The organism is Cellulosimicrobium cellulans, from assembly GCF_007679345.1.
In the GTDB taxonomy this organism is placed as follows: domain Bacteria; phylum Actinomycetota; class Actinomycetes; order Actinomycetales; family Cellulomonadaceae; genus Cellulomonas; species Cellulomonas cellulans_A.
On record NZ_VEGH01000003.1, the window covers coordinates 334,654 to 391,754 of the forward strand.

Here is a 57,101-nt window from a genome sequence, read left to right on the forward strand (position 1 = left end):
GCCTGGTCGCCCTCGCGGGCCGCGGGCACCGCCCGCATCGGGGTCCGCCGGCCCGGTGCCCCGGCCAGCGGGGGCGCGTCCGGCACGGCCACGGCGCCGGCGACGTCGACGGGCTCGAACCCCGAGGAGAACAGGTCCCGCACGAGCAGCCCGGTGGCGACCGCGACCGCCGCGTCCGGGTCACCCATGGCCGCCCGGAGCGTCGCCTCGACCTGACCCCGCACGGCGGGCCCGCCCGCACCGCCGAGCAGATCCAGCGCGGCGTCCGCGGCGGCGCCCACCGCGCGCTGCTGCTCGGCGTGCAGGGCGCGCAGGTCGGCGCCCGCCAGGGCCGCCTGGGCCTCGCGGAGCCGCACCCCGAGGTCGAGCAGGCCCGCGAGGTCGTCGGCCCGCTCCCGGACGAGGAGGTTCACCGCGGCGGCCGCCGAGGACGGCTTGCGCAGCGCGCCGACCGACCGCGCCAGGTCGCGGTCGCCGTCCTGCCGGGCGGCGCGCACGGCGGCCGCGCGGGCGGCGGTGAACTCGGCTGGCGGCACGCCGTACAGGCCCGCCGCCACCTCCGCCAGGTCCACCACCGCCGCCACCTCCCGTCCCGTCCTGCCCCGTCCCGCCCCCGCCTCGCCCTGTCCGGGGGCCCCGTCGCGCCGGCCCGTCCCGCCCGACCCGCCCGTCGCGGCCGACGCAGCCGCCGCATCCGTCGCGCCCGGTGCAGCCAGTCGGGTCCGTCGCTCCCGACGCCGCCCGGCGCGCCGACCGCGCCGCGTCGACCCCAGCGAACCACGAGCACCGCCCGGACGCGCGCGTCCGCGCTGGTCCCGGCACCCGCGACGCCGAGGCGCCCGCGTGACGCGCCGCCCCGGACACCGCCCGCGCGCGCCCCACGCCCTCCCCGCACGCCCCACCCCCTCGGCGCGACGCGCGCGCCTCAGCGCGCGCCCCTCGGCGGCGCACTCCCGGCCGGTCCCGCCCGGGCCACGCCCGTGGCGGTCCCAGGGCGCGGACAAGCCCCGTCCGGCCGCCGGATGGCGCCCGCCGGCGGCGGCGCAGCCGATAGCGTCGGGCCGACGGCGACAGCGGGTGCGAGAGGGACGGTGCGGCGTGACCGGCCAGCAGTTCGAGATCGGCCACGACGGCCCCACGGCCGTCGTCGTGGGGGTGGACGGCTCCGACCCGTCGCTGCGTGCGGCCGCGTACGCGGTGGGCGTGTGCCGCCGGCAGGGCGGTCGCCTCGTGGTCGTCTACGTGCGCGAGCCCGGTGGGGGCGTGGCGTCGCTGATGGACACCACGGGCGCCGCGAGCGTCGCCGTCGCCGAGCACCAGGACGCCGTCGAGCGCGCGCTCCGGGACCCCCGGGCGCTCGCCGACGCGCGCGGCGTGCCCGTCCAGCTCGTGGTCCGCACGGGCGACCCGTACCAGGTGCTGTCCGCGGTCGCGCACGAGGTGCGGGCGGACAGCGTGGTGGTCGGGTCGTCCGCGAGCATCGGGCACCGCATCGCGGGGTCGCTGGCCGTGCGGCTGGTGCGCAACGCACGCTGGCCGGTCACCGTCGTGCCCTGAGCCCCGCAGGCCGTCGCGACCGGGTCGGCAAGCGGCCGTCGGTGCGACCGGGTCGTCAGGCGGCCGTCGGCGCGCCCGTCGCGGGCCGCAGGAGCCCCGAGTCGAGCGCCACGGCGGTGTCGAGGGTGACGTACCCGCGCTCGGCGAAGAACACCGTGACCCGGTCCTCCTCCACCACGGACACCTGCCCGGGACCCCACTCGGCGTGCTCGACGGCCTGCCCCGGGCGCAGCGGCGCGTCCTCGACCTCGACCGAGGTCCCGGCGTCGCAGGAGTCGCACGCCCCGCACGGCCGCGGGTGCTTCTCCCCCAGCAGCTCGAGCAGCAGCCGGCGCCGGCAGTCGGTGGTGTCGGCGTACGCCCGCACGACCTCGACCCGCGACCGCTCGACGGCCCGGCGCTCCTCCTGGCGCTCGGCGGCCGTCCGGGCGGCGGCCTGGGCGGACACCCCCGTCGCGACGAGCGCGCCGCCCTCCTCACGCCGCACCGCGCCCGTGTCCAGCAGCACGCCCAGCGCCCGGGAGACGGTCCGCGCCGCGAGGCCGCTCGCCTGCGCCAGCGCGCGCTGGTCCCGTGCCCCGTCGGGCGCCTCGCGCACGGCCGCCAGCACTGCCGCGAGCGTGCCCTGCCGCGGGACCCCGCCGGAACGCAGGTACTGGTTGAGGCCGATGTCGTCGGGCCGGCTCACCAGGACCGCCCGGGCGGGCTCGCCGTCACGGCCGGCGCGGCCGACCTCCTGGTAGTAGGCGTCCAGGGAGGTGGGCGGCCCGGCGTGCACGACGAACCGCACGTCCGCGCGGTCCACGCCCATGCCGAACGCGCTGGTCGCCACGACGAGGTCCTGCGCACCGGACAGGAACGCCCGCTCGACGGCCGCGCGCTCCTTCGCGGGCAGGCCGGCGTGGTACCCCCGTGCAGGGAGCCCCGCGCGCCCCAGCGCCTCGACGAGCTCCTCGACGTGCGACCGGGTGCGGGCGTACACGAGCCCGGCGCCACCGGGGTCGTCCGCCAGGTCCCGCACCACCGCCACGACCCGGTCGTCGCGCTCCCGGGGCGTGGACGCGTGGTGCGCGCCGAGCCAGATGTTCGGCCGGTCGGCGTCGTGCACCAGCACGCGGGCGTCGACCATGCCGAGCCGCTCGACGATCTCGCCGCGCACCTGGGGCGAGGCGGTGGCGGTGAGCGCGAGCACCCGCGGGCGACCGAGCCGCTCGACGGTGCCGGCCACGTGCACGTAGTCCGGCCGGAAGTCGTGGCCCCACTCGCTGACGCAGTGCGCCTCGTCCACGACGACGAGGCCGACGGGCGCCCGGTCCAGCGCCTCGGCGACGGGGCGGCGGACGAGCTGCTCGGGCCCCAGCACGAGCACGTCGAGATCGCCGGCCGCCGCGGCGTCGAGGGCCGCCGCCTGCGCCCGGGCGCCCCGGGCGGAGCTCACCGACTCCGCGCGCAGGCCCGCCTCGCGCAGCCCGGCGACCTGGTCCCGCTGCAGGGCGAGCAGCGGCGAGACGACGACGGTCAGCTGCCCGCTCAGCAGCGTCGCGATCGCGTAGACGGCGGTCTTGCCCGCGCCCGACCGAGCGACCAGCAGGGTGTCCCGGTCCCGCAGCCCGTCCAGCGCGTCCCGCTGCGCCGCGCGCAGCTCGGCGTCCTCGCCCAGGACGCGGCGCACGGCGGCGTCCAGGTCCGGCACGCCCGCGCCGGACCCGACGGTCGAGCGCGTCACAGGGTGCGGGCTCGGTTCAGACCGAGGAAGAACGCGCCTCCGCTGCACAGGATGCCGACGGTGAACACCCAGATCTCCGCGGTGTCGACCGCGAGGCCCATCAGGTAGAGGCCGCCCACGAACAGCACGAAGCAGAACAGGAACAGCAGCACCCGCGCGGGCGGGGGCGGCGGGGGCTGCTCCTCGGACGCGCGGACGCGCTCGAGGTAGTCGTCGTCGGTCGTGCTGCGGTCGGACAACGGGGCCTCCGGAGGTGGTCGGCGCCTCAGCGGCGCGGCTGGGCGGGGTTGGTCGGGACGCCGTGGGACGGCGGGTTCTGCGGCGGCCCGGCGGTCTCGGGCGAGGCGCTGCTCGTGCCCGCGGGCGCGGGAGCGGCCTCGGCGGCCGGGGCCGCGGCGTCGCCGCCCGAGGGCCGCTGGCCCTCCGCGAGGTCGAGCAGCCGGTGGTCCAGGATCTGGATCACCGCGACCCGGTTCGCGTGCGCCTCCTCGTAGCGGCGCAGCACGTCGATCTCGTCCGCCTCCAGGCTGCGGATGCGGTGGCCCAGCGAGCCGATCGGCAGGTGGTCGTAGTCCGGCACGGGCAGGTCCTCGCGACGCACGTCGTCGTCGGTCATCCGTCCTCCCGGGGTCCTGGCGGCACGGGGTGCGCCGACCTCCGTCGACGCTAGGCCGGGCCGCCGGGGCCTGCCACCGGAGCGCGCCGCCGCCCTACGATCGAGCCGCCCGCGCGCCCCGCGCGCCCCGTCCACCGAGGGAGACCGCGTGCCCGCACCCACCCCGGGGCCGACCGTCCTCGACGAGCGGTTCACCACGTCGCCGGAGACCCGCGGCTGGACGCTCGCGTACCTGCCCGCCTGGAGCTCGCGGAGCGCCGCCGCGGCCGCGGCCCGCACCAGCCCGGAGGGGCTGCACCTGACGATCCCGCCCGACCACCCGGTGTGGTGCCCCGGTGACCACGAGCCGCCGCTGCGCGTCTCGGCGGCCCAGAGCGGCTCCTGGTCCGGGCCGGTGGGCAGCACCCGCGGGCAGCAGCCGTTCCGCCCCGGGCAGAGAGTCCGCGAGGAGCAGCCTCCCCGGTGGGCCTGCACGCCGCGGTCCGGCCGGGTCGAGGTGACCTGCCGGGCGACCGTCGGGCCCGGCTCCATGTTCTCCGCCTGGCTGGTCGGGGTCGAGGACGTGCCCGAGCGCAGCGGCGAGCTCTGCCTGGTGGAGGTGTTCGGGGAGACCCTCGGCACCGGCCCCGACGGCGCGCCGACCGCCGCGCTCGGCTCCGGGGTGCACCCGTTCCGCGACCCGGGCCTCCGCGAGGAGTTCTCGGCACCCCGGACGACCATCGACGTCGCCCGGTGGCACACCTACGCCGTGGACTGGCGTCCGGGGCGGGCGGCGTTCGCGGTGGACGGCGTCGTGACGCGCGAGGTCGCGCAGGGACCGGACTACCCGCTCCAGCTGATGCTCGGGGTCTTCGACTTCCCGGGGCAGCCGCACGGCCCGGGCGCGCCCGCGGTGCCCGAGCTGGTGGTCGGGCGGGTCCGGGTCACGCCCGGCTGAGCCCGGGGCTCACTCGCCCGCGTCGTCCGGGCGCCCGCCGTCGAGCGGCTGCGTGAACCCGGCGTGCATCGCCGCCTTCGCGCGGTCGGGCAGCACCGCCGCCGCGGCCGTCTGCAACCGGGCCTTGAGCGAGCGCACCTCGACCTTGTCCCGGCCCGCCATCAGCGCCTCGAACGCCTGGTCGGCGACGTCGGCCGGGTCGTCCTTCGGTCCGCGGCCGACCGGCGTCTGCTCCATCCCGGCCCGCGCGAAGAACGCGGTGTCCGTCGGACCCGGCAGCAGGGTCGTGACGGTGACCCCGGTGTCGGCGAGCTCGTGGTGGAGCGCCTCCCCGAACGACTGCACGAACGACTTGGACGCCGCGTAGGTCGCGTACCACGGGCCGGGCATGAGCGCCGCGGTGGACGCGGTCAGCAGCACCCGGCCCGCGCCGCGCTGCACCATCGCGGGCAGCAGTGCCTTCGCGAGCCGCACGGTGCCCACGACGTCCAGGCCGACGACGGCCAGGTCCGCGTCGAGCGGCGTCTCCACGAACGGCCCACCCGCTCCGCGCCCCGCGTTCAGGGCGAGGGCGTCCACCGGCCGGCCGGTCGCGCGCACGGCCCCGACGAGCTCGGCGACTCCCTCGGCGGTGGCCAGGTCCGCGTGCACCGGGCGCACGGCGTTCCCCGCCGCGGTGAGGGCGTCGGCGGCCAGGGCGATCTGCGGCTCGTCCGCGGCGACGACCAGGTCGAACCCCTCGGTCGCGAACCGCCGGGCGAGCTCCAGCCCGATCCCGCTCGACGCGCCCGTGACGACCGCCAGCGGGCGGGGCGTGGTCTGCTCGGTCATGGTCCGGCCTCTCGTCGGCTGCGCGCGGGCGACGCGGCCGCACCCGCCCGTCGGACGCTAGGTCGGGCGCGGGCGTGCCGCCACCGGGGCGGGAGGGGCCCTCGGGAGGCCGGACGGGGCGGGCGCCGTTGCCCGTGTCCCGCCCGACGGAGGTGACGCCCGGGGATGCCACGGACGGTACCAGCGTGACGCACGCCACACCAGAGCCGCCCCGTTCCTTGACGCGCCCGCCCGCCGGTGCTGCACTCGGAGGGGTCCGCACCCTGGACGACGGAGTCGAGATGGCCGCCCGCCCACACCCGTCAGCCACCCGACCGGTCGGGTGACCACCGTGGCGCGCGCGCTGGTCATGGTGGGCGTGGCCCGCACCGGCGGCCGGTTCCCGGAGCTGCCGGCCGTGCCGGGCGCCGTCGCGGCCGTGCGTGCCTGGGCGGCCGAGCAGCGCGTCCCGGACGACCTGGTGCTCACGTTCACCGACGACGACGGCACCCCGGTCACCTCCGCCGCCGTGCTCGCCGGCGTGCGCGGGCTCGTCGACCGCGGCGACGTCGACCAGCTCGTCGTCTACTTCAGCGGTCACGGCATCAACACCGGGAACGCCGAGTTCTGGCTGCTGACCGGCGCGCCCGAGGACGGCAGCCAGGCCGTGAACGTCTCCCTCACCTCCTGGTTCGCCGAGCGGCTGCCGGTGCGGCACGTCGTGCTCGTGTCGGACGCCTGCCGCACCGCCGCGAGCACCGTCCAGGAGCTCAGCGTGCAGGGGGTCGCTCTGGTGCCCAACCTGCCACCGCGCGGGCCGGCCGCGGCGGTCGACGTGTTCTACGCCTGCGCGCTCGGCGACCCGGCGTACGAGGTGAAGGACCCCGCCGCGTCCGGCGCCGCCTACCAGGCGCTGTTCACCTCGGCGCTGGTGGGGGCCCTGCGCGGGGACCACCCGGCGCTCGTGACGCCGGGGCCGGGCGCGGGCGGCGGCGCGGCCGGGGGCGAGGGAGCGGGTGGCGGCGCGGCCGGGGGCGGCGCGGGGTTCGGGCTCGTGCAGCCGTGGCCGCTGAAGCGGGCGCTCCCCGGGCTGGTCGCCGAGCGGCTGACCGCGGCCCACGCCCCGCTCGACCACGCGCAGACCCCGGACGCCCGGCTGTCGTCCGACCCGGTCGACGCCTGGCTGTCCCGGCTCGAGCCCTGGCCGCTGGCGGCGACGGCGCCCGGGGCACCCGGGACGGGCACGCCCGCGGCGCCTGCCGGGGCCGGGGACGACGCCCGGCCCGCCGACGGCGTCCCCGCCGGCGGACCGCCCGCGCCCGCGGCGGTCGACGCCGACGCCACCCCGCTCCCCCCGCCCGCCCCCACCCGAGGGGCGGGTGGCCTCCTCGCCGACGCGGAGCGCGCCGCGCCGGAGCCGGTACCCGCCGCCCGTGCCGCCGCCGCGGAGGCCGCCGACCGCCTCGTGCTGGGCCTGGCCGTCGGGCTCGCGGCGGGCGCCGGCGGCCTGCCCGCCGGGGCCGTCGGCAGCACCGTCGCGCCGTCGGGGGCCCCGGCCGCCCCGCCGTCGCCCGCGCGCCCGCCCGAGCCCGCGGCCGCCGCGCCCGCGGTCCCCGCCCCGGTGCCGGCACCCGACCTGGAGGTGGCACCGCTGCCCACCGCGCCGCGGCCGGGCGGGCCCGTCGTCGTCGTGCAGGGCGACCGCGCGCTGGACGTCGTCCCGGTGTCGCCGACCGCCGTCGTCGTCACGTTCGCCTCGGGCGGCTGCGCGGTGCTGCCCACCCTGCCGGGCCGGGTCACCCTCGCCACCGTCGAGCACGGCTGCCTGGTCGACTGCGCGCTGCCCCGGGCACCCGGCGCCGACGGCGGGCCGCCCCCGCCGGGGGTGGACGGCGCGGTCGCGCGCCGGGCCCTCGCGGCCGCGTGGTCCCGGTTCGGGCTGCGCCCCGACGACGAGGACGACGAGGACGAGGGGCCCGCCGAGGAGCGCGGGCGCGCGGACGACCCGGCGCGGGCGGCCCGGCGCACGGTCGCCGTCGACGCCGACCCCCTCGCGGCGCTCTACCGCGCCTGGGAGCTCCACGACCGCGGCCGGCGCGCGGCGATCGCCGACCTGGCCCGGGCGGGGTCGCCGGGCGCGCGGCTGTTCGACGTCGTCCTCCTGGCCTCCGGTCCCGACCCCGGCCGCGACGACCGCCCGGTCGACTGGGCCGGGCTCCTCACGCCGGCACCCCTGCTGTCCCGCGGCTGGCCGCTGCTCGCCGCCGCGCCACCCGCGGTCCAGGACCGCGCGCTGTCGTTCCCCGCGCGGCTGCCGTCGCACTGGACGCTGTTCGCCGCCGACAACGCCGACCGCGTCGCCGAGGTCGCCGCCGCGGCGGCCCCCGGCCCGCCGCACCCCGAGGAGGAGCCATGAGGACGCTCGTGCTGGTCCACGGCCGGGCCCAGGAGCACAAGGACCCGCTGGCGGTGAAGGAGGAGTGGCTCTCCGCGCTCGACGCGGGCGCGCACCACGCCGGCCGGCCCCTCGACCTCCCCGACGACCGGGTCCGGCTGCCGTACTACGGCCAGACCCTGTTCGACCTGGTGGCGGGCGACGCGGACCACGCCGCGGAGGTCGTCGTCCGCGGCGCGGACGCCGGGCCCGACGCGGAGACGCTGTTCGTCCGGGAGACGCTGCTCGAGATCGCCGACCGGGCCGGCGTGGCCGAGGACGCGGCGTCGGAGGCGGGCGCCGAGGCCGCGGTGGAGCGCGGGCCGATGAACTGGCGCTGGGTGCGGGCGACGCTCACCGCCCTCGACCGGCTGCCCAACGTCAGCGCCTGGTCCCTCGCGCTCGCGACCCGGGACGTCTACCAGTACCTGCACAACGTGCGCGTCCGGGACACCATCGAGGACGGCGTGCGGCAGGCGCTCGACGGCACGGAGGGCGCCGTCGTGGTGTCGCACTCGCTGGGCACCGTGGTCGCGTACAACCTGCTGCGCCGCGAGGCGCGCCCCCGCGGGTGGGACGTGCCGCTCCTGGTCACCCTCGGCTCGCCGCTCGGGGTGACGAACATCAGCCGCACGCTGCGCCCGGTGTCCTGGCCCGAGCCGGTCGGCGCCTGGTTCAACGCGTACGACCCGGAGGACCTGGTCGCCCTGCACCCGCTGACCGCGCCGTGGTTCCCGGTGGACCGGATCGACGACTACGGCAAGGTCGACAACCCGACGCCCAACCAGCACGGCATCTCCGGGTACCTCTCCGACTCCCGGGTGGCGGCGACGATCATCGAGGCGCTGGCGGGGTGAGCGCTAGCATCTCGCCCTTGTGAGCCGCCTCCTCCAGACCGTCCTGCCCGCCCGGCTGGGGGTCCCGTTCCGGTGGCTGATCGCCTCCTCGTGGACCAGCAACCTCGCGGACGGCATCGCCGTCGCGGCCGGGCCGCTGCTGGTCGCCTCGCTCACCCAGGACGCCCGGCTGGTCGCGCTCGCCGCCACGCTGCAGTGGCTGCCGCCGCTGCTGTTCGGGCTGCTGGCGGGCGCGCTGGCCGACCGGTGGGACCGGCGCCGGATCGTGCTGGTCGTGAACGTCGTCCGGGCCGTGGTGCTCGCGGCCCTCGCCGGCACCCTCGCGTCGGGCCACGTCACGATCGGACTGGTGCTCGGCGCGCTGTTCCTGCTCGGCACCGCGGAGGTGTTCGCGGACAACGCCGCGCAGACGTTCCTGCCGATGCTGGTCGCGCGCGACGACCTCGCCCTGGCGAACTCGCGGCTGCAGGTCGGCTTCATCACCGTCAACCAGCTGGCCGGCCCGCCGCTCGGGGCGGCCCTGTTCGCCGCGGGGTGGTTGTGGCCGTTCGCCACCCAGGCGGTCGTCGTCGCGGCCGCGGCCCTGCTGGTCGCACGGATCGCGCTGCCCGCGCACCCCCGCGAGCCGGGCACGCGCAGCCACCTCGGGCGGGACATCGCCGAGGGCTTCCGGTGGACCGTGCGCCACGCCGCGGTCCGCACCCTCGTGCTGACCATCTTCATCTTCAACATCACGTTCGGCGCCGCCTGGTCGGTGCTCGTGCTCTACGCGACGCGGCGCCTGGGGCTCGGCGAGATCGGCTACGGCCTGCTCACCACCGTCAGCGCCTGCGGCGGCCTGGCGGGCGGAGCCGCCTACGGCTGGATCACCCGGCGGGTGTCGCTCGGGAACCTCATGCGCATCGGGCTGGTCCTGGAGACGCTGACGCACCTGGGGCTCGCGCTGACCCGGCAGGCCTGGGTCGCCGTCGTGATCTTCTTCCTGTTCGGGGCGCACGCGTTCGTCTGGGGGACGACGTCGGTCAGCGTCCGGCAGCGGGCGGTGCCGCCGGCCCTGCAGGGACGGGTCGGCAGCGTGAACACCGTGGGCGTGTTCGGCGGCCTCGTCGTCGGGTCGGCGGTCGGCGGCGTGCTGGCGGAGCGGTGGGGCGTGACGGCGCCGTTCTGGTTCGCGTTCGCGGGGTCGGCCCTGTTCGTCGTGCTCATCTGGGGCCAGCTCCGCCACGTCGCGCACACCGACGAGGCGTCCGAGCCCCTCGCGGCCGACGAGGCGTCCGAGCCCCTCGCGGCGGCCGAGGCGGCCGAGGCCGCGGCGGCCGACCCCGGGGCGGCACGGGACGTCGCGGGCCCCGGCGGCGGGACGCACGCGCACTGACGGTCCGGTCCCGCGCCGCCGACCGCCCGCGCGGTCGCTCGCCGAGATAGGTCCTCCCGCTCGAGGTAGGACCGTCTGCGGCCCTACCTCGGCGCGGAGGCCCTACTTCGGCGCACCCCCTGCGGGCGCCGGCGGGGTCGGGCGCGGGGCGCCTCAGGCCTCCCAGCCAGAGGCGGCCGCGACGTCCGCCGCGACCTGCTCGACCGTCCGGCCGTCCGTGCCGACCCGGGTGACCCACGGACCCGCCGCGCGGTCGAGCAGCTCCGCGGCGGCGGCCGACCGGTCGAGGTGCTCCCGCAGCGCGGACCCGATCTCCCGCGCCCCGAGGCGGTCCCGGATCGTCCGCACCGATGCCGTCAGCAGCACCCCGGACACCCGCGCCCGCCCGCCGAGCGCCCGGGTGACGAGCTCGCGCTCCAGGACGCTCACCGTGTTGACGTACACGACCCGCCGGTAGCCCGCCGCGGCGTACCCGCCCCAGAGCGCGCGCAGGTTCGCCTCGGTCAGCGCCGTGCCGTGCGGGTCGGACGCCGGCTTGGGGTACGCGGCGGACAGGTTGTCCCCGTCGACCGGGCAGTGCGCCAGGCCGGAGCGCTGCCAGCGCGCCGACAGCTCGAACGCGACCGACGACTTGCCCGCGCCGGACCGCCCGGCCACCAGCAGCACCTCCGGCTCCACCGCCGCGCCTCCCCTGCCCGCCGCGTCAGTCCGCCGCGACGCCGGCGACGGGCTTGGTGCGCGACCGGCCGCCGGTGTCCTTGAGCACCACGTACTTGAGGTCGACGTGCGGCTCCAGCGCGCTGAACTTGTCGTTGGGCGCGCCGATCACCAGCTGGAAGCCGAGCCCGCGCCAGGCGCCGATCGCCCGGCCGGTGAACCGCGCGTCCGCCTTGATCAGCGCCTCGTCCAGGAACACCGGCGCGTACCGCGGGCGCGGGGCGCCGGCGTCGCCGAGCTGGTACCGCAGGGCCGCCCCGACGATGAACGCCACGAGCTCCTGCGACTCGCCGCCGGACTTCTCGCCGATGTGGTCGTAGAGCGCCACGTGGTTCCCGTCGAAGTCGACCTTCTCGGCGCTCAGCCGCACGTGCCGGCGGACGTCCACCAGGTCGGCGAAGTCCGGGGAGGTGCGCCGGATGCGGTCGATGACCTTGGCCATCCGGTGGTACCGGCGCTCGCGCTCGGCGTCGGACGCCTCGGCGGCCAGCAGCTCGTTGAGATCCTTCAGCTCCTTGCGGAACCGCGCCACCACCGTCGACTGCGTGTCCCGGGCGTCGATCCGCAGCCGGTGGTCGTCGTCGGCGAACGGCAGGTCCGCGAGGATGTCGTTGACCGGCTGGATGCGCTCCTTGATCTCCCGGACCGACCGGCTCAGGCCGTGGTGCAGGTCCGTGAGGTCGTTGCCGGACAGCCGGAGCAGGCTCTTACGCCACTCGGCCTCGAGCTCGTGCAGCCCCGACGTCTCCAGCGCCGCGAGGATGCGCGCGAAGTCGGCGTACGACCCGTCCGGGTCGGTGCCGAGGTTCGGGTCGGGCCAGCGCTCGACGAACGTCTCGAAGGTCCGCCGCAGCGCCTCGCGCGCGGCGCCGATCGTCTGCTGCGCGGCGAGCAGGTCGGTGCGCAGGATCTCGTTCGCCCGCGCGACGGTGCTGTCGAACGCGGCCAGCGCGGCGGCGGGGGCCGGCCGGGACCCGCCGGACCCGGTCCCCGAGGATCCGCCGAGCAGCGCGTCCAGGTACGCCCGCTGGTCGTCGCCGACGGTCACCCCGGCGTCCTGCGCCTCGTCCAGCGCGAGCTGTGCCGCGTCGACCTCGTCGGTGATCGTCGACCAGCGGCCGCCCAGGTCCTCGGCCGAGCCCTTGGTCCGGCCGACCTCCTCGGTCAGGTCGCGGATCGTCTTCTCGAGCTCGCCGACGCGCTGCTGGAGCCGGGTGACCTCGGGGTTGCCGGCGGTGACGTCCTCGATGACCTGCGCCCACCGGGCGCGCTCGGCCTCGACGGCCGCGACGTCCACCTGGTCCCAGGAGACGGCGTCGAGCTGCTCGTACGCGCGCAGCTCGACGTCGTGCGCGTCCAGCCGGTCCTCGGCGGCGCGCACCTGGCGCTCCGCGTCGTCCAGCCGGGCCTGCGCGGCGGCGATCTGCTCGTCGAGGTGCGCCAGGCGCCGGGTGTTGGTGAACCCGAGCACGTTGGCGCGGCCCTGGCCGCCGTGCGCGCCGCGGCGCCCCTCGGACACCTGCCCGGACCGGGTGAGCGCCTTCGGGTGCTGGGACAGCTCGCCGGGGGTGTCGACGCAGACGAACGCGAACCGGCTCGCGAGCTCGCTGCGCAGCCAGCCGGTGAACGGGCCGTTGCGGAAGTCCAGCCGGCCGGGGAGCGTCCGCGGGTCGAGCGCGACGTCGGAGCGCAGGTCGGTCGGCACGCCCTCGAACCGGATGCGGCGCGCCGTCGGCACCGCGTCGATCGCGCGCCGGAAGGTCGTCACGTGCGCGGCGTCGATCAGCAGCAGCGTGGCGAACCCGCCCAGCGCCAGGTTGAACGCGTCGCGCCACGGCTCGTGCTCCGTGCGGACCTCGATCAGCTCGGCGACGAACGGCAGCTCCTCCGGTGTCAGGCCGGCCGCCTCGGCCAGCGCCGCGCGCGCCCGGTGCAGGTCGCCCGGGATGTTGTCCTGCCGCCGGGCCACGGCCTCGCGGTCCGAGCGGAGGACGGCCAGGTCGACCCCGGCGGCCTTCTTCTCCGACATCGCGGTGCCGAACTCGGCGCGCGCCTCGGACTTCGCGTCGCCGTCGGCCTGCGCCCGGCGCCCGCGCGCCGCCAGCGCGTCGAACTCCTTCTCGTTCGACACCGTGGTGCCGAACGCCGTGCGCAGCACGTCGTCGAGCCGGCCGCGAGCGCGGGTGACCCGCTCCAGCCGGTCCTCGGTCGCGACGAGCTCCCGCTGCGCGGTCGCCAGCCGGTCGCCGCCGGACGACCACAGGGTCTCCCGGACGCCCTCCAGCTCGGAGCGCGCGGCGGCGATCCGGCCGGTCGTCTCGGCGGCGCGCTTCTCGGCGTGCTGGTGCTCGCGGCCCAGCTCCTCCTCGACCGCGCGCAGCAGGCCCAGCCGGCGCTCGTGCCGCCACAGGGCCGCCGTCGACCGGTCGTCGTCGAACGTGCCGACCCGGTCGATGACCCGCAGGCGCTCGGCGGCCTCGTCCAGCGCCTCGCGGTGCGCACGGATCGGCTCCAGCGCCTTCACCTGCTGGCGCGCGGTGATCATCTGCTCGCGGGTGCCCGAGAGCTTGTCGAACTGCTCGACCACGGCGTCGGCCGTCGCGAAGGTGCTCGGCTCCTCCAGCACCATCGCCTTGTACAGGGCGTCGACGGTGGTGATCTGCTGGCCCGCCTGGATCCGGCCGAGCAGCGCGACCGCCTTCGCGCCGTCGCCGGTCGCGCCGATGCCCAGCGTCGAGTGCAGCCGGGCCGTGAACTCGCGGTCGGTGTCGAACGGTGTCAGCCCGGCGGCGGTCAGCACGGGGCGCGGGAACCGGTCGGCCGCGGCGGCCTCCAGGTCGCGCAGGTCGAACGGGCCGTCCGCGGTCGCGCGCAGGGCGATGACGTCCTCGAGCGTCCGGGCCGCCGACGGCACGTACCAGGCGCGGACGGCGGTGAGCTCGCGGCCGGCCTGGTCGACCCAGGTCATCGCGATCGCGGACCAGGTGTCGCGGGCGTCGCCGCGCAGCACCCGCTGGCGGGTGCCGTCCGCGGTGCGCGACTCGTCGAGCTTGCCGCGGGCGTAGGACAGGATGTTCCGCTGGTCCTTGCCGCGGGGGCGGCCGACGACCCCGCCGTTGGACGCGCCGTTGAACGGCGTGGTGTGCGGCATCAGGAGCGCGATGTACGCGTCCATCAGCGTCGACTTGCCGGAGCCCGAGCCGCCGGACAGCAGCGTCGCCGTCGGGGCGAACCGCACCCGGTGGTGGCCGTCGTAGCCGCCCCAGTTGACGAGCTGCAGGTCGCGGGCGACCCACTGCTGGCCCGTCGACGCGGCCGGGATCAGGCCGAACAGGGTGTCGACCATCGTCATCGTGCGACCTCCTCGGAGGCGTCGTCGGTGGCGGGGGCGCCGGCGGCCGGCGCGTCGTCCGCGGCGGCCTCCTCGAGCGTCGGCCCGAGGTCGGCGGTCTCGTCGGCGACGGGCGCGTCGGCGTCGCCGGGTGCGTCGGCGTCGCCGGGTGCGTCGGCGTCGCCGGGTGCGTCGGCGTCGCCGGGTGCGTCGTCCGCGACGGCCTCCTCGGCCGGGACCTCGTCCAGCGCGACCTCGCCGCCCGTGCGCACCTGCTCCCGCAGCCACGCGCTCAGCTCGGACAGCCGCTCGTTGCTGAGCACCACCTCGACCAGCGGGGTGACCCGGTACCGCCCCTCGGACTCCTCCTCGACCACGCCCTCCTTGGCGAGCCGCAGCACCGCGGCGCGGATCTCCCGCTGCCGGGCGGCGACGTTGGTGTCGTCGGGGTCGAAGTAGGTCAGCGCGGTCTGCTCGATCTCCTCGACGTCCACGCGCGCCGAGGTCTCCCCCGCGCCGCGCTCGCGCTGGAACACGGTGCGCAGGTGCACGAGCACCAGCGTCTCGGCGCGGGTGTACGCCTCGTCGCGGAGCAGCACCGGCACGTCGAGCTCGTCGGAGCGGACCTGGCGCTTGTAGGCGATGCCGCGCTGGTGGTCGACGACGAGGTGCACGAACAGGTCGTGCAGCCGGGACTCGATGACCTGCTGGTTGTCCAGCAGCGTGCGCCACTGCTGCCGGTTCTTCTCGGCCAGCAGGAACCGGCGCTGCAGCAGCCGGACCAGGACGCGCCGGACGTCGGCGTCGAGCGTCCCGGAGTCGCCGGGGAACAGCTCGGCCGGGTCCTCCTCCATCGACACGGTGTCGATGAAGACGTCCACGTCGTCGGCGCCGGGGACCTCCGCGCGGTCGTCCGTCGTCGGGTCAGCCATGGTCCTCGTCCTTCGTCAGTGTCGTCACGCCCCCGAACGCGAACCGCCGCCGGGTGCCGTCCGGCCGGACCGCGTCCACGTACGCGACCTCGTCCGTCTCCGTCATGCCGCGCTGGTGGGCGATCTCCAGCAGGCCGAGCAGGTCGACCGGCCGGCGCAGCGGCTCGGGCGCGGCGTTGAACGCCTCCCCCACGTCGACCGTCGGTGCGGCGCCGGCGAACGCGGCGAGGTGCGACCCGAGGTCGGCGTAGTGCGGACCGCCCCAGGCCAGCGCCTCGGCCGCCGCCGCGTCCGCGTCGTCACCGTCGTCCCAGGCGGCGAGCGGGCTCGGCGGCTCGGCCGGGCGCAGCTCGCCGGCGGTCTGCCGCAGGTGCTCGACCTCCGCGACCGGGAGCCGGCGCAGCGGGTCGACCGCCTGGCCGCGGCGGGCACCCGGCACCCAGGCCTGCAGGCCGGTCATCACGTCGCGCAGCAGCTCGTCGACCTGGCGGTCGCGCAGCGGGTCGTGGTTGCGCACCTGCGCGGTGATGACGAACGACGCCTCGCGCTGCGCGGTGAACACCTGGTCCAGCCCCTGCTCGATGCGGCGGCCGATGTCCCGGAGCTCCGCGCGCTGCTGCGCGGGCAGCCGGCGGGTGAACCGGTGCCGCAGCACGGTCGACAGCTGGGTGGCGAGCGCGTCGAGGCGCTGCGGGTCGCCGATCAGCCGCAGGGCGCCGGCGAAGGCGCGGCCCTCGGGCGTGGCGTCCATGACGTGCTCGCCGCGCTCCAGGTACTCGCGCAGCACGTCGCCCGTCGGGCGCTCGTCCTGGCGCAGCGCCTGCACGACGTCGCGCTGCATCACCTTGATCGACTCGGCGACCCGGGCGAAGTCGGCCGGCAGCTCCCGCACGAGGTGCAGGACGTTCTCCGCCTCCTCGAGCAGCGTCTCCTCGTCGGTCTGCTCGACCTCGCCGGTCTTCTGGATGCGGTCGAGCTCCGCCCGCAGGCGGGTGATCTCGGCGTCCAGCCGGGCCATCCGCATCAGCGCGTCGGGGTCGGCGTCCTCGGCCAGCCGCTCCACCGCGTCGAGCAGGGTGCGCACCCGCGACTGCGACACCCGGGCGCGGGTCCCGCCGGCACGGCCCGCGACCTCCAGGGCGCCGACCGCGTGCGCGGACAGCGTGTAGACCTCGACGTCGTCGTCCAGCACCTGCCGCGCCAGCCAACCGGCGTCGGCCCACTGCCGGCACAGGTCGCGGGCGGAACCGGTCGGCAGGTCGTCGCCGTGGCCCGCCGCGCGCAGCTGGTCGAGCGCGTCGCCGACCTCCGTGTGCGCGTCCGCGACCGGGACCTGGGGGCGCTCGGCCGTGAACACCAGCGAGAGCAGGGAGACGACGAGGGGGGCGTGCCGCTTGTGGAGCAGGTCCAGCATCGGGTTCTGGAAGGCCCGGACGGCGCCCAGGTACGCCCCTTCGGCACGAGTGATCATCGCCGGACAGCGTAGGTGACCGGCGGGGGTGGTCAGGACCCGGTCCCGGGACGGAAGTCGCCCCCACGTCGGCCCCCGCCCCCGCAGACTGGCTCGATGGGCAGCCAACCCGACCTCGACGCGCACATCCGCCGCTACGACGGGCGGCGGTTCGACGAGTCGTCCCGGCTCACGACGCGGTCGGCGGCCGGGCTCGTCGAGCTCGCCCGGACGCGGCGCCTGCTCGCCGACCACCTGCCGCCGCAGGCCGAGGTGCTCGACGTCGGCGGCGGGACGGGGGTGCACGCGTCCTGGCTCGCCGGGCGCGGCCACCCCGTCACGCTGGTCGACCCGGTTCCGGAGCACGTCGCCGCGGCCCGGGCCGCGGGCGGGTTCGCGGCCGAGCCCGGCGACGCCCGCACCCTGCGCTTCCCGGACGGCTCGTTCGACGCGGTGCTGCTGCTCGGGCCGCTGTACCACCTGCGGGATCGCGCCGACCGGCTCGCGGCGCTGGGCGAGGCCCGGCGGGTGCTGCGGCCCGGCGGGGTCGTCCTGGCGGGCGCGATCTCCCGGGTGGTCGCCGCCACGGACCTCGTGACGGCGGCGGGGTTCGCGGACCTGCCCGGCCCCGCTCTGCTGCGGCTGCTCGCGTCCGGGGACAGCCCGGCCGACCCCGCCGAGGGGTTCCCGGCGGGCCACTTCCACACCGCGGCCGAGCTGGCCGAGGAGGTCGCGGCCGCCGGGTTCGACGACGTGCGGGTGACCGGCGTCGAGGGGCCCGGGTCGCTCGCCCTGGAGCTCGTGCCGCCCGACGACCAGGTGGTCGCCGCGGCGGTGGTCCTCGCCGAGCGCGCGCAGGGTCATCCGGCGTCTCCGGACCTGTCGGGGCACCTGCTGGCGGTGGCGCGGCGCTGAGCGCGGCGCTCAGGCCACCAGCGCCAGCCACTCCGCGAGCTGCTCGCCCCCCACCGGGACCAGCGGCAGCCCCGCCGCCCGGGCGCCGATGCCGAACCGGGCCGCCACGGGAGCGGCGCGCACCGCGGTCCGCGCGACGAGCCCGCGGGTCGACACCAGGAGGTCGACGTGCTCGCGGCGCCCCGGGTAGAGCTGGGTGCCCGCGACGTACCGGGCGTCGAAGGCCGGGTCGAACGCCGCGGCGTCCGTGGCGCCGAGCACGTAGGTCAGCTCGGCCAGCCGCCCGACGGCGCCGGGGCTGTGCCGGGCGTGCCGCTCGCCGTACGCGTCGAGGAACCCGAAGTACGTGCCGCCGGAGCGCAGCGCGTAGCTGAGGAACACGGTCTCCTCGCCCGCGGTCAGCCGGAGCACCATCGCGTCCCCGTCCCGCCGGAACCCGGCCACGACGTCGCGGAACCACCGGCACGCCACCGGGTCGAGGCCGAGCGCCGCCCCGCCGCGCTCGGCGTCTCCCTTCCACCCCGCGGCCTGGAACGCCACGAACTCCGCATCGACCGTCGGGTCGTCGCTCACGTCGTGCAGCTCGAGCGGCCCGCCGGCGTCGCGCGCGAGGCCGCGGAGCCGCCGCCGCAGGTCCTTCCGGCGGCCCGCCCCCATGTGGTCCACCACCAGGGGCGGGTCGACCAGCGGCACCGCGTCCGCCCGCGGGCACCGCTCGGCCGCCGCCGGGCGCCGGACGTACGCGCTCGACGTGCGACGGCGCTCGTGCAGCAGCATCCCGCCCCGGGCCACCACCCGCCGGAGCGCGTCCGCGAGCGGCCCGTCGACCGGGAAGTGCTGCAGCTGCACCAGCCCCGGCAGCCCGACCTCCCGCAGACCGCCGAGCAGGCCGCCGAGCGCGTCCACCTCGCGGCCCGCACGGACCAGCGGGTGGTGCCGGTCGGAGTGCGTGGTCATGAACGTCCCGCCGGTGGTCACCGCCCGGAGCGGCACCCCCGGGGCCACCGTCGTCGTCGTGAGGGCGAGCGCGGCCAGCCACTCGTCCCCGTCCTCGACCACCAGCAGCAGCACGTCGGCGACCTCCCGGCCGCGGTGCCGGGCCGGGACCAGGAACCGGGGGTCGAGGTAGAGGTTGGGCTCGACGGCGGCATCCGCGAGGCGGCGCCAGGCGCGCGCGTCGGCGGCGGTCACGCGGGGCAGCGGGACGAGGCGGGCGTGCACGGCGTCCTCCGGGGCGTCGTTGCCGGTGAGGCATCGGTCGCGGCGAGGCTATGGTCCGATTTGTCCCGTTCGGGGCTTGTCAGGGGGTGAACCCGAACCCGACCACCCGGTCGCCGCCGGCTGTCACAGGCCGGGCGGTCGGGGGTGCCGGGCGCGTCCGCGCAGGTCAGGCCCGTGGCCACGGGATCGCCCGGGTAGGCCGCGGGCACGCCGACGGGCGCCGGCTCACGCAGGTTCGCCCGTTCCGACGACACCCGGACGGCCCATCCGCCGCGCCGTCAGTCCGCCGCGCCCGCCCAGTGCGGGTTCGTCATCACGCCGAGCACGTTGCCGAACGGGTCCACCACCGCCGCCGTCCGGAACCCCTCGCCCCGGGCGGTCGGCGGCTCGTGCACCGTCGCCCCGCGCTCCACCAGCGTGGCGACCGCGGCGTCGACGTCCTCGACCGCCCAGTAGGTGTACTGGCCACCGGGGGTGCGGCCGAGCGCGCCGGGCACGTACCGGGCGTCGACGATCCCGAACTCGTCCCCGTCGCGGCCCAGCCGCCACTCGAGGTAGCCGTCGCGCACGAAGGAAGGCTCCGCGCCGAACAGCCCGGTGTACCAGTCGCGGGCGGCCGCGAGGTCCGCCGCCTGGAAGTTCGACGTCGCCAGTCCCTGGAGCATGGTCGTCCCCGTCCCGTCGTGGGCCGGCCCACCCGGCCTCGGGACCATCGTGGCGCCGGAAGCGGTCAGATCCTGGCCGCTTCCGCGCGGCGGTGCGCGCGCGACGACGTGTCGCCGGAACGACGAAGGCCCCGATCCTGGCGGGGATCGGGGCCTTCGTCGTCGCTGTCTCAACGAGTGTCCGGAGGGGGACTTGAACCCCCACGCCCTATACGGGCACTAGCACCTCAAGCTAGCGCGTCTGCCATTCCGCCACCCGGACAGGGTGTACGCCTGACGAGCACGAGGAGCGCTTTTCCGCGCTTCCCGACCCCTCAGGTGCGGCAGAAAACATAGCACGGAGTGGCGGCCGAGCACGCATCCGCAGGTGGGGGCACACTGGCGGGGGCGTCCGGCGGTGCACCACGGCGGACGCGACGCACCGGCACGGTTCGGAGGTGGGCGGAGGATGGCCGAGCAGAGCGGCACCGACCGCTACGGCACCGGCAGGCCCGGGGCACCCGCAGGATCAGGGGCCCGACGGGTCGCGGGCCAGCGCCGCGCCCCCACCGGCACGGCTCTCGACGACGGGGTCCCGCGGTGGCTGCGGACGTCCGCCGGCATCACCTGGCGGCTCCTCGTCCTGCTCGCCGGCATCTCGCTCGTGTTCTTCGCCACAGCGCAGGTGCAGCTGCTGTTCGTGGCGGTCTTCATCGCCTTCGTGTTCACCGCGGTGCTGCGGCCGGTCGTCGAGCTCTACACGCGGGTGATGCCCCGCGGGCTCGCGACGGCCCTCGGGCTGCTCACCGGGTTCCTGGTGCTCGCCGGCATGGTCTTCTACGTCGGCTACTCGGTCGCGAACCAGTGGCAGGCCCTGTCCCGGCAGTTCGGCGACGGCATCGACCAGATCGTCGACTTCCTGGAGAACGGGCCGCTGCCGTTCTCCATCAGCAACGACCAGATCGCCCAGTGGATCGACAACGGGCGGCAGTGGGTCCAGGAGCACGCCGGGGACCTCGCCGGCCAGGTGGCGGCGTCGGCGGGCTCGGTCGTCGAGGTCTTCACCGCGCTCGCCCTCGCGGTGTTCTGCGCGATCTTCTTCCTCGCGCGCGGCCAGGAGATGTGGACCTGGTTCGTCAACCAGCTCCCGTCGTCCGTGCGCGACTCCTGGAAGACCGCCGGCGGGGCCGGCTGGTACACGTTCTCGGGCTACACCCGCGGCACGGTGATCATCGCGGTGACCGACGGCCTGCTCGCGTTCATCCTGCTGTCGATCATCGGCGTCCCGCTCGCCGCCCCCCTGGCCGTCCTCGTCCTCATCGGCGCCTTCATCCCGCTGATCGGCGCACCCGCCGCGATGGTCGTCGCGATGATCGTGGCCCTGGCCGCCAACGGGCCGATCCAGGCGGCGGTCGTCGGCATCGGCATCGCGCTGATCGGGCAGTTCGAGGGGCACGTGCTGCAGCCGCTCGTCATGGGCAAGCAGGTGTCGCTGCACCCCGTCGTCGTGGCGCTGGCGGTCACCGGCGGCACCCTGACCGCGGGGATCCTCGGCGCGGTCATCGCCGTGCCGCTCGTGTCCGTCGTCTGGGCGATCTGGTCGCGGTTCCACCAGCCCGACCCCCCGATGGAGGTCGAGGAGGCGGCCGAGGAGGTCCGACCGGTCGACGAGGACGGCGAGGGCGCGGAGGCCTAGCCCCGCGCGGCGCCGTCGGTCGGCGCGCCGGCTTCGGTCGGCAGGGCGCCGGTCGGCACGGCCGGCGGGTCGCCCAGCCGCTCCACCGCGGCGGCGAGCGCCCTGGTGCCCGCGTCGTCCACCGGTCGCAGCGGCGCCGGGAGCCGGCCGAGGTCGGTGCCGAGCACGGCGGCGAGGGCGTGCACCGCCCGCGGCCCGCCGAGCGACGCGACCAGCTCCGCCACCGGCGCCAGCCGGGCCATGTGCGCCCGCGCCTCGTCCGCCCGGCCCGCGGCGGCGGCGTGCGCCACGGCGGAGTACCAGGCCGGCAGCACGCTCGCGAGCCCCGAGTGCCAGGTCCGTGCGCCGGCGAGCAGCCCCTCGACGCCGAGCACGTCCCCGCTGCAGCCGACCTCCACCGTGCCCGGCACGGCGGCCCGCAGCGCCGCGACCCGGTCGCGCAGCTCCCCGGCGTCGCTCCCCCGGTCCTTGACCCCGCCGACCCCCGGCACCTGCGCCGCCCGGACCAGCGTCTCGACCGAGTAGCGGAACGTCGTGCTGACGGGGTTGTGGTACAGCCACACCGGCACGCGTGCGGCGTCCGCCACGTCCGCCACCAGGTCGAGCACCTCGTCGTCGGTCAGCGGCAGGTAGGCCAGCGTCGGCAGCAGCACCGCGGACGCGCCGGCCCGCTCGGCGACGATCGTGTGCACGATCACCTCGTCCGTCGTGAACGCCCCGACGCCGGCGACCACGGGTACGCGGCCGGCGGCCGCCTCGACCGCCGCCTCGACGACCAGCCGGCGCTCGCCCGCGGTCAGGTACGGCCAGCCGCCCGTGCTCCCCAGGACCGCCACGCCCGTGGCGCCGGCGGCGACGGCGTCGTCCACCAGCCGCTCGAGCGGGTCGATCACCACCTCCCCCTCGTGGCCGCGCGGGGTGGGCAGGTAGGCGACGAGGGGTCCGAGGAGGGTCACGCGGGCAGTCTGGCACGCACGCGGCCGGCTCCGGTGCCGACGTCGGGGAAGCTCGTCGGCTCACCGGCCCGTACGGGTCCCGACGGGGCGGCCGCGTGGCGCCGTCCGGGTCACGGCGTCCCGGTCACGGCGTCCGGGTCAGGGCGTCACTGGAAGTCGCGGGACGTCGTCGCGACCTTGAGCGACAGCGGCGTGAGGTGCTCGGCGATGAGGTTGGTCGCCCCGTCGGCCCGCTCCAGCCGACCGCGGACGACCAGCGCCCGTGAGGTGCGGGCGACCTTCCGGAACCGCTGCCAGAGCCCGGTGCTGCACACGATGTTGAGCAGGCCCGTCTCGTCCTCCAGGGACAGGAAGGTGACGCCGCCGGCGGTGCCCGGGCGCTGGCGGTGCGTGACGACGCCCGCGACCGCCACGCGCCGTCCCGCCTCGTGCCGGAAGGCCTGCTCGACCCGGAGCACGCCCGACGCGTCCAGGCCCGCCCGCACGTGCTGGGTCGGGTAGGAGTCGACGGTCACCCCGGTGGCCCACACGTCGGCGACGGCGACCTCGACCTCGCTCATGCCCGGGAGGGTGGGGGCCTGCACACCGACGGAGACGCCCGGCAGCGTGTCGGGCCCCTCCTGCGCGAGCGCGCCGGCCGCCCACAGCGCCTCCCGCCGGGTGACGCCGAGCGACTCCAGCGCACCGCCGGTGGCCAGGGCCTCGAGCTGGGCGGTGCTGAGCTCGACCCGGCGCACGAGGTCGCGCAGGTCGGTGAACGGTCCGTGCGCGTCGCGCTCGGCGACGACGCGCTCGGCCACCTTCTCCCCCACGTTCCGCACCGATGCGAGCCCGACCCGGACGGCGAGCGAGCGCCCCGCGGCCGACCGGCCGGCGGCGGACGCAGGCACCCCGCCCGCGGTCGGCGACGCGGACGCCGCACTCGCCACCCCGGACGCAGGCCCCGCACCCGCCTCGGACGCAGGCCGTGTGCTCGCCACCCCGGACGCGGCGGTCGCACCGCCGGTGGCCCCGGACTCCGCCGTGGCGTCGGGGAACCCCGGCGCGCCCCCCGGCCGCAGCGGCGTGACGGGCGCCGTGCCGGACGGCAGCGGGACCAGCCGCGGCTCGCCGCCCTCGGGCTCCGGGCCGACGCGCTCGACCACGGCCTGGACGCCGGAGCGCTGCACGTCCGGGCGCAGCACGCCGATGCCGTGCCGGCGGGCGTCCGCGACGAGCGACTGCGGTGAGTAGAACCCCATCGGCTGCGCAGCGAGCAGCCCGGCGTAGAACGCGGCCGGGTGGTGCACCTTGAGCCACGAGCTGGCGTAGACGAGGAACGCGAACGAGTACGCGTGCGACTCCGGGAAGCCGAAGTCGGCGAACGCCTTGAGCTTGTCGTAGACCTCCTCCCGCACCGGCTCCGGGATGCCGTTGCGGGTCATGCCGTCCATCAGCCGGGCGCGCAGGGCCTCCATCTTCTCGATGCTGCGCTTGGAGCCCATCGCGCGCCGGAGCTGGTCGGCCTCGGCGGGGGTGAAGTCCGCGACGTCGATGGCCATCTGCATGAGCTGCTCCTGGAACAGCGGGACGCCGAGGGTCCGCGCGAGCGACTTCTCCAACCGGGGGTGCGGGTAGGTGATGGGCTGCCGGCCCTGGTAGCGCTCGATGTAGGGGTGCACCGACCCGCCCTGGATCGGACCGGGGCGGATGAGCGCGACCTCGACGACGATCCCGTAGAAGCTGCGCGGCTGCAGGCGCGGCAGGGTGCCCATCTGGGCACGGGACTCGACCTGGAACACGCCCACGGTGTCGGCGGCGCACAGCAGGTCGTAGACCAGCGGGTCCTCGTTGGGGAGCTTGTGCAGCTCCAGCCGGGGACCGCCGTGCCGCTCCACCTGGTCGAAGGCGAGCCGCAGCGCGGTGAGCATCCCGAGGCCCAGGAGGTCGAACTTCACGAGCCCCGCGTCCGCGCAGTCGTCCTTGTCCCACTGCAGGACGGTGCGGCCCTCCATCCGCGCCCACTCGACCGGGCAGACCTCGATGACGGGTCTGTCGCACATGACCATGCCGCCGGAGTGGATGCCGAGGTGCCGGGGCAGGCGCAGGAACCGGTCGGCCAGGTCGATGACCTGCTCCGGGATCTCCTCGAGGTCGCTCGCGGGCGGCGGACGGTGCGCGGGGACGACGTCGTGGCGGTCGGCGGTCGGCTGGCCGGCGAGGCGGTCGGTGTCGTCCTGCCCGGCGGGCCGGCGCGGGGCCGGTGCGGGGGTGGCCCCGGGCTCGTGGTTCCAGCCCCAGACGACGCCGTCGGGGTCCCGCTGCGCGGCGGCGTACTGCGCGGCGCGGCGGTCCTCGCGAGCCACCGGGGACCCCGGGGGCGGCGCGGCCGGTGGTCCGACGGGTGGCGACGACGCCGGGCGCGACCCGCCCGCGGACGAGCCCCGCGTCGTCGACGGCGGGCCGGGCCGGGTCGACGGCGGGCTGGGCCGGGTCGAGGTCGGGCGGTCGGCGACGTGCTGCGTCGGCGGGGCCGCCGGGGCGGGCGCGGCAGCCGGCGCGCGGCTCTCCCCCGACCACCAGGGGTGCCGCGGCGCGGGCCCGCGCAGGGTGCCCCAGCGCTCGATGGACTTGCTCCACGCGTCCTGCTGCCCGACGTCGTACCCGAGCGCGCGGGCGGCGTCCCGCACGGCTGATCGCGCGCGGTAGGAGATGACGTTGGCGACCTGCGCGGCGTGGGTGCGGCCGTGCTTGGCGTAGACGTACTGGATGACCTCCTCGCGGCGGCCGGACTCGATGTCGACGTCGATGTCGGGCGGCCCGTCGCGCTCGGGCGCGAGGAACCGCTCGAACAGCAGGCCGTGCGCCACGGCGTCGACGGCGGTGACCTTGAGGGCGTAGCAGACCGCGGAGTTGGCGGCCGACCCGCGGCCCTGGGCCAGGATGCCGTTGCGGTGGCAGAAGTCGACGAGGTCGTAGACCACCAGGAAGTAGCCGGGGAAGCCGAGGTCCTCGATGACGCGCAGCTCGTGCTCGAGCTGCGCGTAGGCGCCGGGCACCCGCTCTGCCTCGGGCGGGCCGTAGCACTCCAGCGCGCCGCGGCGGACGAGCTCGCGCAGCCAGGTCGCCTCGGTGTGGCCGGGCGGCACCGGGTACGGGGGCAGCTGCGGCGCCACGAGGTGCAGGTCGAAGGCGCACTCGGCACCGATCGCGGCGGCGGTGGCGACGGCCCGGGGATGGCGGCGGTGCCGGCGCAGCATCTCCGCGGCGGACGCCAGGTGCGCGGTCGGGGCACCGGGCAGCCACCCGTCCAGGTCCTCCATCGAGGACCGGGCGCGCACGGCGGCCAGCGCCATCGCCAGGTCCGCGTCCCGGGGGGTGGCGTAGTGCACGTTGCCCGTGGCGACCAGGGGCAGCCCGGCACCGTCGGCGAGCGCCGCGAGGGCGTCGGCGAGCTCGGAGTCGTACGGGCCGCCGCCCTGGGTGACCTCGACCGCGACGTTGTCCCGCCCGAACAGCGCGGCCAGGCGGTCGAGCTCGGCGCGCGCACGCTCGAGGCCCGCGGCGGTGACGCCGGGTTCACGGCCGCCGTCGGTCAGCGCGTGCCGCACCGGGCCCTTGCGGCAGCCGGTGAGCACGAGCCAGCGGCCGTCGGCCTGCTCGGCGAGCTGCTCCAGCCGGTACGCGGCGGCGCCCTTGGTGCCGGTGGCGAGGTGCGCCTCGGCGATCGTGCGGGACAGCGCCCGGTAGCCCTCGGGCCCGCGGGCGAGCACGGGCAGGTGCAGCGCGCGCGGGTCGGGCACGCCGGTCGGCAGGTCGAGCACGTCCGGGCCGGCGACCCCCGGGACGGGCAGGTGCAGCTCGGCGCCGAAGACGGTGGGCAGCCCGACCTCGCGCGCGGCCTCGGAGAACCGGACGACGCCGTACAGGCCGTCGTGGTCGGTGAGCGCGAGCGCGCTGAGGCCGAGCCGGTGCGCCTCGGCGGCGAGCTCCTCCGGTTGGCTGGCGCCGTCGAGGAAGCTGAACGCCGAGTGCGCGTGCAGCTCCGCGTAGCGCGGGGCGTCAGTCATAGACGGCCTCGCAGGTCCAGCCGTCGGGGCGCCAGGCGAGCAGCAGGGCGCGGCCGTCGCCGAGCGTGACCTGCAGGTGCACGCGCAGCCCGGCCTCGGTGGGCGACCACCAGCGCTCGGCGAGCGGCCACGGCCCCGCCCAGCCGGCGACGTCGTGGTCGACCGCGGGCCGGCGGTCGGAGGCGGGCGTACGGACGCGGACCGGGTCGCCGCTCATGGCGAACCGGCCGTCGAACCGGACCGGCCGGCCCGCGCCGTCCAGCACGTCGACCGGCGCGGGCCGCACCGGCACGGTGGCGGGCGCGGGCGGCGGCAGCTGACCGGGCCACGGCCGGTCGACCGGGCGCGGTGTGGCGGCCTGGGCGCCCCAGGGCTGGAGGTGCACCTGGTCGCGCACGTCCCGGCCGCCCTGCAGGGCGGCGGTCAGCACGCCGTCGCCGCCGAGCAGCCCCTGCACGCGGTCGAGCGCCCGGTGCGCCCGGAGGTCGCCGCCGGAGGCGCCGCCCCACAGCCGGCCCTGCTCGGCGCCGGCGGGCGCGACGTCCTCCGCGGTGATGCCGAGCGCGACCAGGCCGATCGGCTCGGCGTGCTCGTCGGGTTCGCCGCCGTCGGGCCGCGCTCCGGCGCCGTGCTCGGCGGCCGCGGCGGTCAGCCAGCCCTCGAGCTGCCACCGGATGCGGTCGGTGATCCGCGCGGCGGACAGCCCGCCGAGGCCGCCCATGTCGGTGCGCCAGGCCCGGGTCAGCTCGGTGCCCTCGTCGGTGCGGGCGGTGATCCGCAGCCGGGCGCAGGTCACGGAGTGCTCGGTGAGCAGGGCGTGCAGCTCCTCCGCGAGCCGGCGCCCCGCGAACGTCGCGACGTCGACGCGGTGCGCCGGCGGGTCGAGCTCGGTCACCACCTCCAGGTCGGTCTCCGGCCGGCGGCGGGCGGGGGGTCGCAGGTCCTCGCCGCGCACCAGCGTCCACGCCCAGGTCCCCCAGGTCCCGAACCGCGCGTGCACGTCGCCGCCGTCCAGCGCGGCCAGGTCGCCGAGCCGGCGCAGGCCGAGCCGGCGCAGCAGGTCGACGAGCTCCGCGACCGCACGGCCGGCGTCGTCGGTCACCGCAGCGGGGGCGAGGTCGTCGACGGGGCGCGGCGCCAGGAACTCTCGCGAGGCGCCGGGTGGCACGACGGCGTCGGTGCGGGCGGCGAGGATCGCGGCGAGCAGGCCGTCGGCGGTGCCGACCTGGCACTCGTGCCCGGTCCGCTCGGCCACCACGGACACCAGGCGCTCGGCCAGCGTCTCCTCGGTGCCGTGGAACCGCGCCGCACCGCCCGCGGGGAGCAGCAGCAGGCCCGGCCGGGCGACCTCGATCCCGGCGACGACCGCCTCGGTCGCCACGGCCACCGGCTCGAACAGCCGGGCGTCCCGGTCGTCGTCGGCGGGCAGCAGCACGACCTCGGGGCAGACGCCCTGCGCCTGGCGGCGGCGCATGCCGCGGCGCACCCCCTGGGCGCGGGCGATCGCGGAGACGGCGACGAGCCGGGGGCCGTGCTGCACGGCGGCGGGCAGGTGGCCGGGCACGTCGGCGGCGCGCACGGCGGCGACCACCGGCCAGTCCGGCACCCAGACGACGGTGGTGCGGGTGGCGCTCATCCGACCAGCCTCAGGTCGGGCGCGAGCAGGGCGCCGTCGTCCGCCACCGGCTCCGGCCCGGCCGAGGGCGCGGGCGGCACGCCCTCGGGACGCGGGAGCAGGTCGGCGCCGGGACGCGCGGGCGTGTCGGGGCGGTCGGCGCCGGGACGCGCGGTGACGGGGTGCTCGGCGCGGGAACCGCGGTCGGCGGGGAGCCCGTACGGGTCGGTGCCCACCTCGAGCGGCAGCACCACGCGCAGGTCCTGGGCACGACCCGCGCTGCCCCGCCCGGTGCGGGTGACGTGGACCTCGTGCGCGCGCAGCCGGCCGTCCCCCTCGCCGACCCCGGTCCACCGGCCGCCCTCGACGGTCAGCACGGTGCCGGCACCCGGCCACGGCGTGGTGGCCAGCAGCACGGACCCGCGGTCCCGGGCGCGCGCCATCAGCCGGCGGCGGTCGGCGTCCGCCAGGTGCGCGCCGGGGCCGACCACCACGACGTCGATGCCGTCGAGCAGGGCCGCGACCACGGTCGGCGCGTCCACGCCGGGCTGCGGGACCACGGCGAGCCGCTCCAGCGCCACGCCGGTCTGGGCGGCGGCGAGCAGGCCGAGGCTCGGCTGCCCCACGACGGCCGCCCACGCCTCCCGGGCGGTGCACGCGGCGGCGATCATCGCGAGCACCAGCGAGGTGGAGCCGAGCACCGCGGTCGTGCTCCCCCGCCGCAGGCCGTCGGGGAGCAGCGGGGTGAGGGCGGGCGGCACCGCGAGCGGGGGCCGGTCGGTGAGCAGCACCGGACCGCGTGCGGCGGTCGGCCGCGGGACCGCGCGCTGCCGGTCGGGCAGGTCGGGGACGGCGACGGGACCCGAGGGCGCGCTCGCGGGGTCGGGGTCCGCCACGGGCACCACCGCGAGCGCCGTGGCGCCCTGCACGGGTGCGTCGGCCCGGGCGCCCGGGCGCGCACCCTGCCCCGGCGCCCCGCCGGGCCGGGCGCCGGGCACGCCGGTGGGCCCGACGCCGGGCACGTCGGCACGGGGTGCGACACTGCTCCCCGCCGCCGGGCGGGCCTTCGCGACGCCGGCCCCCTGCGGCGCCATGCTGCGGGCGCCGGTCCGGAGCTCGGCGCTGACCAGGGCGGCACGTGCCCGGGCGATCCGCTCCTCCTGGTTCACCGCCGCACCCCCTCGTCGTCTGCCGGCCGACCGCCGGACCCTCGTTCGAACACGTGTTCGATTGTGCCAGTAGACGCTGACACTCCGGCACGCGTCAATCCGGCGTCACCCGCCCTGGGGACCGTCGCCCGGCGCGTCGCCGGAGGCGCGCCGACGCCCCTGCGCGGGCCCGCGGCCGGGGGCATGATGACGGGAAAGGCACACCCGTCCGGGCGCCCCCGCGACGCCCACCAGGAGGAGGACCATGGCCGTCTCGCTGACCCGTCCCGTCGCCCCCGAGCCCTACGCGCTGCTGCCGTCCGTCCCGGACTTCGACGTCGCGAGCGCCGACGTCACGCACGGCGAGCCGCTGCCCGCGACGTTCGCCGCGGACGGCGAGAACCTCTCGCCCGCGCTCGAGTGGTCCGGCTTCCCGGAGGGCACGCGCTCGTTCGTCGTGAGCTGCTTCGACCCGGACGCGCCGACCCCCGCCGGCTTCTGGCACTGGACCGTCGTGGACGTGCCCGTGAGCGCGACGTCGCTCCCCCGCGGCGCCGGCTCGCCGGAGGGCGATCTCCTGCCCCCGGGTGCGTTCCAGGTCCGCAACGACGGCGGGTCGACCGGCTACACCGGCTCCGCGCCGCCGCCCGGGGACCGGCCGCACCGGTACGTGTTCGCCGTGCACGCGCTCGACGTCGACCACCTCGACGTGACCCCGGACGCGACGCCGACGGCCGTGGCGTTCACGGCGCTGTTCCACACGATCGGCCGCGCGCTGATCGCCCCGACCTACCAGCGCTGACCGAGTGCCACCGCCCCACCGCACGCCTTGCAGCCCAGCCCTCGACGACCCATGGGGCGGCGCTGGGCTGCAAGGACGGCGTCCGGCCCTCCCGGACGAGTTCCCGGAGCATGCTCAGCGATCTCATGGAGGCGGCCTGGCGCACGATCGAACCCGGGGCAGCGACGGCGCTCATGACGACTCGGAGCAGAACGGTCCGCCCCGTCGGGCTCGTCCTGGTCCACGAGCCAGAGTGGACGTCGTCCCGGCCGAGAGGACCCTGCACCACGAGTGAGCCACGGAACTCCCGAACGCTGATGCTCACGACGCGATCGCTGAGGGCTCGTCCTCGTGTGCCTGCCAGGCCCGGATCGCCGGGGTCAGCTGGACGGCGAGCATGGCACAGACGACGAAGAGCGCCCCCGACAGCACGAACGGGACCCGGAGCCCCACCTCGCTCGCCAGCCAGCCACCCACACCCGCGCCGAGCGCGATCCCGAGATACCCCGCCAGCCTCCCGACGGCGCCGGTCCGACCGAGCAGATCGGGGGGCACGATCTTCTGTCGGACAGTCCCGGCGAGCACGTTCCACACCACGGCGTGGCAGATGTAAGCGGCGAGCGCGAGGCCTGCCACGCCCACGTTGCTGGTCAGGCCGCACAGCGTGATCGACACGGCGCCGAGGGCCAGCGCCGCCACGATCCCCGGTGCGTAGCCGACCTTCTTCCTCAGGCGAGGTGCGAGGAACGTCCCGAGCAACCCGCCGAGCGCGGAGAAGGACATCAGCAGCCCGTACCCGGTGCTGTCCAGCCCGAGAGCGCGGTCGGCGAACAGGACCAGGTAGGAGAACGGGAGGCTGTACGCGATGCTGGCGATCCCACTCACCACGACCAGCCCGGCGACGATCCGGTTGCCCCGCAGCCACGTGAATCCCGTTCGCAGGTCCGACCGGATCGAGGTCGGCTCGGCGCCGACAGGGCGCCCCTGGTACGTACCCTCGAGCAGGAAGAAGCACAGGGCTGCGATGGCGCAGGCGAACGCGCTCGCCCCGACCGGCAAGAACGCCGCCGCAGCGAACAGGAACCCCCCGAGCGGAGGGCCGACGAACTCGTCGATCACCAGCTGCGCGCCGGCGATCTGGGAGTTGGCCCGGTCCAACCGCTCCTTGGACAGCGCCGTCGGGAGCACTGCGAACACCGCGCTGTCCGAGGTCGTCTCGATCAGACCCACCACCGCGTAGACCAGATACAGCACCGGGATCGAGACGATGCCCGCTCCCAGCGACACCGCGAGCGCCAGGAAGGCCGCGGACCGCAGGATGTTGGCGACATACAGCAGGCGGCGCCGATCAATGCGATCGATCAGCACTCCGATGCCGAGCACCGCCGCGATGCGCGGCACCGTGTACGCGACTGTCAGTCCCGAGACCGCGAGTGGGTCTTCGGTGAGCGCGGCCGCGATCAGCGGCATCGCGACGAACGTGAGCCCGTCGCTGAGGTTGGACGCCGCGTTGCCGGTCCAGATCTTGAGGTAGTCGGACTTCACCGCTCTGCTCTCGTCTCGTTCCTGTTCGCTCGCGCCACCATGGACGCGAACGGCGCCCGCACCACGTCGGAGTGCCCGGCCGGGAGCCGCTCCACCACGAGCCCGCCTCCGGTGCGTTCCGCCCACGCCTGCGCCCGGCTCGGCCCGTCGACACCGAGCGCCTCCCACGTAGCAGCCTTGGACGCAGAACGGCTCCGGCCGGTAGGCGATCAACGCCTCCAGTCCGCGCTGTGCGGCGTCGGCCATGACGGCCGGGCCGTGCCCCGGTCGCCCGGACGACCGGTAGTCCGACTCCATCGCCGCGAGCGCATCGACGCGGCTCAGCGCACACCACTCGGGGTGCGCGTGCGGGAGGGAGCAGGCGTCGAGAAGCAACGAGCCGCGCGCAGGTGCCGCGTCGGTGCAGCACCCGCGCGAGCCCGAACACCACCGGCTCCTCCCACGGACCACTCACGCTCGCCCTGAAGCCCGCTCGACGGCCCGACCGCTTCGTGGACGATGTCGAGCACCTCGCCCAACGTCGGGCGCGCGAACAGCACGCTCGGCTTGAGGTCACTCCCAGGTCGTGACGCACGGGTGGTCAGCTAAGCGCTGCGCGTGAACTCCCTCCTCTGCGAAGAAGTCGTCGTCCATCCGCGGGTCGCGGTCCGAGCCCTGCGAGCGCGACCTGCGACCAGCCAGGGTCGACTATGACGGGTCTCGTGCCGCCGTGGCGGGTCATACGTCCCGCACTGGCCCACTCTCCTGCTCGACCGACGTGTCACGTCGGTCGCCTCCCGGAGGGACCGCACGCTGCCGAGCCGCGCCTCGCCTTCAGCGCATGAGCGCGCCCTACTCCTCTCGCTGGCTCCGTCCCGTCTCCGCGGATCGAGCTCACCAGCGGCCGAGCACCACCATGGGCACCGGCAGCGCACCGCGAGGCCTCCACGCCTCCCGATGCGCCGAGGACTGCGACCGCCCCGCCTGGCTGCCCCAGCCCGACCCCGCCGGGCCGGCGACGCCCGCCGAACGGCGCCGAGCGGGCCACGCGCCCGCCTCAGCCCGCCTCGGCGCCCATCTCCAGCACCATGCCCGTCGCCCCGGGCGCCACGTCCCGGAAGCCGAGCGACTCGTACAGCGCCCGCCCCGGCGGGTCGGCCACGAGCGTGATGTACGCCCCGCGCGGGGCCCGCGCCCGCACGTCGTCCAGCAGCCGGGTCAGCACCCGCCGCCCGAGCCCGCGCCGCTGGTGCCCGGGGTCGGTCGCCATGTCCGCGACCAGGAAGTACCAGCCACCGTCGCCGACAACCCGCCCCATCGCGACGACCCGCCCCTCGGCGGTCCGCACGTGGCACCACGACCAGCTGCCCGCGAGAGCCCCGGCGCCCTGCTCGGCGCTCTTCGGCGTGAGCCCCGACTCCCGGCGCAGCCGCAGGTACTCCTCGAGCGGCGGGGCAGCCGGAACGAGAACGTACGGGTCGGCGGCGAAGGGATCGGCGGGGGCGGCGGCGTCGGTCACGTCCGCCATCCTGCCCGCACGCCGCAGGGGTGCGCACCGGCCGCACCGCGGCCTCGCTGGACCCGAGCCGGCCCGAGCCGGCCCGGCCCGGCCGGGCCGGTGGGCCCGCCGCCCGGGCACGCGGTGCCGGCGCACGCGCCGAGCGACACGACCGCATGGTCCCGGCCGACGATCGGCCCCGTGAGTGGGCCGTCGGTCCCACTCACCCGCCCGGGCCCCGCGCCACGATGCACGGATTCGCTGGGTCGGAGCAGGACCGGGAGGACGTCGTGGGCAGCTCGGGATACGTGGCCGGGGGCCTGGCCCTGCTGACGGTGGCCGTCATCGTGGCGATGCTCCTCACCCGTGGGGGTGCCGTGGTCAAGAGCGGGGCCATGTCGGGGTGCGTGTCCCTCGTGCGGGGGACGACCTGGCGCACCACCGCGCACCGGCTCGACGGGCACTGCCGCGTCGACACGTCCCTCGACGCCGGGCAGCTGGCGGCGCTCCGGGTCACCAGCACGAACAGCACCGGGCGGGTCGTGCTCCTCCTGAGCCAGGGGGCGGCGACGCGGTCCGTGGACCTGAGCGGCGGGTTCGAGGGTCCGGTCGACGTGCACGGGTTCGAGCCCGACCGGCGCACCCGGCTGCGCGCGGACTTCCGCGACGCCCGGGACGTCCGGCTCGACGTCCGCTGGGACTGAGAGCCGACCGTCGTCGAGCGCCGCCCCGGGACGCCCGACGGACCGCTCGGCGACCCGCTCGGCCCGTGGGTAGCCTGCCGCCATGACCCTCACGCTCGGATCCCTGACCTGGTCGCGCGCCGTGGACCGCCTGGACCTGCTCGCCGAGCCGACCGCCGCCGCGCTGTCCGGCTGGGCCGCCGTGGCCCCCGAGGTGGCCGACGCGGTGCAGGTGACCGAGATCGACCCGGAGCTCGCCGACACGGCCGCGATGACGGAGGCCTACGGCCTGCCCCTCGTGGTCTCGGCGAACTGCGTGCTGGTGTCCGGGAGGCGCGCCGGCGACGAGCGCGTCGCCGCGGCGGTGGTGCGGGCGACGACGCGGGCGGACGTGAACAACGCGGTGAAGCGGCTGCTCGACGTGCGCAAGGCGTCGTTCCTGCCGATGGACCGCGCGGTCGAGGAGTCGGGCATGGAGTACGGCGGCATCACGCCGATCGGGTTGCCCACGGGCTACCGGGTGCTGCTGGACGCGGGCGTCGCGGCCGCGGACCCGGAGGCGGGCGGCACGGTGATCATCGGCTCGGGCCTGCGGCGGTCCAAGATCGCGCTGCCCGGGTCGCTGCTGGCGACCATGCCGGGCGTCGAGGTGGTCGGAGGGCTGGCCCTGGCCTGAGGCCGGGTCCGCACCTCACGGTCGCGCGTCGCCGCCGACCCGCTCGCGCGACAGGTCCCTGGACCACGACCAGGAGCCGTCGCCGGTGCCGTACCGGTCGTGGACGTGCACGACGTGCCCCACCAGGGCCAGCGAGAACGCGAGCACGGCGGCGGTGATCATCAGGCCGATCGTCGAGACCGCGCCGAGCACGATCCCGGTGACGGCCATCCAGGAGGCGCGGGCGCCCCGCCGACGCGCCCGCTCGTACCCCACGAGGCCGAGCACGAGCGGCACCGGCCCGAGCGAGAGCAGACCGGTGATGAACGCCGCGAGCGAGACGCCGTCGGACTCGGCATCCACGGCCGGCGCGGGCGGGGGCGGGGGCGGCGCGGCCGCCGACGCGGGGGGCGGCACCCCCGGACCTGGCTGCTGGCCGTGACCGTCGGACATGCGCCTCACCCTCCCGGGAGCCCGGGCCACGCGGTGCGCACGACCCGGATCCGACGCTAGGAGCCTCCGGCCGGCACCCAACCGGCGCCCGTCACCTACGCAACCCGGGGCCGACACCCCGCGCGGCCGCCTGACCTGCACGGGCGCAGGCCCGCGCGCGCCCGCCGCTCGCCGCGCGGGTCCCCCTCCGCACGGCTAGCGTGACCAGCACGGGATGCAGCGGCGCACGCCGCCCGCCTCCCGCGCCCGCCCTCGAGCAGCCGGGGGCGCCCGCAGCGCGCCGTCGCGCGCCGCCCCCGGACGAGGGACACCCACACCATGCGCGCACCGTCGCCCCGAGGCCCGCTCAGCGAGCGGGTCCGGCACGCCCTGACGACCGGGGAGGTCGACGACGCCCTCCCGGAGGAGGCCGCCCGGGCCGCCGCCGGGTCCGCGGACCTGCTCACCGACGAGGACGTGCAGGTCACGCTGACCGCGCTGTACGAGCTGCACCACCAGGGTCTGGACGGGGTCGACGACCGCCTGGAGTGGGACCCGACCCTGCTGCGCGCCCGCGCCGCGCTCGAGGACCCGTTCGAGGCGCAGCTGCGCGCCGAGGTGACCCTGCCCGAGGACCTGCTGGCCGAGCTGGACGCGAACGCCGGGCGCGAGGGCCTCGGCCCGGCGGTGGCACGCGCCCTGTTCGACCTGACGAGCCGCGACGACGGCCCCAGCCTGTCCGCGTACATCGCGCGGAAGGCCACGGACGACCAGCTCCGGGAGATGCTCGTCCAGCGGTCGGTGTACCAGCTCAAGGAGGCGGACCCGCACACCTGGGCGATCCCGCGGCTGCTGGGTGTCCCCAAGGCCGCGCTCGTCGAGATCCAGGCCGACGAGTACGGCGGCGGCCGCCCGGAGCGCATGCACGCGGCGCTGTTCGCCCGCACGATGCGCGGCCTGGGGCTGGACGACACCTACGGCCGGTACGTCGACGACGTGCCGGCGATCACCCTCGCCTCGGTGAACATGATGAGCCTGTTCGGCCTGCACCGTCGGCTGCGCGGCTGCATCGTCGGCCACCTCGCGGCGTTCGAGATGACGTCGTCGCAGCCGAACCGGCTGTACGGCAACGGCTTCCGCCGGCACGGGTACGACGCCGACGTCACCTGGTACTTCGACGAGCACGTCGAGGCGGACGCCGTGCACGAGCAGATCGCCGGCCGGGACCTCGCGGGCGGGCTCGTCGAGCAGCAGCCCGCGCTGCGGGACGACGTGCTGTTCGGCGCGGCGGCGTGCCTCGCGGTCGACGGGCGGGTGGGGCGGCACCAGATCGACTCCTGGACCGCGGGCCGGTCCTCGCTGCGCCGACCGCTGGCGGTGGGGAGCGCGGCGTGACGCCGGGCGACCCGGCGCTGCCGGACGCGGAGTACGTCCTGCCGCTGCGGTGGGCCGAGGACCACGACCTGCCCGACCTGGCCGGCTACCTGGGCCGGCTGGTCGCCTGGCTGCCCGTCACCGTCGTGGACGGCTCCGGGGACGCGCGGTTCGCCGCCCACGCCCGCGCCTTCCCCGCCGCGGTCCGGCACGTGCGCCCGGACCCGCACCCGGGCCGGAACGGCAAGGTCGCCGGCGTCGTGACCGGCCTGCGGCTCGCCCGGACGGACCGGGTGGTGCTCGCGGACGACGACGTGCGGTACGACGAGCCCGCGCTCCGCGCGGTCCTGGACCGGCTCGCCGAGGCCGACGTGGTCCGCCCGCAGAACGTCTTCGTCCCGATGCCCTGGCACGCGCGCTGGGACACGGCCCGGTCCCTGGTCAACCGGGCGACGGGCGGGGACTACCCGGGCACTCTCGCGGTCCGCCGGACGGCGCTCGGCCCCGAGGGCTACGACGACGACGTGCTGTTCGAGAACCTGGAGCTGCTGCGCACCGTCCGGGCGCGCGGCGGGCGGGTGCTGCGCGCTGATGACGTGTACGTGCCGCGCCGCCCGCCGACGACCCGGCACTTCCTCGCCCAGCGCCCGCGGCAGGCCTACGACAGCCTGGCCCAGCCCGGCCGGTTCGCCGCCGAGCTCGCCGTGCTGCCCGCCGTCGTGCTGGCCGCCCGCCGCGCGCCGCGCCTGCTCCTGCTGCTCGCCGCCGCGGCGTGCGCGCTCGCCGAGAGCGGCCGACGGCGCGCGGGCGGGGCGGATCGGTTCCCGGTCACCGCCAGCCTGCTCGCCCCGGCCTGGCTGCTCGAGCGCGCGGTGTGCGCTTGGCTCGCCCTGGCCCTGCGTGCCACCGGCGGCGCCCGCTACGGCGGGGCCCGGCTGCCGCGGGCCGCGACGTCGCCCCGCGAGCTCCGCGCCCGCACCACCGCCTCCCCGGCGACCCGCGGCGGACACCCCGACCACGCCGCGCACGTCGACGACGCCGCCCGCCCCGACCCCGCCGACGGCCCGCCCCCCGGCCGCCCCTCCCCCGCACCGCGCCACCTGGAGACCGCATGAGCGCCGAGCACGCCCCCGTCGTCCTCACCCCCTGCCCGGACGGGCCGATCCTCGTGCGCGGCGACGTCGAGATCCGCGACGCCGCCGGACGGGCCGTCCCCCGGCGGCGCGCCACCGTCGCGCTGTGCCGGTGCGGCGCGTCCGGCATCAAGCCGTTCTGCGACGGCTCGCACAAGGCCATCGGCTTCCGCACGGACGACGAGGTGCCGCGGCCGGTCGAGCCGGTCCCCGCGCCCGGGACCGGCGCCGCCGCGGGCGACCGGAGCGCGTCGTGAAGATCTCCGTGCCCGCCCCCGGGGTCGCCCGCCTCGAGCACGCCTACGTCAACTGCTACGTCGTCGCCGACGAGCGCGGCGCCACGGTCGTCGACGCGGGCCTGCCCCGGATGTGGCCGATGCTGCCGCGGCTGCTCGCCGCCGTCGACCGCACGCCGGCCGACGTCCGCGCGGTGGTGCTCACCCACGCGCACTTCGACCACGTCGGGTTCGCCCGGCAGGCGATGCGGAACCTGCACGTGGACGTCTGGGTGCACCCGGCGGACGCGCGGCTCGCGGCGCACCCGTACCGGTACGCCCACGAGAACCCCCGCGCCACCTACCCGATCCGGCACCCCCGGGCACTGCCGATCCTCGGCGCGATGCTCGCCGCGGGTGCCGCGCGGGTCCGCGGCGTCACGGTGGTCCGGTCCCTGGACCCCGGCACCCGGCTCAAGGTCCCCGGCAGGCCCGAGGTCGTCGCCTGCCCCGGCCACACGGACGGGCACGTCGCGCTGCACCTGCCCGACCGGGGCGTGCTGCTGTCCGGTGACGCGCTTGTCACGCTCGACCCGTACACCGGGCGCACCGGGCCGCGCATCGTCGCCGGGGCCGCCACCGCGGACAGCGCGCTGAACCTCGCGTCGCTGGACGCGCTCGCGGCGACGCGCGCGCAGCTGGTGCTGCCGGGGCACGGCGAGCCGTGGACCGGCGGCGCCGCCGAGGCCGTGCGGCTCGCCCGGGCGGCCGGCCCGGCCTGATCCGGGGGCGCGCGGTCGGGCGCGGCCCGCACGGGCGGCCTCGCCCGTGCCGCCTCTCGCGCGAGCCGGTGCGGACGCGAGCCATCCCGCCTACGGTCGAGGGCGTGACCTCGTCCTCCGCCGACCGACCGGACCGACCCGACCGACCGGACCGCCCCGGCCGCGACGAGCGCGCCGGCGGGGCCGGTCCGGCCCGGCACGGCGCCCGCCGCGGCCGCGGCCCGACCGCGTCACCGCGCGGCCGGGCCGCCCACGCGGCGGGGCCGGGGACGCCGGGGCAGCGCGGCGGCCGCGAGGTGGACGCCGTGGTCGTCGGCGCCGGCCCGAACGGCCTGGCCGCCGCCGTCACCCTGGCGCGCGCGGGGCTCGAGGTCGTCGTGCTGGAGGCGCAGGACACCGTGGGCGGCGGCTCGCGCACGCTGGACCTCGGCCTGGCCCCCGGGGTCGTGCACGACATCTGCTCCGCGGTGCACCCGATGGCGTGGGCGTCCCCCTTCTTCCGGTCGCTGGGGCTGCACGAGCGCCTCGACCTGCTGACGCCCGCCGCGTCGTTCGCGCAGCCGCTGGACGGGGGCCGGGCGGCGATCGCCTACCGGGACCTGGACCGCACCGCCGACGGGCTGGGGGCGGACGGTGCCGCCTGGCGGGAGACGTTCGGCCCGCTCGCCGCGCAGTGGGAGGACGTCGTCGCGCTGGCGCTCGGCGACCACCGGAGCGTCCCGGCGGGGGCGACGCCCCGGTCGGCGGTGACGGCGGCCCGGTTCGCGCTCGCGGTGCTGCGCAACGGGCAGTCCGTCGTGCCGTCGGCGCTGCGCACCGAGGAGGGCGCCGCGCTGCTCACCGGCGTCGCCGGGCACGCCATCACCCCGCTGCCGTCGCTGGCCGCGGCGGGCACGGCGGTGCTGCTCACCACGCTCGCCCACGCCGGGCACGGCTGGCCGGTGGTGCGCGGCGGGTCGCAGGCGATCGTGGAGGCGCTGCTCGCGGACCTGGTGCGGCTCGGCGGCCGCGTCGTGACCGGGCACCCGGTCGCGCGGCGCGCCGACCTGCCGCCCGCCCGGGCCTACCTGTTCGACACCGGCCCGCGGCTCGTCGCGCAGGTGTTCGGCGACGCGATGCCGCCGCACCTGGTGCGCGCGTACGCCGGCTTCCGGTACGGGAACGCGGCCGCCAAGGTCGACCTCGTCGTCGACGGGCCGATCCCGTGGGCGCACCCCGACGTCCACCGGGCGGGCACGGTGCACCTCGGCGGGAGCCGCGACCAGGTCGTCGCGGCCGAGCGCGCCGTGGGCCGCGGCCGGCACGCCGAGCAGCCGCTGACGCTGCTGTCGGACCCGGCGTCCCTCGACCACGGGCGGGTGACGGGCGGCCTGCGCCCGGTCTGGGCGTACGCGCACGTGCCCGCGGGGTCCGACGTCGACCCGACCGAGACGGTGATCCGGCAGGTCGAGCGGTTCGCGCCGGGGTTCCGGGACACCGTCGTCGCCGCGCACGGCATCCCCGCGGCCCGGCTGGCCGAGCACGACGCCAACCTGGTCGGCGGCGACATCTCGGGCGGGGCCATCTCGCTGGTCGGGATGTTCACCCGGCCCACCCCGCGGCTCGACCCGTTCGCCACCGGCGCGCCCGGCGTGTACCTGTGCTCGGCGTCGGCGCCCCCCGGGCCGGGCGTGCACGGCCTGTCCGGCTGGTACGCCGCCCGGCGCGCGCTGCGCCAGGTGTTCGGGCGGTCGGACCCGGGGGCCTGAGGGCGCCAGGGGTCGCCACCGGCCGCCGCGGGCGGTCAGCCGATGACGCCCGCCTCCGCGAGCTGGTCCGCCAGCGCCCGCCCGTCCGGCGCGTGCACGGTCACGACCGACGACCGGTCCAGCTCGTCCACCGCGCGCCGGGTGGCCGGGGTCGGTCCGGGCAGACCGTTCTGCGCGACCTGCTCGCCGACCGACAGCTCCCGCACGGCGATGGCCGCGACCCGGCCGGGGTTCTCCGCCGCGAACGTCTCGTAGACCTGCGGGTCGTGCTGGCCGTCGTCGCCGACGAGGATCCACTGCAGCCCGGGCAGCTCGTCGGCGAGCCGGCGCAGGGTCGCGGCCTTGTGCTCCCGCCCGGAGCGCATCAGCGCGGCACCCGTCGGCCCCAGGTCCGTGAGCAGCAGCGACCCCTGCGGCAGCCCCACCCGGTGCAGGAACCGCGACAGGGCGCTGGCGGTGTTCCACGCGCCGGTGGACAGGTAGAACACCGGGGCGTCGGGGTGCGTCGCCGTCAACCGTCCGTACAGCTCCGGCATGCCGGGGACCGGCTTGCGGCGCGCCTCCGAGCGGACCAGGAAGTTCCACGCCGCGAGGTGCGGCCGCGGCACCATCGTCACGAGCACGGTGTCGTCGATGTCGCTCACGATGCCGTGCGTCGCCGCGGGGTCGACCACCTGCACCGGGGCCGGGACGTCGGCGTCCTCGCCCACCGACAGGTAGAGCGTCTGCCAGCCCGGCTCCAGCGGGACGTCCAGCCACGCGTCCAGGTAGCCCCCGCGGTCGGTGCGCGCCACCAGCAGGTCCGGCCCCTCGCCGGGCTGCGCGCGGACCCGCACCTCGGCGTCCGGCAGCTCGGCCGACAGCAGGTTCCGCCAGCCCCGGCGGGCGATGCTGCCCGGCGTCGGCGCGTCGGGCGCGGTGAGCAGTACCCGGGCGCGCACGCGCGACCGGTCGACGGTCCCGTACGACGGGTACGCGACCACGCGCGGGGTGTACCCGCGGCGGGACAGCAGGCGGACGACGGCGGAGGTGACCCGGTCCTCCGCACGGGCGGCGAGCGCGGCGAACGTCGGCATGCCGGTCAGTATCGCGGCGACGCGGCCCGGCCGCGCGCCGGGCGGACCACCGGTCACGTCGTCTCACCGCGCGCCACCGGGCATCGGCTCCGCCGGGGCGCGGTTAGCGTCTCCCGGACCGCGCCGACCCCCGGAGGAGCACCCCGTGACCAGCACCGACGACCTCACCGCACCGGCCGGCTGGCGGGCCTGGGCCGCGGCCCGGGACGCCGAGCTCGCCGACCCGTACGGCTGGCTCAGCCTGACCGCCCTGCACTGGCTGACCGGGACGCCGGCGGCGTACGACGACCTGCCCGGCCTGTGGTGGGCCGACGACGCCGGCATCCACGTCGACCCCGCGGGCGCGGCGGCGGGGGCGCCGGGCGGGGCGCTCAGCCTCGACGGCGCCCCGCTCGGCGCGGCCACCGTCGTGTGGACCCCTGCCGGCGGCGCCGTCGGCGACCTGCGCGCCGGGGACCGGCTCCTGGAGACGGTCGGCCGCGGCCCGCTGAACCACGGGGTCCGGGTGCGCGACCCGCACGCCCCCGCGGTGGCCGCCTTCGACGGCGTCCCCCGCTTCGCCCACGACGCCGCCTGGGTGCTGACGGCCGGCTACGAGCCCGCCGCCGCGGGGACGGTGGAGGAGACGGGCTCGGTGGCGGGCCGGGTGCGGCACCGCCGCGACGTCGCGGGGCACGTCCGCCTCTTCCACGACGGCGCGGAGCACGTGCTCCAGGTGGCGGGTGGCGGGCAGCCGGCGATCTGGTTCCGGGACGCGACCAACGGCCGCGAGACGGCGGCGTTCCGGGTCCTCGCCGTCGACCCGCGACCGGACGGCTCCGTGGTCCTCGACCTGAACCGCGCCGAGAACGCCCCGTGCGCCTTCAGCGACCACGGCACGTGCCCGCTGCCGCCCGCGGGCAACACCCTCCCGTTCGCGGTCCTGGCGGGCGAGCGCCGCCCCGCGGGCCGCTGACCGGCCCGCCGGGCCACCGCCACCGCCGAGGTCGAGCGTTCGCGGCGAGGTCGAGGGTCTCCGCCCGCCCGGCGCGGGCAAGCCCTCGACCTCGGCGAGGGATGCCGGCCGCGGGCACGGCGGAGGGCGGGTCAGGGCGTCAGGCGACCAGGTGCCGGTCGAGGCGCCGGCCGCCGCGGACGGCGGTGCCGGGCACGACCGCACCCGGCTCCACCCGCGACTCGGCCTCCACGACCGCGCGGGGCTCCAGGCGGGCGTCGGCGCCGATCTCGGCGCGCACCCCCACGGAGGCGCCGGCGCCGACGGTCGCGCCGCGCGCCAGGTGCACGTGCGAGCCGACGGTCGCCGCCACCTCCACGCGCGCGCCGGGCTCCACCCAGCAGTGCTGCCCGATCCGGGCGCGCGCCTCCACGCGGGCGCCCGGGTCCACCCAGGCGGAGTCCGCGACGTACGCCGTGTCGTCGACGACGGCCCCCTTGGCGACGAGCCCGCCGCCGTTGCCGTGACGCTGGTAGCGCACGACCGTGCCGTCCTGCATCTCGAGGTCTTCGTATCGCTTCTTCATCCTGCCCTTCCCAACGCGGCACGAGGAGCCGTTGTTCCCGGCGTCACGAAGTCGCGGGTGACCTCCCCCGACGCGGCGCGAACCTGCGTTTGCCCCCGCATCGGTGTTTGCTTCGCTCTGGGTTCCCCCGTTTTTGTTGACTTCCGGTGTGTCCTCCGCCACAGTGGGCACTGCCGGGCACCGAGGCCCGACGCGGCGCCACCCCGGGCCGCACGCTGGAGGACAGGACATCGCCGTCGTGTACCCGCCCGAGCGCCACACGCTGATCCTCACGACCGCCCGCGCCGCCGGCCGGGTCGAGGTGCAGCAGCTCGCCGCCGAGATGGACGTGACGCCCGAGACCGTGCGCCGCGACCTCACGGCGCTCGAGCGCATGGGTCTGGTGCGCCGCGTGCACGGCGGCGCGGTGCCGGTCGAACGCCTCGGTTGCGAGCCCGCCCTCGCCCAGCGGGAGCACGAGCTCGGCGCCGAGAAGGACCGGATCGCCAAGGCCGCGCTGGACGAGCTGCCCGAGGGCGGGTCGGTGATCCTCGACGCCGGGTCGACCACCGCGCGGCTCGCCGAGATGCTGCCCGCCGACCGCGAGCTGACCGTCGTCACGCACGCCCTGCCGGTCGCCACCGCGCTGACCGCGCTCCCCCTCGTCACGCTGCACCTGGTCGGCGGCACGGTCCGGCCCCGGACGCTGGCCGCCGTCGGGTCCTGGGCCGAGCGCGCGCTCGCCGACGTCCGGGTCGACGTGGCGTTCCTCGGCACCAACGGGCTGAGCGTCGAGGCCGGGCTGTCCACGCCCGACCTCGCCGAGGCCACCGTGAAGCGCGCGCTCGTGGCCGCCGCGGCCCGCACCGTCGTGCTCGCGGACCACACCAAGGTCGGCCGCACCGAGCTCGCCGTGGTGGCGCCGCTCGGCCGGGTCGACGCCGTCGTCACCGACAGCGGCGTCGCCCCGGAGCTCGCCGACGAGATCGAGTCCGCCGGCCCGCGCGTCGTGCGGGCCTGAGTGAAGGAGAGAGATGAAGGTCTTCCGCTTCTACGCCCCCGGTGACGTGCGCCTGGAGGAGGCACCCGAGCCGACGCCGCAGGACGGCGAGGTCAAGATCCGCGTCCGCGCCACGTCGATGTGCGGCACCGACGTCAAGATCTCGACCTCCGGCCACCTGCGCATCCGCCCGCCGCGCGTCATGGGGCACGAGATCGCCGGCGAGGTCGTGGAGGTCGGTGCCGGGGTCGAGGGCTGGGCGCCGGGCGACCGGGTCCAGGTCATCGCGGCGATCCCCTGCGGCGAGTGCGAGTTCTGCCGCGCGGGCGCCATGACCATCTGCCCGAACCAGGTGTCGATGGGCTACGACTTCGACGGCGGGTTCGCGCCGTACATGATCGTGCCGCGCGAGGTGCTGAAGGTCGACGGCCTCAACCGGATCCCGGAGAACGTCTCGTTCGCCGAGGCCAGCGTCGCCGAGCCGTTCGCCTGCGCGATCAACGCCCAGGAGATCATCGACGTGCACAAGGGCGACACCGTCGTCGTGGTCGGGTCGGGCCCGATCGGCTGCCTGCACGTCCGGCTCGCCCGCGCCCGCGGCGCCGAGAAGGTGGTCCTGGTCGAGCTCAGCCGCGAGCGCCTCGACCTCGCCGCCGCCGTCGTGCACCCCGACGTCGCGATCTGCGCGGCGGAGGTCGACCCGGTCGAGGCCGTCAAGGAGGCCACGGACGGGCGCGGGCCCTCGGTCGTCATCACCGCCGCCGCCTCGGGGGTCGCGCAGGAGCAGGCGCTGCAGATGCTCGCGCCGCAGGGCCGGCTCAGCCTGTTCGGCGGTCTGCCCAAGGACTGGCCGACCATCACCTTCGACTCCAACCTCGTGCACTACCGCGAGCTGGCGGTCTTCGGGGCGAACGGGTCCAGCCCCGAGCACAACCGCCAGGCGCTGGCGCACATCGCCGACGGGAGCGTTCCCGTCGCCGACCTCATCACCCACCGGCTGCCGCTGGACCAGGTCGCCGAGGGCATCGACGTCGTCCGTACGGGCGCGGGCATCAAGGTCACCATCGAGCCGTGACGACCCGCCGCGAGGCAGTCGCCACCCACCACGAAGGAGCAGGTCAATGAGGATCCTCTCCGCGCCGGGCCGCAGCGCCCGGCCGACCCCCCGCGACGGGGAGGTGTGAACCCCGTGTCCACCGCAGCCGCCACCACCACGCCGGCCCCGTCGCGGGGCAAGCAGGCCCAGGTCCGCGTCCAGCGGTTCGGGGCGTTCCTGAGCGCCATGATCATGCCGAACCTCCCGGCGTTCCTCGCCTGGGGGCTGATCACGTCGCTGTTCATCGCCGTCGGCTGGCTGCCGAACGGCATCCTCGGCGGGTTCGGCAACGCCGACGACCCCGGCAGCTGGCAGGGCGCCGCCACCCAGCTCGCCCTCGCCGACGACGGCACCACGTTCCAGCAGTACGTCGGCATGGTCGGCCCGATGGTGACCTACCTGCTGCCGATCCTGATCGCGAACGCGGGCGGCCGGATCGTCTACAAGGAGCGCGGCGGCGTCGTCGCCTCCATCGTGGCGGTCGGCATGATCACCGGCTCCACCGTGCCGATGTTCCTCGGCGCGATGATCGTCGGCCCGCTGTCGGCGTGGGTGCTGAAGAAGGTGGACTCGATCTGGGCCGGGAAGATCAAGCCCGGCTTCGAGATGCTCGTCGACATGTTCACCGCGGGCATCCTCGGCGCCGCGATGGCCGTCGGGGCGTTCTTCGGGTTCGCCCCGATCATCACCGGCGTGTCCGACGCGCTCGGGAACGTCGTGTCCTGGATGGCCGACAACCACCTCCTGCCGCTGATGGCCGTGGTGGTCGAGCCCGCGAAGGTGCTGTTCCTGAACAACGCCATCGGCAACGGCGTCCTGGTGCCGCTGGGCGCCCAGGAGGTCGTCGAGCAGGGCAAGTCGCTGCTGTTCCTCGTGGAGTCCAACCCCGGGCCCGGCCTCGGGATCCTGATGGCCTACACGTTCTTCGGCATCGGTGCGGCGCGGTCGTCCGCCCCGGGCGCGGCGGTCGTGCAGTTCATCGGCGGCATCCACGAGGTGTACTTCCCGTTCGTGCTGATGAAGCCGACGCTGATCATCGCGGCGATCCTCGGCGGCGCGACCGGCATCGCGACCAACGTGGTGTTCGGCAGCGGCCTGCGCGGCCCGGCGGCACCGGGGTCGATCATCGCGGTGTACGCCGCGACACCACGCGACTCGTTCGTCGGGGTGACGCTCTCGGTGGTGCTGGCCTTCGTGGTCACGTTCCTGGTGGCGGCGGTCATCCTCCGGGCCTCGCGGAAGCGGGACCTGGCGGCGGGCGGCGGCGACCTCGCGGCCGCGATCGCCCAGACCGAGGCGAACAAGGGCAAGTCGTCCGCCGCGCTCGGCGCGATGGCCGCCACGGTCGGCGCCGGCACGGCGACCACCGGCGGTACCGGCCCGACCGACGGCGTGGCGGGGGCCGCGGCGCCCGTCCGCTCGATCGTGTTCGCGTGCGACGCCGGCATGGGGTCGTCCGCGATGGGCGCGAGCATCCTGCGGGACAAGCTCAAGAAGGCCGGCCGCGGCGACATCACCGTGGTCAACAAGGCGGTCGCCAACCTGGAGGACGACGTCGACCTGGTCATCACCCAGCGCGAGCTGACCGACCGGGCCCGTCGGCACGCGCCCGGCGCGCGCCACGTGTCCGTCGACAACTTCCTGTCCAGCCCCGTGTACGACGACGTCGTGCGGGCGGCCCAGGCGGAGTCGCAGGCCGAGACGGCGGAGAGGAGCACGTCATGACCGAGCTGCTGAGCGCCGACCTGGTCGTCCCCGCGGGCAGCGCCCGCACCAAGGACGAGGCCATCCGGGAGGCGGGCGCGCTGCTGGTCGGCTCGGGCGCCGTCGAGCCCGGGTACGTGGACGCCATGTTCGAGCGCGAGCTGACCATCTCCACGTACATGGGCAGCTACCTCGCGATCCCGCACGGCACCAACGCCGCGAAGGGGGCCATCCACCGGTCCGCCGTGTGCCTGGTCCGGTACGAGGAGCCGCTCGACTGGGACGGCAACCCCGTACGGGTGGTCGTCGGCATCGCCGGGGTCGGCGACGAGCACCTGTCGCTGCTGTCCCGGATCGCCCTGGTGTTCAGCGACGGCGAGCGCGTGCAGCGCGTGCTCGACGCCACCACCCGGGAGCAGCTGACCGCGGTCCTGGCGGAGGTGGAGCCGGCCTGACCCCGCCGCCGCGCGACCGCCGCCGCGCGGCCGGCGCCGCGCACCGAGCGAGTAGTCGACACGTCGAGCGAGTACCCAGTGGGTACTCGCTCGACATGTCGGTTGCCCTCTCGGCGCGGAGCGACGGCGGGGACGGGAGGAGGCGGCGGCAGAGCGGCCCGCGGGCGGGGCTGTCGGGGCCGTGTGGCAGCATCGGGGCCGTGCCCGCCGTCCCGTCCCCCGCCGACCCGGCGGGCGGCACGGACCCCGTGGCGGGCGGCGCGGACCCCGCGGTGGGCGGCGACTGGCGCGCCGTGCTCGACGGGCTGCTCGCCTGGGGCGCCGACGCCCCCGCCCCGCGCAGCCGGCGCGCCGGGCTGCAGGTCGAGCTCCGCGAGCTCACGCCCCGCACCCGCGAGCGCTGGAACGGCCCCGTCTCCCGCACCGCGGTCGCCCGCCGCCCCGGCGAGCCCCCGGACCCCGCGACGGCCGGCTACCGGCTCGGCGTCCGGCCGGTGACACGCACCGACCGCGGGTGGGCGCGCGGCAGCGTCACCTGGGCGAACATCCCGCACCTGCGGGCCCGGCTGGACCTGGACCCCGAGCAGCACCGCTGGTTCTGCCAGGTCGGCGCCCTGCACCGCGCCGCGGAGCCGCCCGCCCCCGGCCAGGACGCGGCGTGGGTGTACCTGGACGACTTCGCGAACCCCGTGCTGTGGGACCTGCTGGACCAGGCGCAGGCGCTCGGGATCGTCCTGGTCGGGTCGGGCGCGGGTGCCGAGGTCCGGCGCGCGGGCACGGCCCGGCTGGGGCTCGACGTCACCCGCACCGCCGACGGCCCCGACGGTCCCGGCGGTCTGCGCGTCGCGGCGCACCTGACCGTCGACGGCGAGCCGCACCCCGTCGCGCACGCGCACGCCATCGGCGACCACGGCGTCTACGTCGTCGACCCCGCCCACCCGCGCCGCGTGCTGCTCGCGCCGACGGCCGAGCCGCTCGGCCCGCAGCAGCTCGCCCTGCTCGGGGACGCGGCCGGCGGCCGGACGGTCGCGGACGCGCTCCGGGCGGGCGTCGTCGTCCCGGCGGACCAGTCCGGCGCGTTCCTGCGCGAGCGGCTGCCCGCCCTGCGCGCGGGCCTCGACGTCGGCAGCGGCGACGGCTCGGTGGTGGTGCCGCCACCCGCGCCGCCGACGCTCGTCCTGACGGTCCGGCCCCTGCCCGGCCGGGTGGTCGACCTGACCTGGCGGTGGGACGGGCACGCCCGCTCGGGTCCGGCGCCGGACCCGCGGACGCTCGTGCCGGAGGACCTGGTGCCGGGCGGCTGGCCGGACCCCGCGGACGACGACGCCGAGACCCTCGGCGCCCACCCGCCGCTGGCGCTGCCCACCACGCTGCGCGACGCGGACGCCGCCGACTTCGTCACCGGTGCCCTGCCGCGCCTCACCGGGCTGCGGGGCGTCCGGGTGGACACGGTCGGCACCGTCCCGGACTACCGGGTCCTGCACGACGCCCCGGTGCTGACCGTGACGGCGCAGCCCAGCGAGCGGACCGACTGGTTCGACCTCGGCGTGACCGTGACGATCGACGGCCGCACCGTGCCGTTCGGGCCGCTGTTCACGGCGCTCGCGCAAGGGCGCCGGCGGCTGCGCCTGGTCGACCACACCTACCTGTCGCTCGACCACCCGGCGCTCGAGCCGCTGGCCGCCCTGGTGGCCGAGGCGCGCGAGCTCGCCGAGTGGGAGACCGGCCTGCGCGTGAGCCGGCACCAGACCAGCCTGTGGGCGGACCTCGCCGCGCTCGCCGACGAGGCCGAGCCGCCCGACGCGTGGCGCGGGCTGCTCGCCGAGGCCGCCGGCGACGCCCCGGCGCCCGTGCCGGTCCCGGCCGGGCTCCGGGCGGAGCTGCGGCCGTACCAGGCCGAGGGGCTGGCCTGGCTCGCGTTCCTCTGGCGGCACCGGCTCGGCGGGATCCTGGCCGACGACATGGGGCTCGGCAAGACGCTGCAGACCCTCGCCCTGCTGCAGCACGCCGTCGAGACCCGCGGCGCCGGTGACGAGGGCCGCCCGTTCCTCGTCGTCGCCCCCACCTCGGTCACCCCGAACTGGGTCGCCGAGGCCGCCCGGTTCGCCCCGGGGCTCGCCGTCCGGCGGATCGAGGCGACCCAGGCGGCCGGGCGTGCCCCGCTCGCCGAGGTGGCGGCCGGCGCCGACGTCGTCGTCACGTCCTACGCCCTGCTCCGCCTGGACGCGGCGGCGTACGCCGCGGTCGGCTGGGCGGGCGTCGTGCTGGACGAGGCGCAGCAGGTGAAGAACCCGGCGTCGCGGGTGCACCGGGCGGCGAAGGACCTGGGCGCCCCGTTCGTGCTCGCCCTCAGCGGCACCCCGGTGGAGAACTCGCTCACCGAGCTGCACGCGCTGCTGGACCTGGTGGCGCCCGGGCTGCTGCCGCCCGCCGCGACGTTCGCGCTGCAGTACGTCCGGCCGATCGAGGACGCGCACGCCGGCATCGCGACCGGCCCCGGCGCGGGCGACCTCCCCGCGTCCGCGGCTCGGCTCCGCGCCGGGCGGCTCGACCGGCTGCGGCGCCGGATCCGCCCGTTCCTGCTGCGCCGCACCAAGGACCTGGTGGCCGCCGACCTGCCGGAGAAGCAGGAGCAGACCCTCACCGTCGCCCTCGACCCCGCCCACCGCGAGGTCTACGACCGGTACCTGCAGCGCGAGCGGCAGAAGGTGCTCGGCCTGATCGACGACCTGGACCGGCAGCGGTTCATCGTCTACCGGTCGCTGACGCTGCTGCGGATGCTCGCGCTCGACGCCTCGCTGATCGACCCGGCGCTGGCCGGCATCCCGTCCGCCAAGCTGGACGCCCTGCTGGAGCAGCTGGACGACGTCGTCGCCGAGGGGCACCGCGCGCTGGTGTTCAGCCAGTTCACGTCCTACCTGGCGCGTGCCGCGGACCGCCTGGACGCCGCCGGCGTGCCCTACGTCTACCTGGACGGCTCGACCACCCGCCGCGGCGAGGTCGTCGACGAGTTCCGCACCGGCGACGCGCCGGTGTTCCTGCTCAGCCTCAAGGCGGGCGGCACCGGGCTGAACCTGACGGAGGCCGACTACGTGTTCCTGCTCGACCCGTGGTGGAACCCCGCCGCGGAGCAGCAGGCGGTCGACCGCGCGCACCGGATCGGCCAGGACCGGCCGGTGCTGGTCTACCGGCTGATCGCCGAGGGCACCATCGAGGAGAAGGTGGTGGCCCTCCAGGCCCGCAAGGCCGCGCTGGTGGACGCGGTGCTGGACGACGGGGACCTGTTCTCGACCACCCTCACCCGGGACGACCTCCGCGACCTGCTGGGCTGACCGGCCCGTCGGCCGACCTTCCCCGCGCCGCCCCGGCGGCGCTGTGGTGGAGTGACCCCGTGCTCCACCGATCCGACGACCCCTGGCACGTCCGGCAGTCCCGCCTGGACCTGCACCACCCCGCGGCCGCCGCCTCCGTGCTGACGCTGTCGAACGGTTACCTCGGCGTGCGCGCCGTGCCGGAACGGCCCGGGCACGGGCTGGGACCCGGCACCCTGCTCGCGACGGTGTACGAGGAGGTGCCGCACGCCTACGCCGAGCGGGCGTACGCCGACCCCGCGGTGGACGAGGTGCTGGTGCCCGTCGTCGACGCGTGGGCCCTCGGCTGGGCGGTCGACGGCGACCCGCTGGACGCGCCCCCGGGCGACGAGGGTCCGCACCACCGGCAGGACGCGGCACCGGCCGCCCCGGGCGACGGGCGGTCTCGCGACCGGCACCACGACGACCGCGTCCTCGACCTGCGCCGCGGCGTCCTCGACCGCGAGCAGCGCTGGACCGCCCCCTCGACGGGCGGCACCGTCGTCCTCAGCACCCGCCGCCTGGTGCCGCTGACCCGCCGCGGCGTGGTCGCGACCCGCTGGCGGGTCCGGGCGGAGGCCGACGTGACGCTGACCGCCCGGCCGGTGCCGGGCTGCGGGCACGCCGGTGCCCCGCCCGCGCACGAGCCGGGCGTGCGCACGCTGACCTGCCGGCACGACCCCGAGGGCTCCGCGGTGCACCAGCGGGCCGACCGCTCCGGCCGGGAGGTGGTGGTCCGCACCGCGCACGAGGTGACCGCCGACGACGGCGCGACGACCCGCTGGTCCACCGACGACCCGGCCGGTGCCGTGCTCACCGTCGACCTGCGTGCCGGGCAGACGGTCGAGGTCGTGGTGCTCGCCGCGTACGCGGGGGGCACGGACGCCGCGGCGCTGCACACCCGCGCCGACGCCGAGCTGCGCGGGGCCCGCGCGGCGGGCTGGTCCGGGCTGCGCCACGAGCAGGAGGCCGAGCTCGCGGGGATCTGGGCGCGCGGCGACGTGCAGGTCGAGGGCGACGACGAGCTGCAGCAGGCGGCCCGGTACGCGCTGCTCCAGGTCGTGCAGGCCGCGGCGCAGGCGGACGGCGCCGGCATCCGGGCGAAGGGCCTGGCGGGCTCGGGCTACCACGGGCACACCTTCTGGGACTCGGAGTGCTTCGTGCTCCCGGTGCTCGACCACGTCCTGCCGCGCGCCGCGGCGGACCACCTGCGCTGGCGGCACGCCACGCTGCCGGCGGCCCGGGCCCGGGCGGTCGAGCTCGGCCTGCCGGGGGTGACGTTCCCCTGGCGGACGATCAGCGGCCGGGAGTGCTCCGGCTACTGGCCCGCCAGCACGGCCGCGTACCACGTGAACGCGGGCGTCGGCTGCGCCGCGGCCCGGCACGTCGCCGCGACGGGCGACGCGGTGTTCGACCGGGACGTCGCCGTCGACCTGCTGGTGCCGACCGCGCGGCTGTGGGCCGGCCGGGGCCACCACACCCCCGAGGGTTTCCGGATCGACGGGGTCACCGGCCCCGACGAGTACACCGCGGTCGTCGACAACAACGCGTACACGAACCTCGTCGCGCGGGAGAACCTCCGGGCCGCCGCGGACGCCTGCGAGCGGCACCCCGACGTCGCGACCCGGCTCGGCGTGACGGCCACCGAGCGCGCCGAGTGGCGCCGCGCGGCGGACCGGATGCTCGTGCCGTACTCGGCCGACCTCGGCGTCACCGAGCAGCACGAGGGCTTCACCCGGCACGCCCCGTGGGACTTCGGCGCCCCGGAGAACACGCAGTACCCGCTCCAGGAGCACCACCCGTTCGTCGAGCTCTACCGGCGGCAGGTCACCAAGCAGGCCGACCTGGTGCTGGCGCTGCACGTGGCGGGCGACGACATCCCCGTCGAGCAGAAGCGGCGCGACTTCGCGTACTACGAGGCGATCACCGTCCGGGACTCGTCGCTGTCGGCGCCCGCGCAGGCGGTGGTCGCCGCCGAGGTCGGCCACCCGGACCTCGCCTACGCGTACGCCCGGGAGTGCGCGCTCATCGACCTGTCCGACCTGCGCGCGTCCACCGCCGAGGGGCTGCACGTCGCGGCGCTCGCGGGCGCGTGGACGGCGCTGGTCGTGGGGCTGGGCGGGCTGCGGCAGTCCGGCGACGCGGTGCGCCTGGCACCGCGGCTCCCCCGCCGGCTGACCCGCGTCGCGTTCACCGTCCTGCAGGCGGGCGCCCGGGTCGAGGTCGACGTGCGGCACGACCTGGTGGCGTACCGCCTGCTCTCGGGCGAGGAGGCGCGGCTCCACCACCACGGCGAGCCCGTGCACCTCACGACGGCCGCGCCCGAGCAGGAGCGCCCGCAGCCGCCGGTGGAGCAGCACCCGAGCCCGCCGCAGCCGCCGCACCGGCACCCGGTGTTCGACGAGACCTGACCCGCGGCGGCGGGCGCCCGCGGGTCAGCGCAGGTACGCCGCCGCGGCCGCCCGGATCGCGTCCCCGGTGCGCTCCAGCGCCGCGGTCCGCACGGTCCACTGCTGCCAGTGCAGCGTGACGTCGACGTGCCGCCCGGGGTCCAGGTCGACGAGCGTGCCGTCCGCCTCCCCCGCGGCGGCGTCCGCGTCGGGCAGCATGCCCCACCCGAGGCCCAGCCGGACCGCCAGCGTGAAGTCCGCCGACGCGGGCACGTGGTGCCGCGGGGGCAGCGCCGGGTCGGCGCCCCGCCCGCGCAGGTACCGGTCCTGCAGGTCGTCCTTGCGGTCGAACACGACGAGCGGGGCGGCCGCGAGCGCTGCCGGGGTCGGGCCGTCCGGGAGCAGCGCCGCCGCCCGGTGCGCGGCGACCATCGGTCGGTACCGCAGCACGCCGAGCCGGTGGGACGTGCAGCCCTGCACCGGGCGGGCGGCCGTGGTGATGGCGGCGACCACCGTGCCCTCGCGCAGCAGGTCGGCGGAGTGGTCCTGGTCCTCGCGGTGCAGGTCGAACACGATCTCGTCGGCCAGCGGCGCCAGCGCCGGCAGCACCCAGGTGCCGAGCGAGTCGGAGTTCACCGCGATCGGCAGCACCGGCCGCCCGGAGGTCGCCCCGGCCGTGACCGCCGCGTGCGCCTCGTCGGCCAGCGCCACCACCTGGCGCGCGAGCCGCAGGTAGACCTCCCCCGCGGCGGTGACCCCCGCGGGCCGGGCGCGCCGCACCAGCACCTGCCCGACGGCGGTCTCGAGCGCGCGGATCCGCTGGCTCACCGCCGACTGGGTGAGGTGCAGCGCCACCGCAGCGCCCTCGAACGAGCCCTCGTCGACGACGGCGAGCAGGGCGCGGAGCTGCGGGAGGTCGACCTCGGCCATGCGGGGACCCTACCGACCCGCGGGCGGCACCCGGGGGCCGGAGGTCCCATCAGCGTTGCTGATGCAGCATCGCTCGCAGTCGTTGGACTGATGGCCCGTGCGGGCCCTACCGTCGGCCGCGTGCCCGCCTCCCTCGCCGCCGCGCTCACCGGCCTCGCCTTCGGCCTGTCGCTCATCGTCGCCATCGGCGCGCAGAACGCGTTCGTGCTGCGCACCGGCCTGCGCCGCGAGCACGTGCTGCCGGTCGTCGCGGTGTGCGCCCTGTCCGACGCGGCGCTGATCGCCGCCGGGGTCGCCGGGCTCGGCACCCTCGTCGACCAGCACCCGGCCGTCCTGACGGTGGCCCGGCTGGCGGGGGCGGCGTTCCTGCTCGGCTACGCCGTCGTGGCGGCCCGGCGGGCGCTGCGCCCCGGCGCGGCGCTCACCGCCGGGGACGGCCAGGAGGCCCCCCGCCGGGTCTGGCAGGTCGTCGCGACCTGCCTCGCGCTGACCTGGCTCAACCCGCACGTGTACCTGGACACCGTGGTGCTGCTCGGCTCGGTGGCCGGCGCCCACGGCGACGACCGCTGGTGGTTCGGTGCCGGCGCGGTGCTGGGGAGCCTGCTGTGGTTCACCGGCCTCGGGTACGGCGCGCGGCTGCTGCGCCCGGTGTTCGCCCGGCCGGGGGCGTGGCGGGTGCTCGACGCGGTGATCGCGCTCGTGATGGCGGCCATCGCGGCGAGCCTGCTGCTCGGTCTGTGAGCGCGGGTCCCGCGGGCGCGGGGGCGGCGAGCGGTGCGGGGGCCCGTCCCCGGTCAGGCCCGCGCCGCCGCCGCGGCCCGCCGCCGCCGGACCAGCGCCGTCACCCCGTAGATCCCCACCACGGCGGCGACCAGCCCCGCGGTCGACAGCAGCTGGCCCCGCGCGGACCCGTCCGCGAGCATCAGCGCCACGAGCCCGGCCAGCGCCGCGAGCGTCGCCCAGGTCAGCCACGGGTAGCCCCACATCCGCAGCGGCAGCTCCTCCCCGCGCGCCCGCGCCTCCGCCTCGAGCCGCGGCCGCAGCCGCAGCTGGGCGACCGCCACCAGCACCCACACCACCAGCAGCGCCGCGCCGACCGCGTTGAGCAGGATGCCCAGCAGCGTGTCCGGCAGCGCCCAGTTCAGCCCGACGGCGACGACGCCGAACGCCACCGACACGAGCACGGCGACCCACGGGACGTCGCGGCCGGACACCCGGCGCAGCACCGCGGGCCCGTCGCCGCGGGCGGCCAGCGAGTACGCCATCCGGGACGTCGCGTACACGTTCGCGTTGAAGGCCGACAGCAGCGCCACGACCACCACGGCCTCCATCAGCCGCGCCGCACCGGGCAGGCCGGCCACGTCGAGCACCGCCACGAACGGGCCCTCCTGCAGGACCGGGGCGTCCCACGGCAGCACCAGCACCATGATCGCCACCGAGCCGACGTAGAACAGCAGGATGCGCCACAGGATCGTCCGGGTGGCCCGGCCGACCGCACGCTGCGGGTCCCTCGCCTCGGCGGCGGCGATCGTCACGATCTCGATGCCGCCGAACGCGAACACCACGACCAGCAGCCCCGCCGCGACGCCGCCCACGCCCGCGGGCGCGAACCCGCCGTGGCCGAGCAGGTTCGTCGTCCCGACGGGATCGGTCCCGGGCAGCAGGCCCAGCACGAGCAGGACGCCGAGCACGAGGAACACGACGATCGCCGCGACCTTCACCAGCGCGAACCAGAACTCGAGCTCGCCGAACTTGCGCACCCCCGCGAGGTTCGCCACGGCGAACACGGCGACGACGACCAGCGCGACCAGCCACTGCGGGACGCCGGGCGCCCAGCCGGTGACGATCCGGGCCACGCCGGTGACCTCGGCGCCGAGCACCATGATCAGCGTGAACCAGTAGACCCAGCCGAGGGTGAACCCGGCCCACCGACCGAGCGCCGCCTCGGCGTACACGGAGAACGACCCGCTCGCGGGCAGGGCGGACGCCATCTCGGCGAGCATGCGCATGACCAGCACGACGAGCACGCCGGCCAGCGCGTAGGACACCAGCACCGCCGGGCCCGCGGTCGCGATGCCGACCCCGCTGCCGAGGAACAGCCCGGCACCGATCGCGGAGCCGAGCCCCATCATCGTCAGGTGCCGGGTACGCAGCCCGTGGCCGAGGTGCTCGGCCGGGGCGGGCGTGGCGGACGGGGCGGTGGACGGTGCGGTGGACCGTGCGGGGGTGGCGCGGGGCATGCGGCTTCCTCGTGCGGGGTGCGGGTCCGGCGGCACGGGCCGGTACGGCCGTCGCCGGGTGCCGGCCGCGGTCGCCGGGCCGGCGCCCTACCGTAGCGGGACCGCGCGTCCGCTACCGACCGCCGCGCTCCCGCGAGCGCCGCCACCGGCTCAGGCGCTCGTCGAACCGCCGGTCCACCCGGTGGTCGACCTGGCGGGACAGCTGCCGGGACACCTGCTCGTCGATCTGGGCGCGCAGCTGGCGCCGCTCGGCGCGCAGGAACGCGGTGTGCTCGGCGTGCAGCGCGCGGGAGGTGGACACCACCATGCCGATCATCACCACGCTGAACGGCAGGGCGATCAGGATGGCCGCCGTCTGCAGGGCGGTCAGCCCGCCGGCCAGCAGCAGGGCGATCGCGAGGACGCCGCCGAGCGCCGCCCACACGACGCGCAGCGGGGTGGGCGGGTGCGGGTCGCCGCCCGCCGAGAGCATCGACACCACGAGCGCGCCGGAGTCCGCGGACGTGATGAAGAACAGGGCGACCAGGACGATCGCGCCGATCGACAGCACCGTCCCGCCCGGCAGCCCCGCGAGCAGGTCGAACAGCGCGTTCTCCGGGACGACCTCGCCGCCCGGGCCGACCAGCCCGCCGCCGCCGAACAGCTCGCGGTGCAGCGCCGAGCCGCCGAGCACGGAGAACCACAGGAAGCACACGATCGTCGGGACCAGGAGCACGCCGCCGACGAACTCCCGGACGGTCCGCCCGCGCGAGATCCGCGCGATGAACACGCCCACGAACGGGGACCAGGAGATCCACCAGCCCCAGTAGAACGTCGTCCACGCGGCCTGCCAGGCCTCGCCCTCCGCACCCGAGTACGCCGACACGTTGAACATGAGCGGGATCGCCTGCGACAGGTAGGTGCCGATCGACTGCACGAACTCCCGCAGCAGGAACAGCGTCGGCCCCAGCAGCAGCACCGCCACGAGCAGCACGCCCGCCATCGACACGTTGATGTTCGACAGCCACTTCAGGCCCTTGTCCAGGCCGGACACCACCGAGAGCGTCGCCACCGCCGTGATCGCGACGATGAGGACGACCTGCAGGGCCGTCGAGCTCGTCGCGATCCCGGTGTGGTCGAGGCCCGCGGTGATCTGCAGGACGCCGAGGCCGAGCGACGTCGCCACGCCGAAGACCGTGCCCACGACCGCCGTGATGTCCACCGCGTCCCCGAGCCGGCCGCGCACCCGGTCGCCGAGCAGCGGCTCGAGCGACCAGCGGATCGACACCGGCCGCCCCTTGCGGTGCACGGTGTACGCGATGGACAGGCCGACGACCACGTAGATAGCCCAGGCGCTCAGGCCCCAGTGCAGGTACGTCTGCGACATCGCCGCCTGGGCGAGCTGCTCCGGGGTCCCGGTCACGCCGGGCTTGGGGTTCGCGTAGTGGCTCAGCGGCTCGGCCACGCCCCAGAACACGAGGCCGATGCCCATGCCGGTGGCGAACAGCATCGCGAACCACGAGCCGAGGGGGTACTCGGGCTCGTCGTCGTCCTTCCCGAGCCGGATGTCC

Annotated in this window: 46 protein-coding genes and 1 tRNA gene (2 of these 47 only partly in view); 23 read left to right on the top strand and 24 right to left on the bottom strand. The window is 76.9% G+C overall.

The window, feature by feature from the left end:
- On the bottom strand, nucleotides 1-575 hold the 5' portion of the coding sequence (locus FS882_RS06055) for a hypothetical protein (RefSeq protein WP_158371894.1). It extends 673 nt beyond the left edge of the window; the window shows 575 of its 1,248 coding nt (coding positions 1-575); the start codon lies at nucleotides 573-575; its stop codon lies beyond the left edge, outside the window.
- A 523-nt stretch (nucleotides 576-1,098) separates the two neighbouring features.
- Between FS882_RS06055 and FS882_RS06065 the strand changes: the two genes are divergently transcribed.
- Nucleotides 1,099-1,557 carry a universal stress protein gene (locus FS882_RS06065; RefSeq protein ID WP_158371895.1) on the top strand — a complete coding sequence of 153 codons (459 nt, stop codon included), beginning with the start codon at nucleotides 1,099-1,101 and terminating at the stop codon, nucleotides 1,555-1,557.
- Between the two features lie 55 nt (nucleotides 1,558-1,612).
- Here FS882_RS06065 and FS882_RS06070 read toward each other — a convergent pair whose 3' ends face one another.
- Genes FS882_RS06070 through FS882_RS06080 form a run of 3 tightly spaced genes read right to left on the bottom strand, consistent with a single transcriptional unit; the run spans nucleotide 1,613 to nucleotide 3,899 of the window.
- Complete coding sequence (locus FS882_RS06070; RefSeq protein WP_158371896.1) at nucleotides 1,613-3,283, bottom strand: RecQ family ATP-dependent DNA helicase; 1,671 nt, start codon at nucleotides 3,281-3,283, stop codon at nucleotides 1,613-1,615.
- Nucleotides 3,280-3,522: a hypothetical protein gene (locus FS882_RS06075; protein ID WP_158371897.1), complete on the bottom strand. Its 243-nt coding sequence runs from the start codon at nucleotides 3,520-3,522 to the stop codon at nucleotides 3,280-3,282. Before FS882_RS06075 ends, FS882_RS06070 begins: the two co-directional genes overlap by 4 nt.
- A gap of 26 nt (nucleotides 3,523-3,548) precedes the next feature.
- A complete protein-coding gene (locus FS882_RS06080) occupies nucleotides 3,549-3,899 on the bottom strand; it encodes a hypothetical protein (protein WP_158371898.1) in 351 nt (116 codons plus the stop codon).
- 148 nt (nucleotides 3,900-4,047) lie between these two features.
- Here FS882_RS06080 and FS882_RS06085 point away from each other — a divergent pair, with 148 nt between their 5' ends.
- A complete protein-coding gene (locus tag FS882_RS06085) occupies nucleotides 4,048-4,836 on the top strand; it encodes a glycoside hydrolase family 16 protein (protein WP_158371899.1) in 789 nt (262 codons plus the stop codon).
- A gap of 9 nt (nucleotides 4,837-4,845) precedes the next feature.
- Here the strand turns inward: FS882_RS06085 and FS882_RS06090 are convergent, their stop codons facing one another.
- Nucleotides 4,846-5,667, bottom strand: a complete 822-nt coding sequence (locus FS882_RS06090; RefSeq protein WP_158371901.1) for an SDR family NAD(P)-dependent oxidoreductase — start codon at nucleotides 5,665-5,667, stop codon at nucleotides 4,846-4,848.
- Between the two features lie 331 nt (nucleotides 5,668-5,998).
- Here FS882_RS06090 and FS882_RS06095 point away from each other — a divergent pair, with 331 nt between their 5' ends.
- Genes FS882_RS06095 through FS882_RS06105 form a run of 3 tightly spaced genes read left to right on the top strand, consistent with a single transcriptional unit; the run spans nucleotide 5,999 to nucleotide 10,312 of the window.
- On the top strand, nucleotides 5,999-8,062 hold the full coding sequence (locus FS882_RS06095) for a caspase family protein (protein ID WP_187365155.1): 2,064 nt from the start codon (nucleotides 5,999-6,001) through the stop codon (nucleotides 8,060-8,062).
- The gene (locus tag FS882_RS06100; protein ID WP_158371905.1) at nucleotides 8,059-8,937 is read left to right on the top strand and encodes a hypothetical protein; all 879 of its coding nucleotides are present in this window, start codon (nucleotides 8,059-8,061) and stop codon (nucleotides 8,935-8,937) included. The genes FS882_RS06095 and FS882_RS06100 overlap by 4 nt, the downstream gene beginning before the upstream one ends.
- Before the next feature lie 19 nt (nucleotides 8,938-8,956).
- Entirely contained in the window at nucleotides 8,957-10,312 is a 1,356-nt protein-coding gene (locus FS882_RS06105) for an MFS transporter (protein ID WP_158371907.1), read from the top strand.
- A 153-nt stretch (nucleotides 10,313-10,465) separates the two neighbouring features.
- Here the strand turns inward: FS882_RS06105 and FS882_RS06110 are convergent, their stop codons facing one another.
- Genes FS882_RS06110 through FS882_RS06125 form a run of 4 tightly spaced genes read right to left on the bottom strand, consistent with a single transcriptional unit; the run spans nucleotide 10,466 to nucleotide 16,763 of the window.
- A complete protein-coding gene (locus FS882_RS06110; RefSeq protein ID WP_158371909.1) occupies nucleotides 10,466-10,990 on the bottom strand; it encodes an adenylyl-sulfate kinase in 525 nt (174 codons plus the stop codon).
- A 25-nt stretch (nucleotides 10,991-11,015) separates the two neighbouring features.
- On the bottom strand, nucleotides 11,016-14,381 hold the full coding sequence (locus FS882_RS06115; protein ID WP_158371911.1) for an ATP-binding protein: 3,366 nt from the start codon (nucleotides 14,379-14,381) through the stop codon (nucleotides 11,016-11,018).
- Nucleotides 14,378-15,292 carry a DUF4194 domain-containing protein gene (locus FS882_RS21815; RefSeq protein WP_158371913.1) on the bottom strand — a complete coding sequence of 305 codons (915 nt, stop codon included), beginning with the start codon at nucleotides 15,290-15,292 and terminating at the stop codon, nucleotides 14,378-14,380. Before FS882_RS21815 ends, FS882_RS06115 begins: the two co-directional genes overlap by 4 nt.
- Complete coding sequence (locus tag FS882_RS06125) at nucleotides 15,285-16,763, bottom strand: DUF3375 domain-containing protein (protein ID WP_158371915.1); 1,479 nt, start codon at nucleotides 16,761-16,763, stop codon at nucleotides 15,285-15,287. The genes FS882_RS21815 and FS882_RS06125 overlap by 8 nt, the downstream gene beginning before the upstream one ends.
- A gap of 96 nt (nucleotides 16,764-16,859) precedes the next feature.
- On the opposite strand from FS882_RS06125, the gene FS882_RS06130 reads away from it, so the two are divergent.
- Complete coding sequence (locus FS882_RS06130) at nucleotides 16,860-17,657, top strand: class I SAM-dependent methyltransferase (RefSeq protein ID WP_158371917.1); 798 nt, start codon at nucleotides 16,860-16,862, stop codon at nucleotides 17,655-17,657.
- Between the two features lie 9 nt (nucleotides 17,658-17,666).
- On the opposite strand, the gene FS882_RS06135 is transcribed toward FS882_RS06130, so the two are convergent.
- The 3 genes from FS882_RS06135 to FS882_RS06145 all read right to left on the bottom strand — a co-directional run bounded on the left by FS882_RS06135 (nucleotide 17,667) and on the right by FS882_RS06145 (nucleotide 19,805).
- Nucleotides 17,667-18,878, bottom strand: a complete 1,212-nt coding sequence (locus FS882_RS06135; protein ID WP_158371919.1) for a GNAT family N-acetyltransferase — start codon at nucleotides 18,876-18,878, stop codon at nucleotides 17,667-17,669.
- 278 nt (nucleotides 18,879-19,156) lie between these two features.
- A complete protein-coding gene (locus FS882_RS06140; RefSeq protein WP_158371921.1) occupies nucleotides 19,157-19,543 on the bottom strand; it encodes a VOC family protein in 387 nt (128 codons plus the stop codon).
- A gap of 178 nt (nucleotides 19,544-19,721) precedes the next feature.
- A tRNA-Leu gene (locus tag FS882_RS06145) sits at nucleotides 19,722-19,805 on the bottom strand.
- Between the two features lie 186 nt (nucleotides 19,806-19,991).
- On the opposite strand from FS882_RS06145, the gene FS882_RS06150 reads away from it, so the two are divergent.
- Nucleotides 19,992-21,218: an AI-2E family transporter gene (locus tag FS882_RS06150; RefSeq protein WP_158371923.1), complete on the top strand. Its 1,227-nt coding sequence runs from the start codon at nucleotides 19,992-19,994 to the stop codon at nucleotides 21,216-21,218.
- Here FS882_RS06150 and FS882_RS06155 read toward each other — a convergent pair.
- From FS882_RS06155 to FS882_RS06170, 4 genes are all read right to left on the bottom strand, one after another.
- Nucleotides 21,215-22,174 carry a dihydrodipicolinate synthase family protein gene (locus FS882_RS06155; RefSeq protein WP_158371925.1) on the bottom strand — a complete coding sequence of 320 codons (960 nt, stop codon included), beginning with the start codon at nucleotides 22,172-22,174 and terminating at the stop codon, nucleotides 21,215-21,217. The two genes, FS882_RS06150 and FS882_RS06155, sit on opposite strands and share 4 nt — an antisense overlap.
- 146 nt (nucleotides 22,175-22,320) lie before the next feature.
- Nucleotides 22,321-26,223 carry a PHP domain-containing protein gene (locus tag FS882_RS06160; RefSeq protein WP_158371927.1) on the bottom strand — a complete coding sequence of 1,301 codons (3,903 nt, stop codon included), beginning with the start codon at nucleotides 26,221-26,223 and terminating at the stop codon, nucleotides 22,321-22,323.
- Nucleotides 26,216-27,859, bottom strand: a complete 1,644-nt coding sequence (locus FS882_RS06165; RefSeq protein WP_158371929.1) for a DNA polymerase Y family protein — start codon at nucleotides 27,857-27,859, stop codon at nucleotides 26,216-26,218. Before FS882_RS06165 ends, FS882_RS06160 begins: the two co-directional genes overlap by 8 nt.
- On the bottom strand, nucleotides 27,856-29,007 hold the full coding sequence (locus tag FS882_RS06170; RefSeq protein WP_158371931.1) for a hypothetical protein: 1,152 nt from the start codon (nucleotides 29,005-29,007) through the stop codon (nucleotides 27,856-27,858). Before FS882_RS06170 ends, FS882_RS06165 begins: the two co-directional genes overlap by 4 nt.
- Before the next feature lie 244 nt (nucleotides 29,008-29,251).
- Between FS882_RS06170 and FS882_RS06175 the strand changes: the two genes are divergently transcribed.
- The gene (locus FS882_RS06175; RefSeq protein WP_158371933.1) at nucleotides 29,252-29,788 is read left to right on the top strand and encodes a YbhB/YbcL family Raf kinase inhibitor-like protein; all 537 of its coding nucleotides are present in this window, start codon (nucleotides 29,252-29,254) and stop codon (nucleotides 29,786-29,788) included.
- Between the two features lie 300 nt (nucleotides 29,789-30,088).
- Here the strand turns inward: FS882_RS06175 and FS882_RS06180 are convergent, their stop codons facing one another.
- Both FS882_RS06180 and FS882_RS06185 read right to left on the bottom strand, forming a co-directional pair.
- Nucleotides 30,089-31,312 (bottom strand): MFS transporter, encoded by a 1,224-nt coding sequence (locus FS882_RS06180; protein ID WP_222848138.1) that lies wholly within the window; start codon nucleotides 31,310-31,312, stop codon nucleotides 30,089-30,091.
- A gap of 1,036 nt (nucleotides 31,313-32,348) precedes the next feature.
- On the bottom strand, nucleotides 32,349-32,819 hold the full coding sequence (locus tag FS882_RS06185) for a GNAT family N-acetyltransferase (RefSeq protein ID WP_158371935.1): 471 nt from the start codon (nucleotides 32,817-32,819) through the stop codon (nucleotides 32,349-32,351).
- A 260-nt stretch (nucleotides 32,820-33,079) separates the two neighbouring features.
- Here FS882_RS06185 and FS882_RS06190 point away from each other — a divergent pair, with 260 nt between their 5' ends.
- Nucleotides 33,080-33,493, top strand: a complete 414-nt coding sequence (locus FS882_RS06190; RefSeq protein WP_187365156.1) for a hypothetical protein — start codon at nucleotides 33,080-33,082, stop codon at nucleotides 33,491-33,493.
- A gap of 82 nt (nucleotides 33,494-33,575) precedes the next feature.
- A complete protein-coding gene (locus FS882_RS06195) occupies nucleotides 33,576-34,148 on the top strand; it encodes a YbaK/EbsC family protein (protein WP_158371939.1) in 573 nt (190 codons plus the stop codon).
- A gap of 15 nt (nucleotides 34,149-34,163) precedes the next feature.
- Here the strand turns inward: FS882_RS06195 and FS882_RS06200 are convergent, their stop codons facing one another.
- Nucleotides 34,164-34,580 (bottom strand): DUF4190 domain-containing protein, encoded by a 417-nt coding sequence (locus FS882_RS06200; protein WP_158371941.1) that lies wholly within the window; start codon nucleotides 34,578-34,580, stop codon nucleotides 34,164-34,166.
- A gap of 318 nt (nucleotides 34,581-34,898) precedes the next feature.
- Here FS882_RS06200 and FS882_RS06205 point away from each other — a divergent pair, with 318 nt between their 5' ends.
- The 5 genes from FS882_RS06205 to FS882_RS06225 all read left to right on the top strand — a co-directional run bounded on the left by FS882_RS06205 (nucleotide 34,899) and on the right by FS882_RS06225 (nucleotide 39,811).
- Nucleotides 34,899-35,954 carry an iron-containing redox enzyme family protein gene (locus FS882_RS06205; RefSeq protein ID WP_158371943.1) on the top strand — a complete coding sequence of 352 codons (1,056 nt, stop codon included), beginning with the start codon at nucleotides 34,899-34,901 and terminating at the stop codon, nucleotides 35,952-35,954.
- Nucleotides 35,951-37,048: a glycosyltransferase gene (locus FS882_RS06210; RefSeq protein WP_262348098.1), complete on the top strand. Its 1,098-nt coding sequence runs from the start codon at nucleotides 35,951-35,953 to the stop codon at nucleotides 37,046-37,048. The genes FS882_RS06205 and FS882_RS06210 overlap by 4 nt, the downstream gene beginning before the upstream one ends.
- A complete protein-coding gene (locus tag FS882_RS06215) occupies nucleotides 37,045-37,323 on the top strand; it encodes a CDGSH iron-sulfur domain-containing protein (protein ID WP_158371945.1) in 279 nt (92 codons plus the stop codon). Before FS882_RS06210 ends, FS882_RS06215 begins: the two co-directional genes overlap by 4 nt.
- The gene (locus FS882_RS06220) at nucleotides 37,320-38,063 is read left to right on the top strand and encodes an MBL fold metallo-hydrolase (protein WP_158371947.1); all 744 of its coding nucleotides are present in this window, start codon (nucleotides 37,320-37,322) and stop codon (nucleotides 38,061-38,063) included. Before FS882_RS06215 ends, FS882_RS06220 begins: the two co-directional genes overlap by 4 nt.
- A gap of 296 nt (nucleotides 38,064-38,359) precedes the next feature.
- Nucleotides 38,360-39,811 carry a phytoene desaturase family protein gene (locus FS882_RS06225; RefSeq protein ID WP_158372115.1) on the top strand — a complete coding sequence of 484 codons (1,452 nt, stop codon included), beginning with the start codon at nucleotides 38,360-38,362 and terminating at the stop codon, nucleotides 39,809-39,811.
- 35 nt (nucleotides 39,812-39,846) lie between these two features.
- Here the strand turns inward: FS882_RS06225 and FS882_RS06230 are convergent, their stop codons facing one another.
- Nucleotides 39,847-40,887, bottom strand: a complete 1,041-nt coding sequence (locus FS882_RS06230; RefSeq protein WP_158371949.1) for an App1 family protein — start codon at nucleotides 40,885-40,887, stop codon at nucleotides 39,847-39,849.
- Nucleotides 40,888-41,032: 145 nt separating this feature from the next.
- Between FS882_RS06230 and FS882_RS06235 the strand changes: the two genes are divergently transcribed.
- Nucleotides 41,033-41,842, top strand: a complete 810-nt coding sequence (locus FS882_RS06235) for a DUF1684 domain-containing protein (RefSeq protein WP_187365157.1) — start codon at nucleotides 41,033-41,035, stop codon at nucleotides 41,840-41,842.
- Between the two features lie 139 nt (nucleotides 41,843-41,981).
- Here the strand turns inward: FS882_RS06235 and FS882_RS06240 are convergent, their stop codons facing one another.
- Complete coding sequence (locus tag FS882_RS06240) at nucleotides 41,982-42,407, bottom strand: transferase (protein WP_158371953.1); 426 nt, start codon at nucleotides 42,405-42,407, stop codon at nucleotides 41,982-41,984.
- 238 nt (nucleotides 42,408-42,645) lie between these two features.
- Here FS882_RS06240 and FS882_RS06245 point away from each other — a divergent pair, with 238 nt between their 5' ends.
- From FS882_RS06245 to FS882_RS06270, 6 genes are all read left to right on the top strand, one after another.
- Nucleotides 42,646-43,407, top strand: coding sequence for a DeoR/GlpR family DNA-binding transcription regulator (locus FS882_RS06245; RefSeq protein WP_158371955.1), 762 nt, complete (start codon nucleotides 42,646-42,648; stop codon nucleotides 43,405-43,407).
- 13 nt (nucleotides 43,408-43,420) lie between these two features.
- A complete protein-coding gene (locus FS882_RS06250; RefSeq protein WP_158371957.1) occupies nucleotides 43,421-44,461 on the top strand; it encodes a zinc-dependent dehydrogenase in 1,041 nt (346 codons plus the stop codon).
- Between the two features lie 207 nt (nucleotides 44,462-44,668).
- Nucleotides 44,669-46,207: a PTS mannitol transporter subunit IICB gene (locus FS882_RS06255; protein WP_158372117.1), complete on the top strand. Its 1,539-nt coding sequence runs from the start codon at nucleotides 44,669-44,671 to the stop codon at nucleotides 46,205-46,207.
- Complete coding sequence (locus FS882_RS06260; protein WP_158371959.1) at nucleotides 46,204-46,641, top strand: PTS sugar transporter subunit IIA; 438 nt, start codon at nucleotides 46,204-46,206, stop codon at nucleotides 46,639-46,641. The genes FS882_RS06255 and FS882_RS06260 overlap by 4 nt, the downstream gene beginning before the upstream one ends.
- 200 nt (nucleotides 46,642-46,841) lie before the next feature.
- A complete protein-coding gene (locus FS882_RS06265) occupies nucleotides 46,842-49,973 on the top strand; it encodes a DEAD/DEAH box helicase (protein ID WP_158371961.1) in 3,132 nt (1,043 codons plus the stop codon).
- A 59-nt stretch (nucleotides 49,974-50,032) separates the two neighbouring features.
- The gene (locus tag FS882_RS06270) at nucleotides 50,033-52,402 is read left to right on the top strand and encodes a glycoside hydrolase family 65 protein (RefSeq protein ID WP_158371963.1); all 2,370 of its coding nucleotides are present in this window, start codon (nucleotides 50,033-50,035) and stop codon (nucleotides 52,400-52,402) included.
- Nucleotides 52,403-52,426: 24 nt separating this feature from the next.
- On the opposite strand, the gene FS882_RS06275 is transcribed toward FS882_RS06270, so the two are convergent.
- The gene (locus FS882_RS06275; RefSeq protein WP_158371965.1) at nucleotides 52,427-53,311 is read right to left on the bottom strand and encodes an ArgP/LysG family DNA-binding transcriptional regulator; all 885 of its coding nucleotides are present in this window, start codon (nucleotides 53,309-53,311) and stop codon (nucleotides 52,427-52,429) included.
- A gap of 90 nt (nucleotides 53,312-53,401) precedes the next feature.
- On the opposite strand from FS882_RS06275, the gene FS882_RS06280 reads away from it, so the two are divergent.
- Nucleotides 53,402-54,052, top strand: a complete 651-nt coding sequence (locus FS882_RS06280) for a LysE/ArgO family amino acid transporter (protein WP_158371967.1) — start codon at nucleotides 53,402-53,404, stop codon at nucleotides 54,050-54,052.
- 53 nt (nucleotides 54,053-54,105) lie between these two features.
- Here FS882_RS06280 and FS882_RS06285 read toward each other — a convergent pair whose 3' ends face one another.
- Together FS882_RS06285 and FS882_RS06290 are read right to left on the bottom strand one after the other, a co-directional pair.
- Complete coding sequence (locus tag FS882_RS06285; RefSeq protein ID WP_158371969.1) at nucleotides 54,106-55,551, bottom strand: amino acid permease; 1,446 nt, start codon at nucleotides 55,549-55,551, stop codon at nucleotides 54,106-54,108.
- Nucleotides 55,552-55,663: 112 nt separating this feature from the next.
- Nucleotides 55,664-57,101 carry the 3' portion of a BCCT family transporter gene (locus FS882_RS06290; RefSeq protein ID WP_222848139.1) on the bottom strand. The gene runs 272 nt beyond the window's last position, so the window shows 1,438 of its 1,710 coding nt (coding positions 273-1,710); the start codon falls outside the window, past its right edge; it ends in the stop codon at nucleotides 55,664-55,666.

What these genes read in the sequence shown, in the direction of transcription:
- FS882_RS06080 (WP_158371898.1), bottom strand. Translation starts at nt 3,899, where the DNA reads ATGACCGACGACGACGTGCGTCGCGAGGACCTGCCCGTGCCGGACTAC.
- FS882_RS06090 (WP_158371901.1), bottom strand. Translation starts at nt 5,667, where the DNA reads ATGACCGAGCAGACCACGCCCCGCCCGCTGGCGGTCGTCACGGGCGCG.
- FS882_RS06100 (WP_158371905.1), top strand. Translation starts at nt 8,059, where the DNA reads ATGAGGACGCTCGTGCTGGTCCACGGCCGGGCCCAGGAGCACAAGGAC.
- FS882_RS06115 (WP_158371911.1), bottom strand. Translation starts at nt 14,381, where the DNA reads ATGACGATGGTCGACACCCTGTTCGGCCTGATCCCGGCCGCGTCGACG.
- FS882_RS21815 (WP_158371913.1), bottom strand. Translation starts at nt 15,292, where the DNA reads ATGGCTGACCCGACGACGGACGACCGCGCGGAGGTCCCCGGCGCCGAC.
- FS882_RS06125 (WP_158371915.1), bottom strand. Translation starts at nt 16,763, where the DNA reads ATGATCACTCGTGCCGAAGGGGCGTACCTGGGCGCCGTCCGGGCCTTC.
- FS882_RS06130 (WP_158371917.1), top strand. Translation starts at nt 16,860, where the DNA reads ATGGGCAGCCAACCCGACCTCGACGCGCACATCCGCCGCTACGACGGG.
- FS882_RS06140 (WP_158371921.1), bottom strand. Translation starts at nt 19,543, where the DNA reads ATGCTCCAGGGACTGGCGACGTCGAACTTCCAGGCGGCGGACCTCGCG.
- FS882_RS06150 (WP_158371923.1), top strand. Translation starts at nt 19,992, where the DNA reads ATGGCCGAGCAGAGCGGCACCGACCGCTACGGCACCGGCAGGCCCGGG.
- FS882_RS06160 (WP_158371927.1), bottom strand. Translation starts at nt 26,223, where the DNA reads ATGACTGACGCCCCGCGCTACGCGGAGCTGCACGCGCACTCGGCGTTC.
- FS882_RS06165 (WP_158371929.1), bottom strand. Translation starts at nt 27,859, where the DNA reads ATGAGCGCCACCCGCACCACCGTCGTCTGGGTGCCGGACTGGCCGGTG.
- FS882_RS06175 (WP_158371933.1), top strand. Translation starts at nt 29,252, where the DNA reads ATGGCCGTCTCGCTGACCCGTCCCGTCGCCCCCGAGCCCTACGCGCTG.
- FS882_RS06185 (WP_158371935.1), bottom strand. Translation starts at nt 32,819, where the DNA reads ATGGCGGACGTGACCGACGCCGCCGCCCCCGCCGATCCCTTCGCCGCC.
- FS882_RS06195 (WP_158371939.1), top strand. Translation starts at nt 33,576, where the DNA reads ATGACCCTCACGCTCGGATCCCTGACCTGGTCGCGCGCCGTGGACCGC.
- FS882_RS06200 (WP_158371941.1), bottom strand. Translation starts at nt 34,580, where the DNA reads ATGTCCGACGGTCACGGCCAGCAGCCAGGTCCGGGGGTGCCGCCCCCC.
- FS882_RS06205 (WP_158371943.1), top strand. Translation starts at nt 34,899, where the DNA reads ATGCGCGCACCGTCGCCCCGAGGCCCGCTCAGCGAGCGGGTCCGGCAC.
- FS882_RS06215 (WP_158371945.1), top strand. Translation starts at nt 37,045, where the DNA reads ATGAGCGCCGAGCACGCCCCCGTCGTCCTCACCCCCTGCCCGGACGGG.
- FS882_RS06230 (WP_158371949.1), bottom strand. Translation starts at nt 40,887, where the DNA reads ATGCCGACGTTCGCCGCGCTCGCCGCCCGTGCGGAGGACCGGGTCACC.
- FS882_RS06240 (WP_158371953.1), bottom strand. Translation starts at nt 42,407, where the DNA reads ATGAAGAAGCGATACGAAGACCTCGAGATGCAGGACGGCACGGTCGTG.
- FS882_RS06250 (WP_158371957.1), top strand. Translation starts at nt 43,421, where the DNA reads ATGAAGGTCTTCCGCTTCTACGCCCCCGGTGACGTGCGCCTGGAGGAG.
- FS882_RS06255 (WP_158372117.1), top strand. Translation starts at nt 44,669, where the DNA reads ATGATCATGCCGAACCTCCCGGCGTTCCTCGCCTGGGGGCTGATCACG.
- FS882_RS06260 (WP_158371959.1), top strand. Translation starts at nt 46,204, where the DNA reads ATGACCGAGCTGCTGAGCGCCGACCTGGTCGTCCCCGCGGGCAGCGCC.
- FS882_RS06275 (WP_158371965.1), bottom strand. Translation starts at nt 53,311, where the DNA reads ATGGCCGAGGTCGACCTCCCGCAGCTCCGCGCCCTGCTCGCCGTCGTC.
- FS882_RS06280 (WP_158371967.1), top strand. Translation starts at nt 53,402, where the DNA reads ATGGCCCGTGCGGGCCCTACCGTCGGCCGCGTGCCCGCCTCCCTCGCC.
- FS882_RS06285 (WP_158371969.1), bottom strand. Translation starts at nt 55,551, where the DNA reads ATGCCCCGCGCCACCCCCGCACGGTCCACCGCACCGTCCACCGCCCCG.